Annotated in this window: 54 protein-coding genes, 1 tRNA gene and 1 pseudogene (2 of these 56 running past the window's edge); 35 read left to right on the top strand and 21 right to left on the bottom strand. The window is 73.8% G+C overall.

The features are described from left to right. Positions 1–481 carry the 3' portion of a class III extradiol ring-cleavage dioxygenase gene (locus tag ABZ924_RS05450; protein ID WP_361904565.1) on the top strand. 287 nt of this gene lie to the left of the window's left edge, so the window shows 481 of its 768 coding nt (coding positions 288–768); its start codon lies beyond the left edge, outside the window; it ends in the stop codon at positions 479–481. A 361-nt stretch (positions 482–842) separates the two neighbouring features. Beyond that, on the top strand, positions 843–1,820 hold the full coding sequence (locus ABZ924_RS05445) for a sigma-70 family RNA polymerase sigma factor (RefSeq protein ID WP_361904416.1): 978 nt from the start codon (positions 843–845) through the stop codon (positions 1,818–1,820). Between the two features lie 99 nt (positions 1,821–1,919). On the opposite strand, the gene ABZ924_RS05440 is transcribed toward ABZ924_RS05445, so the two are convergent. After that, positions 1,920–2,888: a YafY family protein gene (locus ABZ924_RS05440; RefSeq protein ID WP_361904413.1), complete on the bottom strand. Its 969-nt coding sequence runs from the start codon at positions 2,886–2,888 to the stop codon at positions 1,920–1,922. Between the two features lie 63 nt (positions 2,889–2,951). Between ABZ924_RS05440 and ABZ924_RS05435 the strand changes: the two genes are divergently transcribed. Together ABZ924_RS05435 and pfkB are read left to right on the top strand one after the other, a co-directional pair. Beyond that, on the top strand, positions 2,952–4,520 hold the full coding sequence (locus ABZ924_RS05435; RefSeq protein WP_361904410.1) for an MFS transporter: 1,569 nt from the start codon (positions 2,952–2,954) through the stop codon (positions 4,518–4,520). Between the two features lie 110 nt (positions 4,521–4,630). Next, positions 4,631–5,581, top strand: a complete 951-nt coding sequence (gene pfkB, locus ABZ924_RS05430; RefSeq protein ID WP_361904407.1) for a 1-phosphofructokinase — start codon at positions 4,631–4,633, stop codon at positions 5,579–5,581. A 12-nt stretch (positions 5,582–5,593) separates the two neighbouring features. On the opposite strand, the gene ABZ924_RS05425 is transcribed toward pfkB, so the two are convergent. Further along, complete coding sequence (locus ABZ924_RS05425) at positions 5,594–6,376, bottom strand: DUF6227 family protein (protein ID WP_361904404.1); 783 nt, start codon at positions 6,374–6,376, stop codon at positions 5,594–5,596. Positions 6,377–6,567: 191 nt separating this feature from the next. On the opposite strand from ABZ924_RS05425, the gene ABZ924_RS05420 reads away from it, so the two are divergent. After that, entirely contained in the window at positions 6,568–7,209 is a 642-nt protein-coding gene (locus ABZ924_RS05420) for a vitamin K epoxide reductase family protein (RefSeq protein WP_361904401.1), read from the top strand. Between the two features lie 162 nt (positions 7,210–7,371). Here ABZ924_RS05420 and ABZ924_RS05415 read toward each other — a convergent pair whose 3' ends face one another. After that, on the bottom strand, positions 7,372–7,782 hold the full coding sequence (locus ABZ924_RS05415; protein WP_361904398.1) for a rodlin: 411 nt from the start codon (positions 7,780–7,782) through the stop codon (positions 7,372–7,374). Between the two features lie 281 nt (positions 7,783–8,063). Between ABZ924_RS05415 and ABZ924_RS05410 the strand changes: the two genes are divergently transcribed. Then, positions 8,064–8,519: a hypothetical protein gene (locus tag ABZ924_RS05410; RefSeq protein WP_361904396.1), complete on the top strand. Its 456-nt coding sequence runs from the start codon at positions 8,064–8,066 to the stop codon at positions 8,517–8,519. A gap of 179 nt (positions 8,520–8,698) precedes the next feature. Further along, positions 8,699–8,938 (top strand): chaplin, encoded by a 240-nt coding sequence (locus ABZ924_RS05405; RefSeq protein ID WP_361904393.1) that lies wholly within the window; start codon positions 8,699–8,701, stop codon positions 8,936–8,938. 79 nt (positions 8,939–9,017) lie between these two features. On the opposite strand, the gene ABZ924_RS05400 is transcribed toward ABZ924_RS05405, so the two are convergent. From ABZ924_RS05400 to ABZ924_RS05380, 5 genes are all read right to left on the bottom strand, one after another. Beyond that, positions 9,018–9,365, bottom strand: a complete 348-nt coding sequence (locus tag ABZ924_RS05400) for a hypothetical protein (protein WP_361904390.1) — start codon at positions 9,363–9,365, stop codon at positions 9,018–9,020. A 160-nt stretch (positions 9,366–9,525) separates the two neighbouring features. After that, positions 9,526–10,833 carry a chaplin family protein gene (locus ABZ924_RS05395; RefSeq protein WP_361904388.1) on the bottom strand — a complete coding sequence of 436 codons (1,308 nt, stop codon included), beginning with the start codon at positions 10,831–10,833 and terminating at the stop codon, positions 9,526–9,528. A 121-nt stretch (positions 10,834–10,954) separates the two neighbouring features. Next, positions 10,955–11,188 carry a chaplin gene (locus tag ABZ924_RS05390; protein WP_361904385.1) on the bottom strand — a complete coding sequence of 78 codons (234 nt, stop codon included), beginning with the start codon at positions 11,186–11,188 and terminating at the stop codon, positions 10,955–10,957. A gap of 220 nt (positions 11,189–11,408) precedes the next feature. Then, entirely contained in the window at positions 11,409–11,819 is a 411-nt protein-coding gene (locus ABZ924_RS05385; protein ID WP_361904382.1) for a rodlin, read from the bottom strand. Between the two features lie 138 nt (positions 11,820–11,957). After that, the gene (locus tag ABZ924_RS05380) at positions 11,958–12,209 is read right to left on the bottom strand and encodes a chaplin (protein WP_361904379.1); all 252 of its coding nucleotides are present in this window, start codon (positions 12,207–12,209) and stop codon (positions 11,958–11,960) included. Between the two features lie 102 nt (positions 12,210–12,311). On the opposite strand from ABZ924_RS05380, the gene ABZ924_RS05375 reads away from it, so the two are divergent. From ABZ924_RS05375 to ABZ924_RS05335, 9 genes and pseudogenes are all read left to right on the top strand, one after another. Next, the gene (locus ABZ924_RS05375) at positions 12,312–13,487 is read left to right on the top strand and encodes a DUF3344 domain-containing protein (RefSeq protein ID WP_361904377.1); all 1,176 of its coding nucleotides are present in this window, start codon (positions 12,312–12,314) and stop codon (positions 13,485–13,487) included. A gap of 109 nt (positions 13,488–13,596) precedes the next feature. After that, a complete protein-coding gene (locus ABZ924_RS05370; protein WP_361904374.1) occupies positions 13,597–14,736 on the top strand; it encodes a glycosyltransferase in 1,140 nt (379 codons plus the stop codon). Then, positions 14,733–16,244, top strand: a complete 1,512-nt coding sequence (locus ABZ924_RS05365) for an exopolysaccharide biosynthesis polyprenyl glycosylphosphotransferase (RefSeq protein ID WP_361904371.1) — start codon at positions 14,733–14,735, stop codon at positions 16,242–16,244. The genes ABZ924_RS05370 and ABZ924_RS05365 overlap by 4 nt, the downstream gene beginning before the upstream one ends. Before the next feature lie 138 nt (positions 16,245–16,382). Next, complete coding sequence (locus ABZ924_RS05360; protein ID WP_361904562.1) at positions 16,383–17,711, top strand: O-antigen ligase family protein; 1,329 nt, start codon at positions 16,383–16,385, stop codon at positions 17,709–17,711. After that, positions 17,708–19,654 carry a lipid II flippase MurJ gene (locus ABZ924_RS05355; protein ID WP_361904369.1) on the top strand — a complete coding sequence of 649 codons (1,947 nt, stop codon included), beginning with the start codon at positions 17,708–17,710 and terminating at the stop codon, positions 19,652–19,654. The genes ABZ924_RS05360 and ABZ924_RS05355 overlap by 4 nt, the downstream gene beginning before the upstream one ends. After that, the gene (locus tag ABZ924_RS05350; RefSeq protein WP_361904367.1) at positions 19,635–20,423 is read left to right on the top strand and encodes a polysaccharide deacetylase family protein; all 789 of its coding nucleotides are present in this window, start codon (positions 19,635–19,637) and stop codon (positions 20,421–20,423) included. Before ABZ924_RS05355 ends, ABZ924_RS05350 begins: the two co-directional genes overlap by 20 nt. Positions 20,424–20,494: 71 nt before the next feature. Continuing rightward, positions 20,495–21,604 (top strand): annotated as a pseudogene (locus ABZ924_RS05345) (glycosyltransferase); the annotation flags it as partial. A gap of 497 nt (positions 21,605–22,101) precedes the next feature. Next, on the top strand, positions 22,102–22,863 hold the full coding sequence (locus ABZ924_RS05340; RefSeq protein WP_361904364.1) for a lipopolysaccharide biosynthesis protein: 762 nt from the start codon (positions 22,102–22,104) through the stop codon (positions 22,861–22,863). Then, complete coding sequence (locus ABZ924_RS05335) at positions 22,860–24,002, top strand: GNAT family N-acetyltransferase (RefSeq protein ID WP_361904362.1); 1,143 nt, start codon at positions 22,860–22,862, stop codon at positions 24,000–24,002. The genes ABZ924_RS05340 and ABZ924_RS05335 overlap by 4 nt, the downstream gene beginning before the upstream one ends. Positions 24,003–24,007: 5 nt before the next feature. On the opposite strand, the gene ABZ924_RS05330 is transcribed toward ABZ924_RS05335, so the two are convergent. Next, complete coding sequence (locus tag ABZ924_RS05330; protein WP_361904359.1) at positions 24,008–25,618, bottom strand: glycosyl hydrolase; 1,611 nt, start codon at positions 25,616–25,618, stop codon at positions 24,008–24,010. Positions 25,619–25,751: 133 nt separating this feature from the next. Here ABZ924_RS05330 and ABZ924_RS05325 point away from each other — a divergent pair, with 133 nt between their 5' ends. The 5 genes from ABZ924_RS05325 (at position 25,752) to ABZ924_RS05305 (ending at position 31,611) form a co-directional block, all read left to right on the top strand. Next, complete coding sequence (locus tag ABZ924_RS05325) at positions 25,752–27,389, top strand: ATP-grasp domain-containing protein (protein ID WP_361904356.1); 1,638 nt, start codon at positions 25,752–25,754, stop codon at positions 27,387–27,389. A 168-nt stretch (positions 27,390–27,557) separates the two neighbouring features. Then, positions 27,558–28,832, top strand: a complete 1,275-nt coding sequence (locus ABZ924_RS05320) for an NAD(P)-binding domain-containing protein (RefSeq protein ID WP_361904354.1) — start codon at positions 27,558–27,560, stop codon at positions 28,830–28,832. 17 nt (positions 28,833–28,849) lie between these two features. Then, entirely contained in the window at positions 28,850–29,113 is a 264-nt protein-coding gene (locus tag ABZ924_RS05315) for a hypothetical protein (RefSeq protein WP_361904351.1), read from the top strand. Between the two features lie 228 nt (positions 29,114–29,341). Further along, positions 29,342–31,345, top strand: a complete 2,004-nt coding sequence (locus tag ABZ924_RS05310) for a SpoIIE family protein phosphatase (RefSeq protein ID WP_361904348.1) — start codon at positions 29,342–29,344, stop codon at positions 31,343–31,345. A gap of 65 nt (positions 31,346–31,410) precedes the next feature. Beyond that, complete coding sequence (locus ABZ924_RS05305; protein WP_361904346.1) at positions 31,411–31,611, top strand: hypothetical protein; 201 nt, start codon at positions 31,411–31,413, stop codon at positions 31,609–31,611. A 108-nt stretch (positions 31,612–31,719) separates the two neighbouring features. Here ABZ924_RS05305 and ABZ924_RS05300 read toward each other — a convergent pair whose 3' ends face one another. Further along, positions 31,720–32,169, bottom strand: a complete 450-nt coding sequence (locus ABZ924_RS05300) for a DUF6299 family protein (protein WP_361904343.1) — start codon at positions 32,167–32,169, stop codon at positions 31,720–31,722. A gap of 165 nt (positions 32,170–32,334) precedes the next feature. Here ABZ924_RS05300 and ABZ924_RS05295 point away from each other — a divergent pair, with 165 nt between their 5' ends. After that, a complete protein-coding gene (locus ABZ924_RS05295; protein ID WP_361904340.1) occupies positions 32,335–32,955 on the top strand; it encodes a hypothetical protein in 621 nt (206 codons plus the stop codon). Between the two features lie 57 nt (positions 32,956–33,012). Then, a complete protein-coding gene (locus ABZ924_RS05290) occupies positions 33,013–33,504 on the top strand; it encodes a DUF5949 family protein (RefSeq protein WP_361904337.1) in 492 nt (163 codons plus the stop codon). Positions 33,505–33,643: 139 nt separating this feature from the next. Here ABZ924_RS05290 and ABZ924_RS05285 read toward each other — a convergent pair whose 3' ends face one another. Both ABZ924_RS05285 and ABZ924_RS05280 read right to left on the bottom strand, forming a co-directional pair. Further along, complete coding sequence (locus ABZ924_RS05285) at positions 33,644–34,912, bottom strand: cytochrome P450 (protein ID WP_361904334.1); 1,269 nt, start codon at positions 34,910–34,912, stop codon at positions 33,644–33,646. Positions 34,913–34,967: 55 nt separating this feature from the next. After that, the gene (locus ABZ924_RS05280) at positions 34,968–36,122 is read right to left on the bottom strand and encodes a low temperature requirement protein A (protein WP_361904331.1); all 1,155 of its coding nucleotides are present in this window, start codon (positions 36,120–36,122) and stop codon (positions 34,968–34,970) included. Between the two features lie 95 nt (positions 36,123–36,217). Here ABZ924_RS05280 and ABZ924_RS05275 point away from each other — a divergent pair, with 95 nt between their 5' ends. Beyond that, positions 36,218–36,460 carry a hypothetical protein gene (locus ABZ924_RS05275; protein WP_361904328.1) on the top strand — a complete coding sequence of 81 codons (243 nt, stop codon included), beginning with the start codon at positions 36,218–36,220 and terminating at the stop codon, positions 36,458–36,460. Positions 36,461–36,464: 4 nt separating this feature from the next. On the opposite strand, the gene mscL is transcribed toward ABZ924_RS05275, so the two are convergent. From mscL to ABZ924_RS05260, 3 genes are all read right to left on the bottom strand, one after another. After that, positions 36,465–36,950, bottom strand: coding sequence for a large conductance mechanosensitive channel protein MscL (mscL, locus tag ABZ924_RS05270; protein ID WP_361904325.1), 486 nt, complete (start codon positions 36,948–36,950; stop codon positions 36,465–36,467). A gap of 141 nt (positions 36,951–37,091) precedes the next feature. After that, a complete protein-coding gene (locus ABZ924_RS05265) occupies positions 37,092–37,616 on the bottom strand; it encodes a hypothetical protein (protein WP_361904559.1) in 525 nt (174 codons plus the stop codon). Positions 37,617–37,788: 172 nt separating this feature from the next. Further along, entirely contained in the window at positions 37,789–38,127 is a 339-nt protein-coding gene (locus tag ABZ924_RS05260; RefSeq protein WP_361904322.1) for a helix-turn-helix domain-containing protein, read from the bottom strand. 133 nt (positions 38,128–38,260) lie between these two features. Here ABZ924_RS05260 and ABZ924_RS05255 point away from each other — a divergent pair, with 133 nt between their 5' ends. Beyond that, entirely contained in the window at positions 38,261–39,241 is a 981-nt protein-coding gene (locus ABZ924_RS05255; protein WP_361904319.1) for a zinc-binding dehydrogenase, read from the top strand. Between the two features lie 97 nt (positions 39,242–39,338). Here the strand turns inward: ABZ924_RS05255 and ABZ924_RS05250 are convergent, their stop codons facing one another. The 4 genes from ABZ924_RS05250 to ABZ924_RS05235 all read right to left on the bottom strand — a co-directional run bounded on the left by ABZ924_RS05250 (position 39,339) and on the right by ABZ924_RS05235 (position 43,844). Further along, the gene (locus ABZ924_RS05250; RefSeq protein WP_361904316.1) at positions 39,339–40,172 is read right to left on the bottom strand and encodes an S-methyl-5'-thioadenosine phosphorylase; all 834 of its coding nucleotides are present in this window, start codon (positions 40,170–40,172) and stop codon (positions 39,339–39,341) included. Positions 40,173–40,254: 82 nt separating this feature from the next. Further along, a complete protein-coding gene (locus tag ABZ924_RS05245) occupies positions 40,255–40,554 on the bottom strand; it encodes an FmdB family zinc ribbon protein (protein WP_361904314.1) in 300 nt (99 codons plus the stop codon). 67 nt (positions 40,555–40,621) lie between these two features. Beyond that, a complete protein-coding gene (locus ABZ924_RS05240; RefSeq protein WP_361904311.1) occupies positions 40,622–41,926 on the bottom strand; it encodes an MFS transporter in 1,305 nt (434 codons plus the stop codon). 430 nt (positions 41,927–42,356) lie between these two features. After that, positions 42,357–43,844, bottom strand: a complete 1,488-nt coding sequence (locus ABZ924_RS05235) for a potassium/proton antiporter (protein ID WP_361904556.1) — start codon at positions 43,842–43,844, stop codon at positions 42,357–42,359. 260 nt (positions 43,845–44,104) lie between these two features. On the opposite strand from ABZ924_RS05235, the gene ABZ924_RS05230 reads away from it, so the two are divergent. Then, positions 44,105–46,963 (top strand): penicillin acylase family protein, encoded by a 2,859-nt coding sequence (locus tag ABZ924_RS05230; protein ID WP_361904308.1) that lies wholly within the window; start codon positions 44,105–44,107, stop codon positions 46,961–46,963. 9 nt (positions 46,964–46,972) lie between these two features. Here the strand turns inward: ABZ924_RS05230 and ABZ924_RS05225 are convergent, their stop codons facing one another. Continuing rightward, positions 46,973–47,602, bottom strand: coding sequence for a 5-formyltetrahydrofolate cyclo-ligase (locus ABZ924_RS05225; protein ID WP_361904305.1), 630 nt, complete (start codon positions 47,600–47,602; stop codon positions 46,973–46,975). Between the two features lie 95 nt (positions 47,603–47,697). Between ABZ924_RS05225 and galU the strand changes: the two genes are divergently transcribed. The 8 genes from galU (at position 47,698) to ABZ924_RS05185 (ending at position 54,381) form a co-directional block, all read left to right on the top strand. After that, positions 47,698–48,600, top strand: coding sequence for a UTP--glucose-1-phosphate uridylyltransferase GalU (gene galU / locus ABZ924_RS05220; protein WP_361904303.1), 903 nt, complete (start codon positions 47,698–47,700; stop codon positions 48,598–48,600). Positions 48,601–48,604: 4 nt separating this feature from the next. After that, positions 48,605–49,942: a gephyrin-like molybdotransferase Glp gene (glp, locus tag ABZ924_RS05215; RefSeq protein WP_361904300.1), complete on the top strand. Its 1,338-nt coding sequence runs from the start codon at positions 48,605–48,607 to the stop codon at positions 49,940–49,942. Positions 49,943–50,015: 73 nt separating this feature from the next. Beyond that, positions 50,016–50,495, top strand: a complete 480-nt coding sequence (moaC, locus tag ABZ924_RS05210; RefSeq protein WP_361904297.1) for a cyclic pyranopterin monophosphate synthase MoaC — start codon at positions 50,016–50,018, stop codon at positions 50,493–50,495. Positions 50,496–50,671: 176 nt separating this feature from the next. Further along, a complete protein-coding gene (locus ABZ924_RS05205) occupies positions 50,672–51,151 on the top strand; it encodes a MogA/MoaB family molybdenum cofactor biosynthesis protein (protein ID WP_361904553.1) in 480 nt (159 codons plus the stop codon). 17 nt (positions 51,152–51,168) lie between these two features. Further along, a complete protein-coding gene (locus ABZ924_RS05200; RefSeq protein WP_361904294.1) occupies positions 51,169–51,777 on the top strand; it encodes a GNAT family protein in 609 nt (202 codons plus the stop codon). Positions 51,778–51,937: 160 nt separating this feature from the next. Beyond that, positions 51,938–52,960 (top strand): hypothetical protein, encoded by a 1,023-nt coding sequence (locus tag ABZ924_RS05195; RefSeq protein WP_361904291.1) that lies wholly within the window; start codon positions 51,938–51,940, stop codon positions 52,958–52,960. Between the two features lie 73 nt (positions 52,961–53,033). Next, positions 53,034–53,107, top strand: a tRNA-Ala gene (locus ABZ924_RS05190). A gap of 251 nt (positions 53,108–53,358) precedes the next feature. After that, complete coding sequence (locus ABZ924_RS05185; protein ID WP_361904289.1) at positions 53,359–54,381, top strand: FUSC family protein; 1,023 nt, start codon at positions 53,359–53,361, stop codon at positions 54,379–54,381. 20 nt (positions 54,382–54,401) lie between these two features. Here ABZ924_RS05185 and ABZ924_RS05180 read toward each other — a convergent pair whose 3' ends face one another. Further along, positions 54,402–54,893: a GNAT family N-acetyltransferase gene (locus ABZ924_RS05180; protein WP_361904286.1), complete on the bottom strand. Its 492-nt coding sequence runs from the start codon at positions 54,891–54,893 to the stop codon at positions 54,402–54,404. Between the two features lie 38 nt (positions 54,894–54,931). On the opposite strand from ABZ924_RS05180, the gene ABZ924_RS05175 reads away from it, so the two are divergent. Further along, positions 54,932–55,327: the beginning of an exodeoxyribonuclease III gene (locus ABZ924_RS05175; protein ID WP_361904283.1), read on the top strand. The gene runs 408 nt beyond the window's last position; only the first 396 of its 804 coding nucleotides appear in the window; it begins with the start codon at positions 54,932–54,934; its stop codon lies off the right edge, out of view.

Here is a 55,327-nt window from a genome sequence, read left to right as displayed (position 1 = left end):
CGTCCAGGACATCCCCGACCGCGGCCTCGACCACGGTGCGTACGTCCCGCTCGTGGAGATGTACCCGGACGCCGACGTCCCGGTCCTGCAGATCTCCCTGCCGACGCTGGACCCGCGGCGCCTGATGGACGTCGGCCGCAAGCTGGCGCCCCTGCGCGACGAGGGCGTCCTGATCGTCGGCAGCGGCTTCTTCACCCACAACCTGGCCGCGCTGCGCCACACCGGGCCCGGCGTTCCGTCCTGGTCGGCGGAGTTCGACGCCTGGGGCCGCGAGGCGCTGGAGGCCTCCGACGTCGACGCCCTGCTGGACTTCGAGGCCAAGTCCCCGGCCGGCCGCCTCGCGCACCCGCGCACCGAGCACTTCGCCCCGCTGTTCGTCGCCCTCGGGGCGGCCGACGCCACCGGCGACCTCGGCCGCCGCACGGACGCGGTGGACGGCTTCTGGATGGGTCTGTCGAAGCGCTCGGTTCAGTTCGGGTAGCGCCACGGGCAACCGCGGAGCTCCGGATCCCGTCCTGTAGGGCAGGAGTGCAGCCGCGACGCGCTGGAGAACAGGAGTCAGGCCGCCGGTCCGGCCGGGCCGTTCCCCGCGGGGTTCCGGGTCGGCCGCCGCCACCCGCCTGACCTGCACTCCTTCGCGTTCGTAACGCCCTCCGCAACGCCTGCGGGGGCCGGCGGAGCAGGATACTGCAAGATCGCGAAAAAAGGGGACCAACGTGGGAATTCTGTCCCGATTCCGTTCGTTGTCCCCTTCGGAAGCGGGCACTCGGGAGAGTGTCCAGGGACGCAGAGCCGCGTTCCAGCAGCCGCACCGCGACCTAACACTTTGCAAGGGAGCACGCATGGCAACCCGCGCCGTCGCCCGTCGTCAGACCACGGGCAGCGCCCACGCTGTGGGCGGGGAGATCGCCGACCGCGACCTGGTCGGCATGTACCTGGACGAGATCGCGCGCACCCCGCTGCTCGACGCGGCCAAGGAAGTGGAGCTCTCGCAGATCATCGAGGCGGGCGTCTACGCCCGGGAGATCCTCGACGGTGCGATAGAGCGCGAGGGGCAGGACCCGGCGCGCGAGGAGCTGGAGGTCCTGGCCGCCGAGGGGGAGCGCGCCAAGGAGATCTTCATCCGCTCCAACCTGCGCCTGGTCGTGGCCGTCGCCCGCCGCTATCCCCGCAGCGGCCTGCCCCTGCTCGACCTGATCCAGGAGGGCAACGCGGGCCTGGTCCGCGCGGTGGAGAAGTTCGACTACACCAAGGGCTTCAAGTTCTCCACGTACGCCACGTGGTGGATCCGCCAGGCCATCACCCGCTCCATCGCCGACCAGTCGCGCACCATTCGCCTGCCCGTCCACCTCGTCGAGGAGCTCGGCCGGATCCGCCGGATCCAGCGCGAGTTCAACCGGGAGAACGGCCGCGACCCCGAGCACGCGGAGATCGCCGCCGCACTGGACTCCACCGAGCAGCGCGTCGGCGACGTCCTGGACTGGGCCCGCGACCCGGTCAGCCTGAACATGTCCGTGGACGACGAGGGCGAGACGCAGTTCGGCGACCTGCTCGAGGACACCTCCGCGATCTCCCCCGAGCAGTCCGTCCTCTCCCTGCTGCGCAGCGAGGAGCTGGAGGACCTGCTCGGCAAGCTCGACCAGCGCACGGCGTCGATCATCAAGATGCGGTACGGGATCGACGACGGCCGGGAGCGGACTCTGACGGAGGTCGGCAAGCAGCACGGCCTGACCCGCGAGCGGATCCGCCAGATCGAGAAGCACGCCCTGCTGGAGCTGAAGCGCATGGCGCGCGACACCGGCTTCGACGCGGTGGCCTGACCGGGCCGGCCCACCGCGCCCCCCGCCCGGCCGGTCGACCGACCGGGCGCGGCGACACCCCGAGACCGCCCCCGGCACCATCCCCCCAGGTGCCGGGGGCTATCCCTGTCCGGCTGCGGCCCCGGCCCCGGCTCCGGCGGCCGACAGCCGGGCCGCCAGCTCCCGCGCGGCCGCCGCGAGGAACTCCGGCGCGTGCACGGTGAACGGCAGCCCCGTCAGCGCCAGCCGGGCGGCCTGCCAGTCGGGGGAGTCCCCGCTCTCGAAGCGCACCCGGCAGCCGTCGCCCGCGGGCACGGCCCCCTCGCGCAGCCAGCCCGGCAGGGCCTCGGCCGGCGCGTCGAAGGAGACGTCCACCGGGTACGTCTGGCGGCCGTGCAGCCCGCGCCGCACGAACTCCACGGCGTCCATCGGCAGGGCCCGCGGGGCGAAGCGGGCGCCGGTGGCGAAGGGCTCCGCCACCCGGTCCACGCGGAAGGTCCGCCAGTCCTCCCGCTCCAGGTCGTAGGCCACCAGGTACCAGCGGCTGCCCGTGCTCACCAGCCGGTACGGCTCCACCAGCCGCCGCGTGCGCACCCCGTCCCGCGCCTCGTACGCGAACCGCAGCCGCTCCGGCCCGGCCACCGCCGACGCCATCGTGGTCAGCGTGCGCGGATCCACGGTGGCCCCGTCCCCGCGGACCACCGCAGTCGTGGCCGACTGCAGGGCGCTCACCCGGTGGCGCAGCCGCCCCGGCAGGACCTGCTCCAGCTTGGCCAGGGCCCGTACGGAGGCCTCCTCCACGCCCTCGACGGCATGCCCGGCCCCCGCCCGCAGCCCCACGGCGATCGCGACGGCCTCCTCGTCGTCCAGCAGCAGCGGCGGCATCGCCGCCCCGGCCACCAGCCGGTACCCGCCCTCCGCGCCGAGCGTGGCCTCGACGGGGTAGCCGAGCTCGCGCAGCCGGTCGATGTCGCGGCGGATCGTGCGGGTGCTGACCCGCAGCCGCCCGGCCAGCTCGCTCCCGGGCCATTCGCGCGGGGTCTGCAGCAGGGAGAGCAGAGTCAGCAGCCGTGCGGGGGTGTCTGTCATGAAATACAGGCTGCCAGCGAAATAGGACGCAATCTGACCTACATCCCGTCTACGTTTCTCTTCATGAGCAGCGAGACGTCCATGACATCGCCCGAGCGGCAGAGCGGGCCCGTACCGGCAGAGCGGAACACCACCGTCCCCGACGCCCCAGGACCCGTATCGGCCGAGGCCGACCGCCGCAGGTGGCTGGCCCTGGCCATCGTGATGGCCGCGTCCTTCATGGACCTGGTCGACGTCACGATCGTCAACATCGCGATACCGCGGATGCGCGGCGACTTCGGCGCCTCCACCAGCGCCATCCAGTGGATCACCGCCGGGTACGCGCTGGCGTTCGCCGCCGGCCTGATCACCGGCGGCCGCCTGGGCGACATCTACGGCCGCAAGCGGCTCTTCCTCATCGGCATCTCCGGCTTCACCGCCGCGTCGCTGCTCTGCGGCATCGCCCCCAACCCCGAGGTGCTCGTCGCCTCCCGCCTCCTGCAGGGCGGCATGGCCGCGATGATGGTCCCGCAGGTGCTGGCGATCATCCACGCCACCTTCCCGCCGCACGAGCGCGGCAAGGTCTTCGGCATGTTCGGCGCGATCGTCGGCCTCGGGGCGGTCTCGGGCCCCATGCTCGGCGCGCTGCTCACCGAGTGGAACATCCTGGGCCTCGAATGGCGCCCGATCTTCCTGATCAACCTGCCCGTCGGCATCGTCGGCATCATCCTGGGCCGCCGGTTCATCAGCGAGTCCAAGGCCCCCAAGGCGCTGAAGCTGGACATCGTCGGCGTCGTGCTGGCCACCCTCGGCCTCGTCATGCTGATCTTCCCGCTGACCCACGGCCGCGAGAACGACTGGCCGCTGTGGGGCTTCGTCTCCATGGCCCTCGTGCCGTTCGTGTTCGCGGGCTTCATCGCCTACGAGAAGCACAAGATCCGCAAGGACGGGTCCCCGCTGGTCGAGCTGTCCCTCTTCAAGGTCAAGAGCTTCGCGGGCGGCATCGCCGTGCAGCTCACCTTCGGTGTGGCGACCGGCATGTTCTTCCTGGTCTGGACGCTGTACATGCAGGTGGGCCTCGGCTGGAGCGCCCTGCGTGCCGGCCTCACCGGCATCCCGTTCTCCCTCGCCGTCTCCGCCGCCGCGGGCATGTCGGTGCAGAAGCTCGTCCCGCGCTTCGGCCGCAAGGTGCTCCAGGCGGGCGCGCTCACCATGGCCGCCGGCGTCCTGCTCTACATCTGGGAGTCGCAGCGCTACGGCATGGGCATCGCCTCCTGGCAGATGGCCGCCCCCCTGATCGTCATGGGCATCGGCATGGGCCTGATCGTGGCCCCGCTGACCGACACCGTGCTGTCCGAGGTGCCGCGCGAGCACGCCGGCTCCGCCTCCGGCCTGATCAACACCACCGGGCAGATGGGCAACGCGCTCGGCCTCGCCCTCACCTCGGTCTCCTTCTTCGGCCTGATCGACGACGACACCGCCTTCGGCGCCCCCTACGCCGATGCCTTCCGCGGGGCGATGTGGTGGGTCGTGGCCGTCATGCTCGGGATCTTCGCCGTGATGTTCATGCTGCCGCGCAAGTCGCTCCCGGTGGAGCAGCGCGAAGGTGCCCCGGGCGCCGGCGCCGCCACCCCCGAGGCGGTCACGGCCTAGTCCGCCCCGGCGCCCTGCCGGCCCGCGACGGGCATGTCCGCTCCCCCCGGGGCGGGCATGCCCGTTTCGCTTTTGAACCGCGACAAAACGGGCGTACCGTAAGGCCGCATATGATCCTCACCGTCACCCCGAACCCCTCCCTCGACCGGACCTACGAGGTGCCCTCGCTGGAGCGCGGCGCGGTGCTGCGCGCCGCCGCCGACCGGGTCGACCCCGGCGGCAAGGGCGTCAACGTCTCCCGCGCGATCGCCGCCGCGGGCGGAGCCACGACGGCCGTCCTCCCGCTCGGCGGAGTCTCCGGGGCCCTCATCGCCGAACTGCTGGGCCGCCGGGGCGTGGACGTCACCGCGGTCTCGATCGCCGGGCAGACCCGCTCCAACATCACCCTCGTCGAGCCCGACGGCACCCTCACCAAGATCAACGCGCCCGGCCCCGAGATCACCCCGGGCGAATCCGAACTCCTCCTGGACACCGTCCGCACCTGCGCGAACAGCCCCGACTGGATCGCGGCCGGCGGCAGCCTCGCACCCGGCCTGCCCGACGACTGGTACGCCGGCCTCGTCGCCCGCGGCCACGAGGCCGGAGCCCGGGTCGCCCTCGACACCTCCGGCCCGGCCCTGCGCGCCGCACTGCCGGCCCGCCCCGACCTCGTCAAGCCGAACGCCGCGGAGCTCGCCGGGGCCGTGGGCCGCCCGCTGGCCACCCTGGGCGATGTCGCCAAGGCCGCTGAGGAGCTCCGCTCCCTCGGCGCGGGCGCGGTCCTGGCCTCACTCGGGGCCGACGGCCAACTGCTCGCCTGCGCCGAGGGGATCTTCCACGGCGCCGCCCCGGCGGGCGCGGTCCGCAGCAACGTCGGCGCAGGCGACGCCGCCCTGGCCGGCTTCCTCCTCGCCGGCGGCGCCGGACCCGAAGCGCTCGCCGCGGCCCTGGCCTACGGCGCGGCCGCCGTCCGGCTCCCGGGCAGCGCCCTGCCGGCTCCTGCCGACCTCAGGCCCGACGCCGTCCACGTCACCGCCCGGCCGCCGCTGGACCTGCCGCTCACCGAGCCCGCCGCACCCTGACGGCGGCGGCCGTCACCGCACCCGGGCCCGGACCTCCATCGCGCCGCGGGCGGCCGCCTCCGTCTCGTACACCTCGCACATGTGGCGCCCGTCCGGCGTGGCCGTGTGCTCGACCTCCCACAGACTGATCTCGCTCCCGTCCAGCAGGACGAACGCGTGCTCGTACAGGCTGAATCCGGCGTCCCGGCCGTCCGCGAGGCACTGCCGGGTGCCGAACGCCTGGGTGATCTGGTGCGCGTACGCCGATCTGAGCAGCACCGCCGTCGCCTCGCCGGGCCGGTCCGGGTTCTCGGCGCGCCGCAGCACCCGCCGGGCGTGGTCGGCGGACTGGTCCACCGCGTACTCCCGGTGCCGCCGGTCCGCCGCCGAGGCCGCGAACAGGGCGCTCAGCGCGGCCACGTCCTCATCGGGCCCGTCCTCCGCCGCGGCGAGCGCCCGGTCCAGCGCCGGCTCGAAGGCCGACTCCGCCGGGCTTTCGCCGAACAGCCGGGCGACGGCGAGGCGGAGCTCCGCCCGGCTCGCGAAGACCTCGTGCCGGATGGTCCGGTCCGCCTCGTGCCGGTACACCAGCTCCCACAGCGACGCGGACGTGCCGTCGGCCAGCAGGTACGTGTGCCAGTGGGTCTCCCGCCACAGCCCCGCCGCCGGGCTGTGGCGGGTCGTGTGGAGCGACGAGCTGTGGGCGAGCGCCGTCCCGAGGCGCTCGACCAACCGGTCCGGCAGGTCGAAGGAGTTGAGGGCGCGGCCCAGGAGTCGCTCGAGGTGCGCCTCGGTTGTCTCGTACGGATCGCTCAAGGTGGGTCTCCAGGCCGTCGCAGCATGTGACTTCGCGGAAGCTCAACGTAGCCCCTGGCTCTGACATCACGTCCGGGGTTCGGTAAAACGTCCGGGAGGCAACGGGGGTTCCCGCCACCCCTTCAGGTCAACTTGTGCCGGGCTCCTCATGGTTCGCCCCGGTGTGTGCCACGGCGCGGGACCATGGCCGCATGGCAACGAAAACATTGGGGGTGCCCCGCCAGCTGGGGCGGCCCCTTGCGCGAGACGAGGCCGAACCGGCGGAGACCCCCCGGGCGTTGGCCTGGCTGCTTCTGCTCACCGGGGCCGCCGGGGTGCTGGCCTCCTGGGTGATCACCCTCGACAAGTTCCTCCTGTTGGAGGACCCGGACTTCAAGCCCGCCTGCAGCCTCAACCCGGTGGTCTCCTGCGGCAGCGTCATGAAGAGCGAGCAGGCCGCGGCCTTCGGCTTCCCCAACCCCATGCTGGGGCTGGTCGCGTTCGGCGCGGTGGTGTGCGTCGGGGCGGGCCTGCTGGCCGGCGCCCGCTACCGCGGCTGGTTCTGGCTGGGGCTCAACGCCGGGACGGCCTTCGGCGTCGGCTTCTGCACGTGGCTGATGGTGCAGTCGCTCTACGAGATCAACGCGCTGTGCCTGTGGTGCTGTCTGACCTGGGTGGCCACGCTGCTGATGTTCTGGACCGTCACCGCCCACACGGTCCGCACGGGCGCCCTGCCGGCCCCCGGCCCGGTGCGCGGATTCTTCGAGGAGTTCGCCTGGGCCCCGCCCGCCCTGCACATCGGCGTGATCGGGATGCTGATCCTCACCCGGTGGTGGGAGTTCTGGACCGGCTGACCGCTCTTCCTGCGACTGCTCCTGCGGCTTTCGGCGGCCCGCGCACGGCGGGCCGCACGACATGCGAGGGCCCCGGCAGCCGGATGCTGCCGGGGCCTCGTCACATCGCTCCACGGGCGCGGGGCCCGTACCGCAGAAAGCAGGGAGGGGGAGGAGTGGGGATCAGCTGTTCGCGGAGAGGTTGCCCGACAGGATCGGGATGTTGTCCAGGATGTGCGAGAGCGACTCGTCGCCCTTGGCCTGGGTGGAGTTCTCGACGCACTGCTGGTTCATCGGGTTGGACAGGATGTTGACGTCCTGGACGCCGATCGGGACGGCGCCGATCAGCGACTGCGCGTTCACCTTGACGGGCAGGCCGATGCAGGGCTTGTTGAGGGTGCCCTGGACCAGGCTGAGCTGCGGGCTCAGGTCGCCGGCGGTCTTCTGGTTGCCGTAGATCTGCTGGGAACCGTTGCCGTTGATCGTGGTGATTCCCTCGTCGTTGCCGATGGCCATGGCCGGGGCGGCAACAGCAGCGCCCGCGCCGACGGCGGCGGCGGTGACCGCGGCAGCAGTCATGATCTTCTTGAGCATCATTGGTCCTTTTGTCGCACGAGTGCCCGCTAGTGGAGCGTCCTGGTCAACTGCCGTGTCGGGGGGTTGGTTCCGCGGCTTCACTCAATCGGCCTGCCGTGGCGCGGGTTTTCCCCGCCGCGGGTGAGTCCGCTCCGGACGCGTGCGCGAAGCCCGTACGAAGCCAGCAGGCGGGCGGCGGCCGGCGGGACTCCGGTTGCGCTCCGTAGAAGGTGTTCGCACGGTGGGCAATGAAGCGGATCGCTCGGGTCCGTTTCTGTGCGACCAGCGAAGGAACCCCCATGCACCGCTCGAAGCCGTCCCGCCTGCGCGTCCTCGTCCCGTCGACCCTCGCCGTCGTCATACTCTCCGGCGCGGCCGCCCCCGCGGGCGCCGCGGACGGTGACACCGCTGCCGACCTGAGGAAACGAGTGGAGGCCGTCAAGACGGAAGTCGACCACCGGCAGGCCAAGGCCCCGACCGGCGCGCTCGACGACCTCCTCGCCTCCATCTCCGCCACCCTGGACGGACTCGCCAAGAGCCTCCAGACCCTGCTGCCCGGGGTGACGCTGCCGCCGATCCAGCTGCCGAAGCTCCCGGACCTGCCGGAGATCCCGGAACTGCCGATCGAGATCCCAGGGCTGCCGATCACCCTGCCGCCGGTGGGGGAGGTTCCCGAGATCCCGGAGGTTCCCGAGATCCCCGAGATCCCCGAGATCCCCGAGGTCCCGGAGATCCCCGAGATCCCGCTGCCGTAGCGGGCGGCGCGGTCCCGGGCGGTCGGCCCGAACACCCGGCGCGCTGACGGTGCTTGGGTCGAAAAATTGAGCTGAACAGGTTTGATCCCCGGAAGGCCGTGTCCGTACGGGAGGTTGGACCGTTCTGCTCGGTGTGAGCCCCGGTCGGGGCAGAACGTCGAACAGAAGGTGCACTTCCCATGAACACTGCCAAGAAGGCAGCCCTGGTCCTGGCCTCTGCCGGTCTCGCCGCTGCGGGTGCCGCCGGCTCCGCGATGGCCGACGCGAACGCCGAGGGCGTGGCCGCCGGTTCCCCCGGTGTCATCTCGGGCAACCTCGTGCAGGTCCCGATCCACGTGCCGGTCAACGTCTGCGGCAACACCGTGAACATCATCGCGCTGCTGAACCCCGCGTTCGGCAACGTCTGCGTCAACGCCTGACGTAGCGGCACCACCCCTGTGGGCGCCGCCGGCCTTGCCGGCGGCGCCCACGTCGTGTGTCAGGAGCCCTGCGGAAGGCTCAGTTGCCGCCCCCGTTGAAGCTGACGCCGTGCAGCGGGCCCGAGGACTGGGTGACGCCGTTGGCCACGCCCAGGACCGTCCCCGGCACATCGTTGCGGATCTTGTTGACCTTCTGGGCGGTGCCCACGACCTTCCCGACCGTCTCGCCCTGCTCGGCGATGCCGTTGCCCAGGGTCTCCGGGGCGTGCTCGGTGACCGGTGCGAGGGCGCTGAAGGCCTCGGTGGCCCCGCTCGTCAGGCTCATGGGGGGCAGCGCGGCCGTGTTCTCGGCCGCGAAGGCGGAAGCGGAGGCGCCGAGGGCGGCAACGGAGCCGGCGATGACAGCAGCGACCTTCGTGAGCTTCATTATCGAAATCCTTTTCCAGCGGTGACCGTCGCACCGCTTTCGCTCCGGTTAACGATTCCCTGCCGCCGCGGAAACGCGTACGGAGCGCGCGCACGGCAGCGGCCGGAGAATCCGCGGGGGAATCTCCGGCCGGTATTTCTTCTGATTACCGGTATTGCCGTCAGGCGGTACGGGCCCTGCGGTACAGAATCGCGCCGCCCAGGACCAGGGCCGAGGCGAGGATCGCCGCGGCACCGGCCTGGCCCGCACCGGTCTCGGCGAGCACCGGAGCGGCCGCCGGAGCGGGCGCGGGCAGGGTGACGGGCCCCGGGGCGGGGACGGCCGGAGCGGCGGGGGCGGGCGCCGGAGCCGGCGTGAGGTGGACGGGGGCGGGGACGTCACCGGCCGGGGCGGCCGGCGGCTGGTCCGCGGGACGGACGACCTCCGGCGCGGGAGCCGGAGCCGGGTGCGTCACGGGCATGCTGCCGCGCGGCGGCCCGGACGCGGGGACCTCCTCGACCGGCGCCGGCGCGGGGAGCGTGTGCGGCGCCTCCTCGACGGGGGCCGGGGCCGGCAGCGTGTGGGGAGCCTCCTCGACGGGAGCCGGCGCGGGAAGCGTGTGCGGCGCCTCCTCGACCGGGGTCGGCGCGGGCTGCGGCGGCGCGGGGACCTCCGCCGGCGGGGCGGGGGCCTGCTGGACGGGCGGCGCCTCCTCGACCGGGGTGGGCTGCTGCGCCGGCCTCGGGGCGGGGGCCGGGGCCGGGAGGGGCTGGGGCGCCGGGTGCTCCGCAGCGGGCGGTCCCGGGTGCGGCTGGGGGGCCGGGGGCAGATGGTGGACCGGCGCCGGTGCCGGGAGGGTCTGCGCGTGGTCCTCGCAGTCCTCGCCCCCGGAGCCGCGGCTTCCGCCGTAGCCGCCCTCGTCGCCGGCGTTTTCGTGGCGAGGGGCCTCGTGGCGAGGGGCCTCGTGCCGGGGGGCGGCGTGGCGCGGCGCCCGGTGGCGGGGCTCCTCGTCGCGGGACTCGCCGTATCCGGACGCCTCTTCGCGGCGCTGCTCCGGCAGCGCGTGCTTCCCCTGGTGCTGCTGGTGCTCCTCGAGGTAGCGCTCGATGGCCTCGGCGTGCTCGGGGCTCAGGTAGCGGGCGTAGTCGCCGCGGCCTTCGTCGGCGCCGTCGTCGTGGTGCGCGGGCCGGCCGCCCTGCTGGGCGTGCTCGGCGTGGTGGGCGGCCGAACCGGTGCCGTTGACGCAGGTGTTCCCGAACGCGGGGTTGAGGGCCGCTCCGCCGTCCACGCTGTTGCCGCACACGTTCGGCGAGAGGGTGATCGGTACCGAGACGCTGTTGCCGGACAGCACACCCGGCGAGTGCGATGCCTCGGACACCGCCCCGGAGTGCGCGTAGGCCGCGCCGGTCGCGATCGACAGCAGGCTCGAGGCGGCCGCAGCCGTGAGTACTCCCTTGCCCAGTACCTGTCGGCTCAGTACCTGTCGCATGGGTCCTTCCCTGTCTACCGGCGCTGGGCCGGTGCTGAATCGAAGGTGGCCTCGGAGTGCACCGCCGTGCACTCCGAGGCCACCCCGAGGAGGTCTGCCCTTGCGGGCGGGAGACGCTGCGTCAGTGGTTGATGCAGACGTTGCCGAACGCGGGGTTCAGCAGCGCGACGATGTTGACGGTGTTGCCGCACAGGTTGATCGGCACGTGGATCGGGACCTGCACGAGGTTGCCCGAGATGACACCGGGGGAGCCGATGGCCTGGCCCTCGGCGTTCGCGTCGGCCATGGCCGGGGAGGCGGCACCGGCGGCCATCAGAACGCCGGCGGTCAGCACCATTGCCTTCTTGTACGTCATGTTAATTCGATCCTTCCCGCAGGGGCTTGTCCGCTGCAGAAATAACAACGAGTGGGAGGGGGAAAAGAAACCGCCTATTTCCTGCCGGGGTCTCCGCTGCGGCAATTCATTCAGCCTTTGACCGCGGTAGGAAATTCGGAGTGGAATTACGGGTCGTGCCGTCACGCGGCGAGGCCGCCGCGACCCGAAGGTGCGACGGCCTCGGTGGTGCGGGGTGCGATCAGCTGCCGTGGGAGACGTTGCCGGACAGGATCGGGATGTTGTCCAGGATGTGCGAGAGCGGCTCGTCGCCCTTGGCCTGGGTGGAGTTCTCGACGCACTGCTGGTTCATCGGGTTTGACAGGATCGGGATGTCCTGGACGCCGATCGGGACGACGCCGATCAGCGACTGGAGGTTGGCCTTCGCGGGCAGGGCGATGCAGGGCTTGTTGAAGGAGCCCTGGATCAGCGCCATCTGCGGGCTCATGTTGCCGTAGGTGGCCTGGTTGCCGTAGATCTGCGCCGCGTTGTTGCCGTTGACGGTGTTGATGCCGTTGTCGTTCCCGATGGCCATCGCCTGCGGCGCCATGGCGGCACCGATGCCCGCGAACGAGGCCGCGACTGCGGCGGCGGCCGTCATCTTCTTGATCATTGTCGTCCCTTTTTTGCGCGATTGCCCGGTACCTGAGCACCCGGATCAACGGGCCGGCCCCGGCGCGGGTTGCGTCGCTTCACCCGGATGCCGCCGTTTCGCGCGGCGCGGTTGACGACCGGGTGTGCGGTCGGGGTTCTAGCGGATGTCGCCGTTGATGCAGGTGTTGCCGAAGGCGGGGTTCAGGAGCCCGACGATGTTCACGCTGTTCCCGCAGATGTTGATCGGGACGGAGATCGGGACCTGGACCTGGTTGCCGGAGATCACGCCGGGGGACCCCACGGCGGCGCCCGTCGCGTCGCTGTTGGCGGAGGCCATGCCCGCGCCGCCCAGCAGGATCGCGGCGCCCGCGGCGGCCGTGGTCGTGGTGCGCATCAGCTTCTTGTTCATCTGCGTTTTCCTTTCGGTGCGAACCGGTGGCGCCCCGCATAACGACCCGCCGCCCGCGGGGGTGCGTGTTATCGCCCAAAAGGCCGTACGTGCGAGTCCGGCGTGATTTCCCGCCCGATATCTGCCAAGGTTCACTTCTGTTTTGTCCCCTTGATCGAAAATGGAGACGGGGTCATGGGTTCGTCCCGCAGAATCCTCGGCACGCTCGGTCTGCTGTCCTGCCTCGCACTTTCGGCACGCACCCCCGCCGCGGGCGCCGAGGCCCCGCCGGGCCCGGGGCAGGCGCCGCGGGTTCCGTTCACCCAGCGTTACCAGGCCGTGCAGCACGGCGGGCTGGTCCGCGCGTCCAACTCCTCCATCGGCTGCCGCAAGGAACTGGCCCCCGGGGCCGAGCCGTGCGCCGAGGTCGACAAGGGGGCGGCAGGGTCCAACGGCGACTTCGAGATGTTCTACAGCGAGGTCGACAAGGACCCCGACACCTACAACTCCACCCGGGCCGAGCTGAGGGTCCCGCAAGGGGCGAAGGTGTCGTACGCCCGGCTGTACTGGGGCGGGAACCTGCGGGTCGGCGAGCAGAAGCCGCCGGAGGACAACGGCCGGGTGCTGGTCGCCGAGCCGGGCGGCTCGTACAAGGAAGTGCTCGCCGACACGGTGATCGGGCACCGTACGGACGAGGGCAGCGACGCCTACCAGGCCTCCGCGGACGTGACCCCGCTGGTGCGCAAGGGCGGCGCCGGGATGTGGACGGTCGCCCAGGTCAACATCGCCATGGGCCACTCCCCGGTGGGTGCCTGGGGCGGCTGGACGCTGGTCGTGGCGTACGAGCAGCCGCAGGAGCCGCTGCGCCGGATCTCGGTGTGGGACGGCTTCGAGTCGATCGCCGCCGGCGCGGGCGAGGCCGCGGGCGAGACGGTCGAGATCGCGGGCGTGAACGCGCCCGCCGGGGCTGCCGGAAAGGCGGGCGTGGTCGCGTACGACGGCGACCGGGGCGCCCTGGGCGACTCACTCACCGTGACCTCCGACAGCGGGCGCCGGATGAGCGTCAACGATGTCGAAAATCCTTTCAATGACGTGATGAATTCCACGATCACGGAATTCGGACGTCCCTCGTTCGCGCGACAGCCCGAACACCTGAACAATCTCGGATATGACGCGGACGTCTTCGACCTGAGTCCCGCCCTGTCCGGTGGCGCCCGCAGCCTGAACTTCAGGTTCGCCGGCGAAAGCCAGGGTCAATTCCTCGGCGTGCTCTTCGTTCAGACAGACGCGCGCCGCTGAACGTAGGAGACCGCTCCGCGTGCCGACACAGCCTCCATCCCCCCCTCCATCGCCTTCTCCTTCTCCTTCCTCTCGTGCCCCAGCCGTCCCGCTGACGGTGCTCCACCTCGTGCAGCCCGTCGACGGCGGCGTGGCCCGGGTCGTCGTCGACCTCGTCCGCGCCCAGTCGGCCGCCGGCCTGCGGCCCGTCGTCGGCTGCCCCCGCGGCGGCCGGCTCGCCGCCGACGCCCGCGCGGCCGGCGCCGAGGTGCTCCCCTGGCGCGCCGGCCGGGCCCCCGGGCCCGACCTGGCCGCCGAGGTGCTCGGCGCGCGGCGGGTCATCCGCCGGGTCCGGCCCGACGTCCTGCACGCCCACAGCGCCAAGGCCGGACTGGCCGGCCGGCTCGCCGCCCGCGGCCGCGTCCCCACCGTCTTCCAGCCGCACGCCTGGTCCTTCGACGCCGTGGGCGGGGCCACCGCCGCGCTCGCCCTGCGCTGGGAGCGCTTCGGGGTCCGTTGGGCCGACCGGGTGCTCTGCGTCAGCGAGGCGGAACGCCGCGTCGGCGAGGCCGAGGGGATCGCCGCCCACTGGTCGGTGATCCGCAACGGGGTCGACCTGGACCACTACCGGCCCGGCGGGCCCGACCGTGCCGCGGACCGGGCCGCGGCACGCACCGAACTGCCGCTGCCCGCCGCCTTCCTCGGCGACGGCCCGCTCGCCGTCTGCGTGGGCCGGCTGTGCCAGCAGAAGGGCCAGGACATCCTGCTGCGCGCCTGGCGGGAGGTGCTCGGCAACCTCCCCGAGGCCCGCCTCGCCCTCGTCGGGGACGGCCCCGACACCGAGCGGCTGCGCCGGTCGGCGCCGCCCGGTGTGCTCTTCGCGGGCGCGACCCCCGACATCCGACCGTGGCTTCGGGCCGCCGATCTCGTTGTACTGCCGTCGCGGTGGGAAGGCATGGCGCTCGCCCCGCTGGAAGCCATGGCCTGCGGCCGACCGGTCCTGGTCTCCGACGTCAGCGGTGCCCGGGAGAGCCTGCCGCCCGGCCAGGGACGGCTCTGCCTGGTGCCGCCGGAGGATCCGACGGCCCTGGCCAAGGCCCTGGGACGGCTGCTCGCCGAGCCGCGGCTGCTCGCCGAACTCGGCGAGCAGGCCCAGCAGCACGCCCGGACCGACTTCGACGTGCGGCGGACCACGGACGCGGTCACCGGTCTGTACCACGAACTGCTGGGCAGGCCCCGGCCCTTGAACCAGGAGCGCATCAGCCGATGACGATGGACAGCGCACCCGCCCGGCACACCGGGCAGGGCGGCACGGGGCGCGCGGGCGGCAGCGCCGGAACCACCGCCGTCCCACGGGCCGTGACCGCCATCCACCCCCCGCGCCGGCCCGGGGCCGACCAGGCCCGGCCGCTGGTGCGGCCCGGGCGGGTCCGGCGCCGCGACGGGGTCGTCCCGCTGGTGACCGCCGATGCGCTGGCCGCCGTACTCACCGCGGCGGCCGTACCCGGGCTGGAGCTCCCGCGCGAAGCGGCCGGGCTGCTCGCCGTCCTGATCGCCCTGCTGCACGCGCAGGCCGGGCTGTACCGGCCGCGGCTCGCGCCGTCCGCGCTGCTCGAACTGCCCGCGCTGGCCGGCCGGGTCGCCGCCCTGTGGTGCGGGGCCGCGGCCGTCGTGGCCGCCCTCGACCCCCGCCAGGCCCTGGGCTGGTCCGTGCTGCTGGCCGCGGTCTGCCTCCAGACCGCCCTGACGTGCGCGGGACGCGGGCTGGTCAACCAGCTCCGGCGGCGCTCCGCCCGGCGCCGGCCCGCCTCCGCCCTGGTCGTCGGTCCCGGCGCCGGGGCGAGCGCCGTCGCCGCGGCCCTGCACGGGCGCCCCGAGTACGGGCTGCGGCCCGTGGGCCTCGCCGACACCGGCGCCGGGGCCGACGGGGACGGCGCGGTACCCGTGCTCGCCACCCACGAGGACATCCGGCGCGCCGTCATCCAGAACTCCGTGCGCCACGCGGTGTTCACGCGCCCGCCCGAGGCCGACGAGCGCACCGCCGCCCTCGTGCGGCTCTTCCACGACCACGGCTGCCGCCTCTGGCTCGCCGACCCGGCCGGCACCGCCAAGGTCACCGGCATGCGGGTCGCCCAGCCCGCCGACCAGCTGTGGGGGTACGCCGTACAGCCGCTGCTGCCTCGCCCGGCGCGGCGGCCGGAGCGCTGGGCGAAGCGGGGCATCGACGGCCTGCTGGCCGCGCTCGCGCTGATCGCCGCCGCGCCGGTCATGGGCCTGTGCGCACTGGCCGTACGGATCGCGGACGGGCCCGGGGTGATCTTCCGGCAGGAGCGGGTCGGGCTCTACGGACGCCCGTTCACCCTGCTGAAGTTCCGTACCCTGCGCGCCGACGAGCACGAGTCCGCGACCCGCTGGACCGTCGCCGGCGACAACCGCATGAGCCCCGTCGGGTCCTTCCTGCGCAAGTCCTCCCTGGACGAGCTGCCGCAGCTGTGGAACGTCGTCCGCGGTGACATGAGCCTGGTCGGGCCCCGCCCCGAACGTCCGTTCTTCGTCGCGAAGTTCAGCACCGTCCACCCCGGCTACGAGGCCCGCCACCGGATGCCCGTCGGCATCACCGGGCTCGCGCAGATCAACGGCCTGCGCGGGGACACCTCCATCGAGGACCGCGCCCGCTTCGACAACCACTACATCGACACCTGGTCGCTGTGGCAGGACCTGTGGATCCTCGCCCGCACCGCGGCCTCCTTCTTCCGCTTCCGGCTGGGAGGCAGCTGACCCATGAGTCTCGCCGTAACCCTGGGCGGCCGCGGCCGCCGCAGCAGCCCGGGCAGCAGCGGCCGCGGCTCCCGGCCCGGCCTGCCGGTGCTGCTGCGCCGGCACTGGCCGCTGCTGCCGCTCGCCGCGACCGTCCTGATGCTGCTCGTCCCCGTCCCGGCCGGCGACGCCAGCACCTCCGGCAAGGTGGGCCCCGCCGACGCCGCCTCGCTGCTGCTGGTCCTGGTGTGCGGGGTGCAGGCGCTGCGCGGCCGGGTGCAACGCCCGAGCCCGCTCGCCGTGCTCGTGCTCGGGGTGCCCGCCGTGGGCCTGGCCGTCGCCACCGCGACCGCCGGGGACCCGTACGCGGCCCTGCCGGGCTTCGTGCGCTACCTCCAGGTCTTCGTGCTGGTCCCGGTGGCGATCGTGCTGCTGGTGCGCGACGCCGGGGAGTTCCGGATCGCCGCCGGCTGCTTCGTCGTGCTCGCGCTGGTGCAGGGCGCCGTCGGCGTCGTGCAGTACGCCACCCACACCGGGGCCTCCTACCAGGGCGAGGACATCCGGGCCGTCGGCACCTTCGGGCCCGGCGACGTCATGGGCATGGCCACGGTGGTGGCGTACGGGCTGGTCGTCGCGACCGCCGCGGCGCTGGCGCCCGGCCTGCCCCGCCGCGTACGCCGCACGGCCGGCGCGAGCGCGCTGCTGCTGGTGCTGCCGCTGGTGCTCTCCTTCAGCCGGGGCTCCTGGATCGCGACGGCCGGGGCCGCCGTGCTCGTCATGGGGCTCGCCGGGATCCGGCGGGCCGTGCAGGTCCTCCTCGCGCTCGCCGCGGCCGGCGTGGTCCTGGTGGGCGGGCTCGGCGTCGGGTCGGAGATGGTCGCCGAGCGGCTCACCTCCATCACCCAGGTCTCCAGCGCCCCCGACCAGTCCGTGACCGACCGCTACACGATGTGGGCCGCCGCCGGGTCGATGTGGCGGGAGCGGCCCGCCGCCGGCGTGGGGCTCAAGGGCTTCCCCGCGAACCGTGACGGCCACGCCTCGCTGGGGCTGTCCTCCGGCAGCGACACCGCCGGTGCGGGGCAGGCGTACGTCCGCCAGCCGCTGCTGTCCCCGCACAACATGTACCTGCTGGTGCTGAGCGAGCAGGGCCTGATCGGGCTGACCGCGCTGGCCGGCGGGTGGGCGGTGCTGCTCGTCGCCGGGATCCGCCGGTACGTCTCGGGCGGTGGGGCGCTGCGCGACTGCGGCCTGGTCGCGATCGGCCTGCTGGTGTGGCAGCTGACCGACTTCCTGTACGCGGACATCGGCGGGCCGTCCACCGTCCTGACCGGGGTGATCATCGGACTGGCCGCCTGGTGGGCGCTCCCGTCCGGCGCCGGTTCCGGCGTCGGCGCGGGCACCGGTGCCGCGGCGGCGTCCGGTGCCGCGGGCGGGGGCACCGGCCGTGCGACCGGCCCGCGCGCCTGTTCGGGTGCGGCCGGCCGGTGACGGACACCACGCCCTGGCGGCGGCCCGCGGCCGCGGCGACCGACGTTGCCGCGGCTGCGGGCCGTCCGCCGCGCCCGCCCGAACCCGACCCCGGCTCGCGGGCCGCTGCGGCGTCGGGGGCGCCCGGGGCTGCCGGGGCACCGGGCGCCGGAGGGGCGGCCGGTGCGGCAGGTGGGGCCGCCGGGATCGCGGGGGCTTCCGGGTCCGCCGGGGCCATCGGGGCTACCAGTGCTGTCGGGTCCGTTGAGGCTGCTGAGGCTGTTGGGTCGGGCAGGGCTGCTGGGGCTGCGGGCGCCGGCGGGTCCGGCGGGGCCGGCGGCTCGTCCTCGGCGGGGGCGCCGCTCGGCCGGTTCCTCGCCAAGGCCGCCGCCGTCACCGCCGGGCTCACCGCCGCCGGAGCGGTGTTCGGGCTCGTACGGGACCAGACCATCGCCCACCTCTTCGGCGCCGGACACGACAGCGATGCCTTCCTCATCTCCTGGACCGTCCCGGAGATGGCCTCGACGCTGCTGATCGAGGACGCCATGGCCCTGCTGATGGTGCCCGCGTTCAGCCACGCCCTCGCCCGCCGCTCGGCCGCCCGGGCCGGGCTCAGCCGCAAGGAGGCCCGCGCCCAGGACCCCGTACGGCTGCTGGTCGGGGCTACCCTGCCGCGGCTCGCGGTGTTCCTGGCCGCCGTCGCCGCCCTGCTGGTCGCCGCCGCACCGCTCGTCGTCGCCGTGCTCGCGCCCGGGCTGCCGGACCCCGCACTCGCCGTCGAATGCACCCGGATGACCGCCCTGACCGTGCTGTCCTTCGGACTCGCCGGATACTTCAGCGCCGCCCTGCGCGCCCACCGCTCCTTCGTGCCGCCCGCCGCGATCTACGTCTCGTACAACGTCGGGATCATCGGCACGATGGTGGCCCTGAACGCCGTGTGGGGCGTGCGGGCCGCGGCCGCCGGAGTCGCAGTCGGCGGGCTGCTGATGGTCCTCGTCCAACTGCCCGCGTTCATCCGGAACGTGGGCTTCGGCCCGCCCCGGCCCAAGGCCGCACCGCGCACCCAGCGCGACCGCGACCGGCCCACGCTGATCGCGGTCGGGATGATCGCCCCGGTGATCTGCTTCGCCGTCTTCCGGCAGTCGCAGGTCCTCGTCGAGCGGTTCCTGGCCGCGTCCCTGCCGTCCGGCGCCATCTCGCACCTGAACTACGCGCAGAAGGTCGCGCAGATGCCGATGGTGCTGTCCCTGATGATCTGCACCGTCACCTTCCCCGTCGTGGCCCAGGCCATGGCCGGCGGCGAGCGTGAGAAGGCCCGGCGCCGCGTCGAACAGGACCTGGCCCTGGCCTCCCTCGCCGTCCTGATGGGCACCGCCCTGGTCATCGGGTACGCGCCCCAGATCATCCAGGTGCTGTTCGAGCGGGGCGCGTTCACCCACCGGGACACCCTCGCCACCGCCTCCGTCATGCGGGTATACGCCGTCGGACTGCTCGGGCACTGCCTCGTCGGGGCGCTGAGCCGGCCCTTCTTCTCGACCGCCCGGCCCACCTGGTTCCCGGCGCTCGCGATGGGCGCCGGACTGTTCGTCAACACCGCCGCCGGGGCCGTCGCCGTCCGCTGGTGGGGCACGTACGGCATCGCCGGCGCGAACGCCGCCGGCATCTCCACCACCGCCGTGCTGCTGCTCACCGGCATCAGCTCGCGGATCATCGCGATCCAGGTCCGCCGGGTCGCCCTCAGCATCGCCCGGCTCGCCGTCGCCTCCGCCGCCGCCTGCGCCACCGGCTGGATCGCCGGGCCGATGGTCCCGGACCCGCTGCTCAGTGCCGGCCTCGGCTGCCTGCTGGTCCCCGCCATGTTCGGAGCGTCCGGCATGGCCATACGGGCGCTCGAAGTCACCGTCCTGTCCGCCCAGATCGCCCAGATGACCCAGAGGTTCCGCCATGTCCGCAACGTCCGCTGACCCCGACACGGCGCCGGCCGCCGCGACCGCCCCCGCCCGCCGCCGGACCGGTTCGCCGTGGGTCCTGATGTACCACTCGGTCACCGAGTTCACCGACCCCGCCGAGGACCCGTACGGCATCACCGTCACCCCGCGCACCCTCGAGGCCCAGCTGCTGTGGCTGCGCTCGCGCGGGCTGCGCGGGGTGTCCGTGGGCGAGCTGCTGCGGGCGCGCGCCGCCGGCCGCGGCGCCGGGCTGGTCGGGCTCACCTTCGACGACGGCTACACCGACTACCTGACCGCGGCGCTGCCGCTGCTGCGCCGCCACGACTGCACCTCCACCCTGTTCGTGCTGCCCGGGCGGCTCGGCGTGGACAACGTGTGGGATCCGCTGGGGCCGCGCAAGTCCCTGCTCACCGCCGAGGGGATCCGCGAGGTCGCCGCCGCCGGGCAGGAGATCGGCTCCCACGGGCTGCTCCACCAGGACCTCACCGCCGCCTCCGACGACGTGCTGCAGCAGGAGCTGCGGGGCAGCCGGGAGCTGCTGCGCGAGCTTACGGGCACGCTGCCGCAGGGGTTCTGCTACCCGTACGGCTACCTCGACGCGCGGGTCGTCGCGGCGACGCGGGCGGCCGGGTACGGGTACGCGTGCGCCATCGACCCCGGGCGGCTGGCCGGCCCGCACGCCCTGCCGCGGACGCACGTCAGCCAGGCCGACGGGGCCGGGCGGCTGCGGATCAAGCAGCTGCGGCACCGGGTGCGGGGGCTGCGGCGGGCGGTGTCCCGATGACGGAAGGGCTGGGGGACGGGCGAGGACTGCGGGGCCCGCGGGATCTGCGGGACCCGCGGGAGCCGGCAGACCTGCGGGTGCTGCACGTCATCACCGGGCTCGGGATCGGCGGCGCCGAGCAGCAGCTGCGGCTGCTGCTGCGGCACCTGCCGATGCGCTGCGACGTGCTGGCCCTGACCAACCCGGGCCCGGTCGCCGAGGGGCTGCGCGCCGACGGGGTCCGGGTGGTCCACCTGGGCATGCGGGGCAACCGGGACCTCGGGGCGCTGCCGCGGCTGCTGCGGTTCATCCGGGCCGGCCGCTACGACCTCGTCCACACCCACCTGTACCGGGCCTGCCTGTACGGGCGGCTCGCGGCCCGCCTCGCCGGGGTGCGGGCGGTCGTGGCCACCGAGCACTCCCTCGGCGACGGCGAGATCGAGGGCCGGCCGCTGACGCGCGGGGTCCGGGCGCTGTACCTGGCCGGCGAGCGGATGGGCGCGGCCACCGTGGCCGTCTCCGACACCGTCGCGGACCGGCTGCGGGAGTGGGGCGTGCCGGGGGAGCGGGTGCACGTCGTCCCGAACGGCATCGAAGCCGCCCGGTTCCGCTTCGACGCGGGGGCGCGCCGGGACGTGCGGGCCCGGACCGGGCTGCCCGAGCGGGCGTTCGTCGTCGGCGGGGTCGGGCGGCTGGTGCCGGGCAAGCGGTTCGACGCGCTGGTCCGGGCGGTCGCGGCCCTGCCGGGTGCGCACCTGCTGCTGGCCGGGGAGGGACCGGAGCGGGGCGCGCTGCGCCGGCTGGCCGCCGGGCTGGGCGCGCAGCACCGGATCCACCTGCTGGGCGAGCGGGACCCGCTGGGCGACAGCGCGGACGGCCGCACGTTCGGGATCCCCGCACTGCTGTCCGCCATGGACGTGTTCGTGTCGCCGTCGCGCGAGGAGGCGTTCGGGCTGGCGGTGGTCGAGGCGCTGGCGGCCGGGCTTCCGGTGCTGCACGTCACCTGCCCGGCGATCGACGACCTGCCGGCCGCCGAGGCGCCGGGCGCGCGGCGGATCGGCACCGGCGCCGAGGAACTCCTCGCCGCCCTGCGCGGGCACATGGAGGCGGGAGCCCGCCGGCTCCCACCGCCCCCGGTGGCCCGCCGCTACGACATCGCCCACACCGCCGCCCGCCTCCTGGCGGTCTACCACCAGGCCCTGACGCCGCCTGCGCCCGGTGCGGCGGGCGCAGCCCCGGAGCGTACGGCATCCGACACGGGCCCGGCCGTGGCACCTGCAGGCGCCGGTCCGACCACTGCGCCCGCAGCGGCGGTCGAGGCGATGCCCACGCCCGGCTGCGACGTGGTTCCGGGGCCTTTGTCCGGAACGGATCCGGCAGGCACCGGTGCGGCGGCCGGGCCCGTTTCTGCAGGCCCCTCCGTCCCGGTGCCGGGTGCCGGTGCCGGGGCTGCCCCCGATCGGGCGGCGCCCGCCACCGCGGTCCCCGGCACGGGCCGGGTGGCCGCGGTGCCCCCGCCGGCACGCCGCGGCGGGCGGCGGCGCGCCGGGCCCGCCGTCGCCGCGGACCCCGGGCCGGGGCTGCCGCCGGCGGGCCGTGCGCACGCCGGGCCCGGCGACAACGGCTGATCCGACCCTCCTGACGCGGCCCGCAACGGGGCCCGCGGGAAACCCTCTTCACCCAGGAAGTGAGCACACACATGGCCGACACCGCCGACACCGCCGACCAGAAGAAGACCGACCGCCGTCGCCGCCGGGCACGGCTGCTGCCGCCGCCCGCGTGGTGGCCGTTGCCCGCCGCCGCCCTGCTGGGGCTGGCCGCGGGCGGTGCGTACGGAGTCCTCAAGGCGCCCGAGTACGCCGCCACCAGCTACGTCGTGGCCGTCCCCGACGACACCACCGAGCCGGCCACCGCCCTCGGCTTCGCGCAGGCGTACGCCCGTATCGCCACCAGCAGCTCCACCCTCGCGTACGCCCAGCCCCGCGCCGGCATCGACGCCCGCCGGCTGCGGACGCAGGTGCGGGCCGAGACCTCCCCGGAGTCCCCGATGATCGCGGTCACCGGCACCTCCGGCAGCGCCGCCGAGGCCGCCGACATCGCCAACGCGGTCGCCGACGCCCTCTCGCTGAGCAGCAACCAGGCGGCCAAGAACACCGGCGTGCAGCTGATCCTGTTCAACCAGGCCGTCGCCCCGACCGAGCCGGCCTCCCCGTCGGCCCCCGTCAGCGGCGCGGTCGGCCTGTGCGCCGGCGGGCTGCTCGGCGGCCTGTGGCTGCTCGCCCGGCCCGGCCGGGCGCGGCGCCCGCAGGACACCGCGGCCGGGGAGGCGAGGGACGTGACGGAGGTCAAGGAGGTCAGGGAGGCCAAGGAGGCCAAGGAGGTCGAGGAGTACGCCTCCCTGCCCGCCCAGGGTGAGCACGGCGGTCACACCGAGGCCAAGGAGAAGGAGTCCGTGCGATGACCACGGGCTCCACCGGGGCCCTGTCGGTGACGCTGTGCCGCGACCCCCGGCAGTTCGCCGCCCTGGAAGAACCCTGGAACCGGCTCTTCCGCTCCTGCCCCACCGCCACCCCGTTCCAGAGCCACGCCTGGCTGCACTCCTGGTGGCTGTCGTACGGCCGGGACGGGCGGCTGCGCCTCGTGCTCGTGCGCCGCGACGGGGAACTCGTCGGCGCGGCCGCGCTGATGCTCGTCCACCGGCCGCTGCCGCTGCTTGTCCCGCTCGGTGGCGGCATCACCGACTACTTCGACGTCCTCGTGGCCGCCGACCACGCCGAGCAGGTCGTCCCGGCGCTGGCCCGCGGCCTGCACCGGGCCGCCCGCGGCGCCGTCGTCGACCTGCGCGAGGTCCGGCCCGGGGCGGCCGCCGAGGCGGTCTACGACCAGTGGCCCGGCGCCCGCAGCAAGCTCGCCGACTCCACGTGCATGGAGCTGCCCGCCCTGCCGTTCGACGAGCTGGTCAAGCGGATGCCGGCCTCCGGGGCCCAGCGGGTGCGGGCCAAGCTCCGCAAGACCGACGCGGCCGGGATCGAGGAGCACGAGGTCACCGAGCACGAGGTGCCGATGGCCGTACGGACGCTGCTGCGGCTGCACGAGAAGCAGTGGCGCGGCCGGGGGGTGACCCCCGAGCACCTCAAGCCGCGCTTCGCCGAGCACCTGACCCGGGCCACCCGGCGGATGGTCCGGGCCGGCGAGGGGCGGCTCACCGAGTTCCGGCTCGACGGGAAGGTGGTCGCCGCCAACGTCACCCTGCTGTCGGGCGCGCTGAGCGGCGGCTACCTGTACGGGGCCGACCCGGACCTGCGGACCCGGAAGGTGGACGTGGCGACGCTGCTGCTGCGCTACGAGGCCAGCCGCGCCCTGGCGGAGGGCCGCCCCGTGGTGAGCTTCCTGCGCGGCAGCGAACCGTACAAGAACCACTGGCGGCCCGACACGGTCGTCAACCAGCGGTTCCTGATGGCCCGTTCGGCGCTCGCGCCCCTGCTGCGGCTGCACGAGTCGCAGGTCGCGGGGCGCGAGCGGGCGGTGGACGCGCTGCGCGAGGCGCTGCCCGCCGCCCGTGACTGGCGGGCCCGGCTCAACGAACTGCGGGTCCGATGACGGTTCTACCAGGGCCAGAAGCCGGAGTCCGCACCCCAGTCGAGCGTGATGCAGACCGACTGCTTGCCGACCAGCTTGGAGAGCCACTCGCCGACGTTGATCGGCACGCACCACTGCGTGCTGTTGACCGGCGAGGGCCGCTGCGGGCGGGGCGGCTGGGTCGGCTGCGGCTGGGGCTTGGGCACGACCGGGCTCGGGACCGGGCTCGGGACCGGGCTCGGTGCGTGGGGCGAGACCGACGGCGAGGGCACGGGCGCGGGCTCCGGGGCGGGGTTCTCGGGGCTCGGCCCGACCGGGACCGGGGTCGGTTCGACCGGGGCCCGGCTCGGCTCGACGGGGTCGGGCGTGGGCTTGACCGGGACCGGGGTCGGCTTGACCGGGACCGGGGTCGGTTCGACCGGGGCCTGGCTCGGCTCGGCCGGGACCGGGGACACCGGGGCGGGCACCACGGGCGTGGGCACGGCCTGCGAGGGCTTCGGCACGGGGATCTCGGGCAGCGGGATCTGCGGGGTGGGCACGACCGGCGTCGGCACGACGGGCGTGGGCACCACCGGGGTGGGCACGACGGGCGTCGGGACCACGGGCGTCGGTACGACCGGCGTCGGCACCACGGGCGTCGGGACCACCGGACCGGGCACCTGCGGCATCAGCGCCTTGCGGAACGCCCACGCCGACCGCGGGTTCTGCTTGCACTGCCACACGCCGTGCGGGCAGTAGTCGGTGATGGTGTGGTAGACGGGCTTCTGCTCGTCGATCCACTGGAGCATGCGCTTCACGTACTCGGGGTTGTCCCCGCGCCGGAACAGCCCCCACTCCGGGTACGAGACCCGCTTGCCGTGTGCTTTCGCGAAGTCGACCTGGTGCTGGAGCCCGTACGGCTGGGTGACCATGTCGTCGAAGGTGCGGCCCGGGCCCTGGTCGTACGAATCCATGCCGATGATGTCGACCACGTCGTCGCCCGGGTAGCAGCGGGTCCAGCCGATCGCGTCCGCACCGCGGTTGGGGGCGAAATCGAACGTGAACTCCTGCCCGGGGACGGAGCGCATCGTGTTGACGATGCGCCGCCAGTACGCCTTCCAGCGGTCCGGGTCCGGCGCGCAGCGGTGGGTGTAGGTGACCCCGTTCATCTCCCAGCCGAGCACGATCACCGTGTCCGGCACGCCCAGGTCCACCAGCCGCTCGGCGAGCCGCCTGAAGTGGTGGTCGTACGCGCCGTCCGCGCCCGCCCGGATCAGCTGGGCGACCTGGGCGTCGGGCACCCTGCCCTCGTTGTGCTCCTGCATGGGGACGTTGAGGACGAACATCCGGTCCTGCTTCGCCTGGCGCCATTCGGCCCAGTCCTCCAGGAAGCCGACGCCGCCCTCGATGCCGGACCACCGGTCGCCGGGCAGATACGTGTGGCCGACCCGGATCTCCCGGCCGCCGAGCCAGCTCGACAGGAGTGGGATCCGGGCGACCCCGCGCGGCCCGTAGTCGAGGTAGGCGCCCATGGCGGTGTCCGCCGGCGTCTTCGGCTGTTCCTCGTCGGGGGCGGCGAGGGCGGCGCCGGTGGCGAGCAGCCCGGCCGTGACCGTACCGATGCAGGTGCTCGCCAGGCGGCGGTGTGGTCTGGGCATGGCATCTCCCGGGCTCTCCCGAATCGGTGTGCTTGTCACAGACGTTAGGCATCACATCCGACGAATGGCCTGTCCGGTGACAGCCTGCGTAGGCCATTCGCAGCTGCGCACTCTCCCCGCTTGGTCCGACTAGGTGAAAGACACCGTTTCCATGTACGAGTTCGCCGGCCATGTGCCCGCTGTTGTGCTCAGACTCGACCGGAATCCGTTCCACCACGGAACCCTCGGCGCCGTCAGATCCCTCGGTCGCAAGGGCGTGGAGGTCCATGCCGTCGTCGAGGCCGGGGGAGGTCCCATGGGGCGCTCGCGGTACCTGCACGCCGTACATCCCGGGCCTTCGGGCGGGTTGGACCCCGAGGCGCCGGAGGCGCTGCTGGAGTGCCTCGTCGGGGTGTCCGAGCGGATCGGCCGGCCGGCGGTGCTCGTCGCGATGGACGACCTGAGCGCCATCGCCGTCGCGCGGATCGCGCCGATGCTCGCCGGGCGGTTCCGGATCCCCCATCAGCCCGACGGGCTCCCGGCGCGCGTGGCCGACAAGGCGGAGCTCTCGCGGCTGTGCGCGCGCTGGGACATCCCGCACCCGGAGACCGTGATCCCGGCCGACGGGGCGGAGGCCGCCGAGGCCGCCTGGCGCCTCGGCCTGCCCGCCGTCGCCAAGTGGAGCCGGCCCTGGCTGCTGCCCGCGGGAGCCGGCCTGCGCAGCACCACCCTCGTGCACACCGCCGTCGAGGCGCGCCGGCTGTACGAGCGCTCCGGGGAGGCCGGGAGCCGGCTGCTGCTCCAGCGGTTCCTGCCGGCGGGCACCGACACGGACTGGTTCTTCCACGGGGCCTTCGCGCGGGGCGGGCGCCCGCTGCTCGCGGGATCGGGCCGCAAGGAGCTGTCGTGGCCGGTGCGCACCGGGCTGACGGCGGTGGGGCGCTGGCTGCCGGACCCGGCGGTGGAGGAGGCCGGGCTGCGGATCGCCCAACGCCTGGGCTACCAGGGGATCCTGGACCTGGACTTCCGCCGGGACGAGAACGGCTGCTTCAGGCTGGTGGACTTCAACCCCCGGCCGGGGGCGCAGTTCCGGCTGTTCACCGACGCGGCCGGGCTGGACGTCGTACAGGCCGTGTACCTGGACTTGACGGGGCAGCAGGTCCCGCAGCCGTCCGGCGGGCCCGGGCGGGTGTTCGTCGCGGAGAACTACGCGCTGCTGGCGGCGGTGCGCGGGCGGCAGTGGCCGCTGCAGCCGGTGCGCCGGACGGCGGTGGTGCCGGTCGTACCGGCGGGACGCCGGCCGGAGGGCGGGCCGGAGCGGGTGCGGGAGCGGGCGGCGGAGCGCGGCGCCGAGCGCGTGCCGGAGCGGGCGCCGGAGCGCCGGGCGGTGTGCGCGCCGGTGCGCGGCACCGGGCCGCTGCGGGCGGTGTCGCGGGCGGAGCGGGGGCGGGTGGAGCCCGCCTGGTTCGCCGCCGACGACCTGATGCCGTTCCTCGCGATGCTCGCCGCGTTCCTCGGTCGCGGCGCGGGCAAGGGGGCGAGCGTCCTGCGGACGGTTCCCGCACACGGCCGCCGCACGGCGCGCGCGGTGGTGCGCGCCCCGCGCCAGCGCGTCCGCGACCTGGCCCCGCCCGCGGCGCCGCCGCCCACCGGCCCGACGGCGCCCGCCCCGGGACCGCCGCCGGCGGCCGTGGCACCGGCTCCGTCCGCCCCGCCGCCCGCCGCCACGGCGCCGCAGGGCCCGCCGGGCCCTGCGGCAGCCGCCGAACCGGACGAGCTGGTGACCCGGTGAGGGGACGCGAGCCGGCGCGGTGCGCCCTGCGGGCGACACCGGGCCGCGCGGCGTTTGGCGCGCCGGGCCGGGGGAAGCCCGTGGTGACGGCGCGCCCGGCCCCCGGCCCCGTACCGCCGCTGAGACCGGTGGAGGACCCATGAGACTGGAGGGACAGCGGTGACGCGGATGGACGATCTCGTCGTGGTCGGCGCCGGGCCGTACGGGCTGTCGATCGCCGCGCACGCGAGGGCGGCCGGGATCGGCGTGCGCGTGCTCGGGCGGCCCATGGCCTCGTGGCGCGACCACATGCCCGAGGGCATGTACCTGAAGTCGGAGCCCTGGTCCTCCAACCTGTCCGCCCCCGGCGGCCGGCACACCCTGGCCGAGTACTGCGCCGGCCGCGGGCTGGCCGCCGAGCACGGCCGCCCGCTGCCGATCGACGTCTTCAGCGCGTACGGCCTGTGGTTCGCCCGGCGCGCCGCGCCCGAGGTGGAGGAGGTGACCGTCACCGAGGTCACCCCGCAGGGCGACGGCTTCCGCATCCGCACCGCCGAGGGGCCGCCGCTGCTCGCCCGCACCGTCGCCCTCGCCGTCGGGGTGATGCCCTTCGTCCGCCACCCCGGGGCCCTGCGCGAGCTGCCGCCCGGCCACTACTCGCACAGCAGCGGCCACCGCGACCTCTCCCGCTTCGCCGGTCAGGAGGTCGCCGTCGTCGGGGCCGGGCAGGCCGCCCTGGAGACCGCCGCCCTGCTCGCCGAGACCGGGGCCCGGCCCGTCCTCGTCGCCCGGCGGTCCCGGCTGAACTGGAACACCGTGCCCCAGCCCCTGGAGCGGCCGGCCCTGCGCGCCCTGCGCAATCCGCACAGCGGGCTGGGCACCGGCTGGCGCAGCTGGGTGTGGTCCGAGCTGCCGTGGGCGGTGCGCCGGCTGCCCGCGCCGACCAGGGAGCGGATCGCCGCGACCGCGCTCGGGCCCGCCGGGGCCTGGTGGCTGCGCGACCGCTTCGAGCAGCGGGTGCCCGTGCTGCTCGGGCACCGGCTGCACCGGGCGGTCGCGGTGGGCGACCGGACCAGGCTGGGGCTGACCACCGCAGCCGGCGAGTCCGTCGTCCTGGACGTCGCCCACGTCATCGCGGCCACCGGCTTCCACCCGGACCTGGCGCGGTTGGGGCTGCTGGACGCCCGGCTGCGGGCCGCCCTGGAGACCGTCGGGGACGGCGGCACGCCGGAGCTCGGCGCCGATTTCGAGTCCTCCTGGCCGGGGCTGTTCTTCGCGGGGCTGTTGACGGCTCCCTCATTCGGCCCTTCCATGCGATTCGTGCACGGTGCGGGGTTCACGGCGGGGAGACTGGTCTCAGGAGTCCGAAGGCGCCTCGGCGCCCGGGGCCGGCCGGTCGGCCCCCTCGGGACCGCACGGCCCGCCCGGGCCGGCGCGGGGCATCCGAAGACGTCTGCGCGGTGAGCTGAGAGGGGTCGCCGATGAGTGCGGAGCAGCGAGCACAGGGCCGCGGCTGGGTGCGCATCCCGGCCAGCCGGTCGGAGCAGCCCGCGACCGCGAGGGCCGCACCGTACGGCTCCTCGTACGGGAGCCCGTACGGCCCTCCCGCGCATGCGGCGCCGGACCAGACGACGATCTACCTGTCCCTCGTCAAGCGCTGGCGGGAGGCCGGACGCACCCTCCCGGGGCATCCTGACGAGGAGTGGGAGCGGCTGATCTCCCAGCCGTGCTGGCCCGGCCGTTAGGTGGTGTGACTGGTGGCAGCGGCGGAGCACGACAGGCCCGGGCACGGGCCGGGGCAGGGACCGGGCCACGGGCAGGGCCACGGACCGGTGCAGGGACCGGGGCACGGTCCGGTGCCGGGGCACGGTCCAGTGCCGGGGCACGGTCCGGTGCCGGGGCACGGCCCGCGACCCGGGCGGGGCCGCCACGACCCCGTGACCGGTCCCGGGCAGCGGCTCGCACTGAACGGCATGGGCAGCTTCGAGTGGGACCTGGAGGCCGGGGCCCTGTCGCTGGACGCTGCCGCGTACGAGGTCTTCGACCTGGAGCCGGAGGAGTTCGACAACACCCCGGAGGGGCTCGGCCTGCGGATCCCGCCCGACGACGCGGCGCGCCTGGCGGATTCGGTGCGCTCCGCGCTGGACGGGGGCGCCGAGACGTACGGCTCGTACTTCACGGTGCAGCGGCGCGACGGCACCGACCAGTGGACACACACCCAGGGCAGGATCCTGCGCGACAGCAGAGGGCAGGCGCGGCGCATCGTGGGGATCGTGCGCGACGCGACCGCCGAGCTCGCCCACATGACCGTGCTGCGCAAGCTGGAGTCGGCGCGGGCCAAGCAGGCGACGATCGTGCAGCGGACCACCGAGGCCCTGTCCCGGGCGGTGACCGTCGACGACGTCACGGCGGCGCTGACCGGCGCGGGCGCCCTGGAGCGGCTGGGCGCCGACGGGCTGGCCCTGGGGCTGGTCGAGAACGGCGCCATCAAGATCATCGCGCTCAGCGGTGAGTCACTGGAGATCCTCAGCGAGCGCAGGTTCACCCGGCTCGACGGCTCCCTGCCGCTGTCCCAGGCGGTGATCACCCGCAAGGCCCGGTTCGTCACCTCGCTCACGGCCCTCGCGGACGAGTTCCCGATGCTCGCGGACTACCTGAACCGGATCCGCTTCGACGCGGCCGCCTACCTGCCGCTGATCGCCCAGGCCAAGTCGATCGGCGGGCTGGTGCTGTTCTACCGGCGGCGCACCGAGTTCAGCCCCGAGGAGCGCAACCTGTGCCTGGGCCTGGCCGGCATCGTGGCGCAGTCCCTGCAGCGGGCGCTGCTGTTCGACCAGGAGCGCGAGTTCGCCACCGGCCTGCAGGCCTCGATGCTCCCGCGCCGGATCCCGGAGATCACCGGCGGGGAGATCGCCGTGCGCTACCACTCCGCGTGGAGCGGCCGGGAGGTCGGCGGGGACTGGTACGACGTGATCGCCCTGCCCCGCGACCGGGTCGGCCTCGTCGTCGGCGACGTCCAGGGGCACGACACGCACGCGGCGGCGATCATGGGCCAGCTCCGGATCGCGCTGCGGGCGTACGCGGGCGAGGGGCATCCGCCGTCGACCGTGCTGGCGCGGGCCTCCCGCTTCCTGGCCGAGCTGGACACCGAGCGCTTCGCCACCTGCATGTACGCCCAGGTGGACCTGGAGACCGGCGGCGTACGAGCGGTCCGCGCGGGCCACCTGGGGCCGCTGATCCGGCACACCGACGGGCGGACCGGCTGGCCCAACGTGCGCGGCGGGCTGCCGCTCGGGCTGGCCTCGGTCTTCGAGCAGGAGGACTTCCCCGAGACCCGGCTCGACCTCGTCCCCGGGGAGACGCTGGTGCTGTGCACGGACGGCCTGGTGGAGGAGCCCGGCACCGCCATCTCCCAGGGCATGGACGCCCTCGCCCACGCGGTCCGCAGCGGCCCGCAGGAGGCCGGGGCGCTCGCCGACCACCTCTCGGACCGGCTCTGGGAACGCTGGGGCTCCGGCGACGACGTGGCACTGCTGGTACTGCGCCGGGCCCCGGACCCCGGCACCCACCGGGCCCCGCGGATCCACCAGTACATCCACCAGGCCGACCCGGAGGGCCTGTCGGAGGCCCGGTACGCGCTGCGGCAGGCCCTGCGGGACTGGGGCATGCCCGAGCTCGCCGACGACGTGGAGCTCGCGGCCGGGGAACTGCTGGTCAACGCGCTGCTGCACACCGACGGGGGAGCGGTGCTGACCATGGAGGTGCTGCCCGAGCCGACCCGGCGGATCCGGCTGTGGGTGAAGGACCGCTCCAGCGTCTGGCCGCGCCGCCGCACGCCGGGGGAGGCGGCCACCACCGGGCGCGGGCTGCTCCTGGTGGACGCGGTGGCCACCCACTGGGGCGTGGAGTCCCGCGGCGACGGCAAGGCGGTGTGGTGCGAGTTCGACACGGCGGGCAGCCGCCGGAGCGTGGGGTGACCGGACGGTCACGCCGAGTTGCGGCGGACCGGGGGAGGGGCGACGATGCCCTCCATGAGACCGACGTGCCCGAGCTGTACGGAACGGATCCTCCTGTGCGCCGCCGCCTGAGCGGGCGCACCGCCCCTGCCCTGCTGGCGCTGCTCCTGCTGGCCGCCGGACTGCCGACCGCAGTCGGCTGGGCGACGGGCCGCCGGCACGCGGAGCCCGGCTGCCGGACGGTCGCGTTCATGTCGATGACGGGCGTGGCGCCCGCCTGCCGGTAGCGGCGGCTACCGGCCGACACGGCGCACGGCGCACGGCGCACGGCGCACGCCGCACCACGCGGCGCACCATGCAGCGCACCGTGCGGGGCCCGGGAGCGGGGACCCGGCTCAGGTCAGGATCTCGCCCTCCTGGACGTCCTCGGCGAAGACGCTGACCGACTTCGGCATCAGCCCGGAGAAGCGCACCTCCTGGATCCGGGCCTCGAACCGGGCCGCCCCGGGGTGGACGTCGCCGGGCAGGCCGAGGCTCTGCGGGAGCCTGCCGGTGCTCTGCCACTCGTGCTCGGCACCGTCGCAGACGGCCTCGCCGGCGCTGGTGGTCAGGTGCGTCTCCTCCTGCACCACCGTCGCGGAGATCTGCGTCGCCCCCGTGGGTGACCCCGCGTTGCAGCGGTAGGTCCCGGAAAGGGTGATCGTGCCGTCCTCACCGATGTGAGCGTACGGCTGTACGGAAATAGCGGAATTGTGGGACGCGGCAGTGGCCGGTGCGGTGAATGCGGCAGCGGCGGCCAGAGCGGAAAGAGCGGCCAGGGCCATTCGGCGGCCGGTCGTACCCATCGTTCCTCCAGGTGGATTCGGGGTGGCGGAAATCCGTCGGAACGCATTGTGCTGGCAGTCGGGCGCCAACTGGCCGCGCACACCCGTGTCGGTGTGTGCAATTCCCCGCTCGGGCGCGTGAGACTGGCCGGAATACGTCCCCGAAGGTCCCCGAAGGGATCGCGCATGAGCCAGTCCGCCTCCCGCTCCGCCCTCGCCGCCGCCCTCCTGCCCCTCCTCCTTTTCGGCGCCACTGCCTGCTCCGCGTCCTCCGACGGCGCCGCGCTCGCCCCCGCGGCGGCGCCCGCCGTCCCGGTGGACGACGGCGCGCCGGGCGCCGAGGACGATCCCGCGCCCGCTGCGGCCGGCGCGGGCCAGGGCCAGGGCGCAGTGAAGGAAGCCCACGTCGGCGACTCCGTGAAGTTCCACGGACGCCAGGTGGGCCGCCACCTCCAGGCCGTGCTCAACGCGTACGTCGACCCCGCGGTCAGCGTCGAGAAGGACTTCGCCCCGCCCGCCGACAAGCGCTGGGTGGCCGCCTCGATGTCGTTCGTCAACGTCGGCGGCGCCTCGTACGGGGCGCTCGGGCGCATGTGGGCGTACGACAGCGCGGGCGGGCGCCACGGCGTGGTGCGGACCGGTGAGCTGACCACCGGCAAACCCCTCGTCTTCGATTCCCTCGCGGTCGGTGAGCGGGCAGAGGGATGGGTCGTGTTCGAAGTTCCGAAAAACGCTCGCATTGTGCGCCTGCAGTATCAGGACGCGAACGTCCAGTCGAATTCCGGAGAAGGATTCTGGGCGGTCTAGCCCGCCCGGGTGAAAGGCTGTGAAGGGGTCATCGGCCGGGCGACTAGGGTGCGGCGCATGACTTCAACTCAAGCCGAAATCGACCGGTCCCAGCTCGGCACCCTTTCGGTGCTCGCCTGGATCGGCGACCCCTCCGAGGGCCACGACATCCCGTACCTCCTCGCCTACACGCTGGGCGACGGCCCGCAGGGCAAGGAGGCCGGCGAGGCCGCCGCCCGCGGGCTGCTGGAGGAGATCGGCCTGCCCATCGGCGACGTCGTCATGGACGGGACCCGCAACCCGAACGCCTTCCCGGTCCAGATCGTGCTGGCGAACGACCAGCTCGCCCTCACCATGCCCGGACTGAACGCCACCTGCACCGCCCCGAAGGAGTGGGTGGACGCGGCGAACGAGAGCGGCCAGGCCTACTTCCTGTTCGCCACGCGCGCCTGGCCCGAGGCCGTGCCGGGCCGGCCGGTCGCCCCGGAGACCCTCCAGGCCTTCGCCGGCGACGAGGAGGTGCTCACGGGCAGCGCCCACTGCGTGCTGTCGGTGCGCCGCCTCCACTAGCAGCCGGGCCCTGCCCCCCCCCGCCCCGGCCGCCGGGCTCCCAGCCTGCCCGGCGGCCGGCCCCTCTCCCGCCGGGAGCGCCGCCGGTGCGGGCGCCCCCGGTGTGGGTGCCTCCGGTTCTGGTGCTCCGGCGCGGGCGCTACGGCTGGTCGAACGCGAACCGCAGCGACCGGACGCGGTTGTCGAAGTTCGACCCCGCCAGGTCCGGCAGCCCCACCGCGCGCAGCCCGACCGGCCGCGTCAGCAGCTCCCGGAACAGGGCCTTCATCTCGACCCGGGCCAGGTGCGCGCCCAGGCAGAAGTGCGGTCCGCCGCCGCCGAAGCCCAGGTGGGGGTTGGGCGAGCGGGTGATGTCGAAGGCGTCGGGGTCGGGGAAGACCGCCTCGTCGCGGTTGGCGGAGGCGTAGTAGAGCACCACCTTGTCGCCTGGCCGGAACAGGTGCCCGCCCAGGGTGTGTTCGGCGGCCACCGTCCGGCGGAACTGGATGATGGGCGTCGAGTGCCGGATCATCTCGTCCACCGCGCCGTCCGCGTACGCCTCGAAGTCCTCCAGCAGCAGGTCCCGTTGGCCGGGGTGGTCGGTCAGCAGGGTCAGCCCGTGGGTGATCGCGTTGCGCGTGGTCTCCACTCCGGCGACCATCAGCAGGGAGAAGAACGCCCCGAGTTGGCGGGCGCCCAGGGCCTGCCCGTCCACGTTCGCGCAGACCAGCGCCGAGATCAGGTCGTCGGTCGGGTTCTTGCGCCGCTCGCGGCCGATGCCCGCGACCATCCGCTGCATCCGGGCCAGCGCCCGCAGCCCCCGGCCGGGCATCCGCAGCCGGGAGGCCAGGCCCCGCTCGACGCCGATGTTCTCGGAGGCGTGGTTCACGCGGTCGGCGATCTCCGGCCGGTAGCGCTCCGGGATGCCCATCATGTTGCAGATGACCTCCAGCGGCAGCCGGGACGCCACCGCCGAGACGAACTCGTCGGGCTCCTCGGCCAGGACGTCGTCCACGATCCGTGCGGCCACCGCATGGATGTCGGCCTCGGCGGCCGCCAGCAGACGGGGCGTGAACGCCCGCTGGACGATCTTGCGCAGCTGGGCGTGGTCGGCGCCGTCCAGGTTGACCATCGAGTCCCCGAACAGGGCCCGCACCCACCGGGCCGGCTCGGGCGTGGTCACCCCGGGGGCGCTCGCGAACACCTTCGGCAGCCGGCTCGCCTCCTGTACGTCCGCATGGCGTACGAGCGCCCAGTGGCCGCGACCCTTGCCCTCCGGCACGTAGACGGGGGAGTCCAGGGCCCGCAGCCGGGCGAAGGCCGCGAGCCGGGCGGCCGGGGGCTGCTGCCAGAAGGCGGGGTCGGCGAGCTCCCCGTACTCCGCCACCGCCGAGCCCGTGTGCGCGTACCGCTGTACCGGGACGTTCATCGTTTCTTCTTCCTGTCGCCGGCGCGGCTGCCGCGGCCGACGCCGCCCGCGCTCCTCACGCACCAGAACGCTCCCGATCGGCCAAGGTCACGCCCAATGCGACCGTGGCCGCGGCGACCAGCCCCGTCCACAGCACCGCGTGCGTCCCGGTCCAGGCGCAGGCGAGGATCACCGCCGCGGACACCGGCAGGGTCAGCTGCTGGGCCGCGCCGCGCTTGAAGTGCCGGGAGTGCAGCAGCCACACGAAGGCCAAATACAGCGCCGCCGGCACGCACACCGCGAGATTGGCGGTGAGCTGCGAGACGTGGGCCTTGCCGACCGTGTGCTCGATCGCCACCTCGATCCCGGCGCCGATCGCGGCGGCCGCCGCGAAGATCACGTAGTGCCCGTACCCCCACGGGATGGCCTCGCGGTTGGTCCGCAGCCGGTCGTGGACCGGGACGGCGAAGTAGATCCACCAGGCGGCGAAGACCAGCAGCAGCCCGCCCGCCGCGATCGGCAGCAGTTCGCCGAGGGCCTCGTGCTCGTCGATCGCGGACTGGACCGCGACCGTGCTGGCGGCGATCGTCTCGCCGAGGACGATGATGGTGAACAGGCCGTACCGCTCGGCGATGTGGTGCGGATGCCACTGCGTCTGGTGCCCCCGCTCGGCCACCACCGGCACCATCAGCTCCGCCGCCACGCACACGAGGAACAGCCACCGGCGGCTGTGCTCGGGCGCCGCGAGCAGGGACACCCAGGCGGCCTGGCAGACCACCAGCCCGACCGCGTAGGTCAGCGCGCAGCGGCGGGCCGCGCCCTGCTCCCCGGCAGCCGCCCGCAGCCACTGCACCGTGAGCGGCAGGCGCATCACCACGTAGCCGATGACGGCGATGGTCCAGTCGTTGTCGTTGAAGGCGCGCGGGATACCGGCCGAGTAGATGAGCACGCCGGAGATCTGCACCAGGGTCGCCACCCGGTAGGGAACGTCGTCCACGTCGTAGGCGGAGGCGAACCAGGTGAAGTTCATCCACGCCCACCAGACGCCGAAGAACACGAAGAGGTAGCCGCTCACACCACTGCCGACGTGGCCCTCGGCGAGCGCGTGGACCAGCTGCCGGCCGGCCTGCGCCACCGCGACGACGAAGCACAGGTCGAAGAACAGCTCCAGCGGGGTGGAGGCCCGATGGCTCTCCTCCCGGTCGCGCGCGGCCATCGGTACGTACGTCATACCGGCCAGCACACCAGCCGTGGACCGCCCGGCAGACGAGGCGCGCGGCCCCGGGCCCCGCACGTGCCCCGCCCGGGCGCCCGTACCCTGGAGGTATGAGCAGCGCCCCCGCCCCCGATCCGCAGCCCGCGCCCGCGCCCGTACCCGCGGAGGGCGGATCACGGACCGAGTCCGCGGCCGCCGCGCCGAAGCCCCGGCCGCGGCTCGTCTTCGACGACCCGCTGGACCAGCAGTCCGCCGACGACACCGACCGCGGGTGGGGTGAGCGGCCGCCGTCCTCCGGGAGCGCGGCCGACCTGGCCCGCTTCCTCGACGAGAAGCCGCCGCACCACCTCTGACCGGCTAGTACCGGGATCCGGGGACCCCCGGTTCGCCGCTGCGGCGCTGGCTGACCAGCTCGTCCCGGATCTCCTTGAGGACCTCCAGTTCGGTGACCACGATGGTCTCCTGGACGCCCTCCCGGACCTTGCGCCGCTGCTCCATCCTGGACAGGTACTTCGCCATGGGCAGCACCATCAGAAAGTAGACGACCGCGGCCGTGATCAGGAAGGTCAGCGCGGCGTTCAGCACGGAACCCCACAGGATGTTGACGCCGATCGCCTCCCCCTTGGCGTCGATGCCGCACGGGCCCTTCAGGCAGGAGGAGTAGACGTCCAGGCTCCTCGTTCCGATGGCGCCGACCAGCGGGCTGATGATCCCCTTGACCACCGAGTTCACGATGTTCGTGAACGCGGCGCCGATCACCACGGCGACCGCCAGGTCGACGACGTTGCCGCGCATCAGGAAGGCCTTGAAGCCCGCCAGGACGCTCTCCTTCTTCTCGCTCACCACTGAGCCTCTCCTCGAATCCGCCCGACATGGAGCCAACGGTTCCGAAAGCTACGGCAGTCGGGGCCCGGCGTGTCCAATCGGCGGCGGATCCGCGGTGACGTGACAGCACGCCCGTCCGAATCGGCATGAATGTCCCCTTCAGCACAGCGCCACCGCCAGCCGAGCCACCGCACCCGCCCCCAGGAGCTCCCGCGCCGTCTCCCTGGGCACCGCCAGGACCACCAGCGCCCCGCCGTCCCCCGCACCCTGCTCCGGCGCGGGCACTTCGGCGACCCGCGCCCCGGCGGCCACCACCCGGGACGCCCCGGTGCGCTCGGCCGCGACCACGTCCACCCGGTCCCCGGGCCGCAGCAGCCGCACCGTCGCCGCATCGGCGATCCGGACCGGGGCCGAGACCATCCGCACCGGGGCGGGCGGCGGTTTCACCACCGGGGGCGCGGCCCCGCGGGACGGCTGGGCGGCCTGGGCGCCGCCCGCCACGGCCAGCGCGGCCGCGGCGACGGCCAGCGCCGCCGAGGCGCCCCGCCGCCGGCGCCGCAGGGCACGGCGCAGCCGGTCCCCGCCCCGGCCCACCCGCAGCGGTGCGAACGCGGGCACGGGCCGGGCGGGAGGACAGGGCGAGAGGGGAGCAGGGGCACAACGGCCCTGAGCGGCCCCGGACATGGCCCCGGACGTGGACCCGGACATGACTGACATGACGACCACCACCGAGCTGGGTAGGCACCGATGCCCGGACCCGGCGTCCGGACACCCCTCACGATCCGCCGCCCCGCCCGCCCCCGCTCGCGCCTGTGGACGATCCCCAGCCTGTGGACAACCCCCTCACCCGTCCGGGCTACTCAGCGCCCGCCCCGCCCGCGGTCTCCTCGCGCAGCACCAACTCCAGCAGCCCCGGAAACCGCGCCTCGAACTCCGCGCGCCGCAGCCGGTTGACCCGCCGCGGCCCCTGGTCGCGCTGCTCGAGCAGTCCGGCCGAGCGCAGCACCGCGAAGTGGTGGCTCAGCGCCGCCTTGCCGACGGGCACGTCGAAGGTGCCGCAGGCCCGCTCCCAGTCGCCCGCCGCCGCGAGCTCCCGTACGAGCCGGAGCCGTACCGGATCGGCCAGCGCGGCCAGTGCGGCCTGGACGGGCACCTGTTCCGGGTGGGTGTGCTCTGGTTCTGCCCGGTGTCCCATTGCGGCTCCTTGCCGTTCCTCGACCGCCTGCCGTGCCTGCCTGCCCTTGCGGAGTGTTCGATGAAGACCGTACATTCACACCCCAGAGCAGTGTTCGCTTTTCATTGAACAGTCTAGTGGTCGGGGGACAGCCATGCGCGCGATCGAGTTCCAGGAGTTCGGCGGACCCGAGGTGCTCCGGGTCACCGAAGCGCCCGTACCGGAGCCCGGCCCGGGCGAGGTGGCCATCGACGTCGCCTACGCCGGGGTCAACTTCGCCGACCTCAAGGCCCGCTCCGAGGGCTACCGCGTCCCGGCCCTGCCCTTCCGCCCCGGCCTGGAGGTCTCCGGCCGGATCCGGGCCGTCGGCCCCGGCGTCGAGGGACTGGCCCCGGGCCAGGAGGTCGCCGCGCTCACCGCGCACGGCGGCTACGCCGAGGTCGCCCTCGCCCCCGCCGCGACCGTCTTCGCGCTGCCCGAGGGGATCCCCCTGCGCACCGGCGCCACCCTGCCGACCGTCCTGCCCACCGTCCAGGCCCTGATCCACGAGGTCGGCCGGCTGCGCGCCGGCGAGAGCGTCCTCGTCCACGGCGCGGCCGGCGGCGTCGGCACCGTGGCCGGCCAGGTCGCCCGGCTCGCCGGAGCGGGCGCCGTCTACGGGGTCGTCTCGCGCCCCGGAAAGGCCGAGGAGGCCCTCGCGTCCGGGTACGACGAGGTCTTCGTCGGCGACGGGTTCCCCGAGGGGGTGCGCCGGGCCACCGGCGGCCGAGGCGTCGACCTCGTCCTCGACCCGGTCGGCGGGGACACCCTGCGCCGCAGCCTCGGCGCCCTCGCCCGCTTCGGCCGGCTCGTCTCGTACGGGAACGCCGGCGGGGCCGCGCCCTGGCAGGCCGGCCCGGCAGAGCTGTACCCGCGCGGACTCTCGGTCGCCGGCTTCTCCATCCTCGCCCTCGCCCAGGACGACCCCCGGGCGCTGCGCGCCATCGCCGCCGCGTCCTTCCGGCTCGTCGCGAGCGGCGCGGTGGAGCTGCCGATCACCGCGGAGTTCCCGCTGTCCGAAGCCGCCGAGGCGCATCGCCTGATGGACGGCCGGACCACCACGGGCAAGCTGCTGCTGCGCGTAACGGGCGAGTAGGCCCCGGACCCGCACGCGCGGCCCCGGACCCCGGCACGCGCGGCCCCGGGCCCCGGCACGCGCGGCCCCGGGCCCCCGGTGCGCGCGGCCCCGGACCCTACGGCAGCTCGATGCCCAGGTCCCAGCCGTCGTGCGCGTGCGTGCACAGGCAGTCGCGGGAGTCGGTCGCGGGCAGGGCCGCCACCGCGTCGAAGAGCACCTCGCGCAGCCGCCCGACGTTCTCGCCGAACACCCGCAGCACCTCGGTGTGGGAGACGCCCTCACCGGTCTCCGCGCCCGCGTCCAGGTCCGTCACCAGCGCCATCGACGTGTAGCAGAGCCCCAGCTCGCGCGCGAGGACCGCCTCGGGGTGGCCGGTCATGCCGACGACCGACCAGCCCATGGCCGCGTGCCACTGCGATTCGGCCCGGGTGGAGAACCGGGGGCCCTCGACGACGACCATGGTCCCGCCGTCCACCGGCTCCCAGGCCCGGCCGCGCGCCGCGGCGAGCGCCACCGACCGCCCGACCGGGCAGTAGGGGTCGGCGAAGGTGGTGTGCACGACGTTGGGGACGGTCCCGTCGGGCAGCGGCTCCCCGTCGAAGAACGTCTGGGCGCGGGACTTCGTACGGTCGACCAGCTGGTCGGGGACGAGCAGCGTGCCCGGACCGTACTCGGCGCGCAGCCCGCCGACCGCGCACGGGCCGAGCACCTGGCGCACGCCCATGGAGCGCAGGGCCCACAGGTTGGCCCGGTAGTTGATCCGGTGCGGCGGGACCTTGTGGCTGCGGCCGTGGCGGGGCAGGAAGGCGACCTGCCGCCCGGCCAGCTCGCCGAGGAAGAGGGAGTCGCTCGGGGGCCCGTACGGGGTGTCCACCTGGATCTCGGAGACGTCCTCCAGGAAGGAGTAGAAGCCCGAACCGCCGATGACACCGATCTCTGCGTTAGCCATGCGGCCACCCTAACCGGGCATGCGCGAGGGCCCCGCTGCCCGAGGGGCGGCGGGGCCTTCGCGAGGAACCGGGTGGGCCGGGTCAGGCGGCCGAGGTGGAGCCGGCGCTGCTGCCCGACGACGAGGCGGCCGGGGCGGCGGAGGCCGTCGACGTGGTGGACGACGCCGACTTCGAGGAGGAGGCGGGGGTGCTGCTGGACGAGGCACCGCGGCTGTCGTTCCGGTAGAAACCGGATCCCTTGAAGACGATGCCGACCGCGGAGAACACCTTCTTCAGGCGTCCGTTGCAGCTCGGGCACTCGGTCAGTGCGTCATCGGTGAACTTCTGCACGGCCTCAAGGCCCTCACCGCACTCAGTGCACTGGTACTGGTAGGTCGGCACGAATTTCCTCCTGGCACTCTGACTCGATGAGTGCTAACGATGCTCCATGGTGACGTATTCCGGTCGATCAGTCCACCGTCACGGGCACGCGGTGACCGACACCACGCTCGGCGGAGTCCGCCGCTGCCGCGGAGGAGCTGATGATCCGGCTGGGGGCCTTCGGGGCCAGCTTCGCCCGCAGTGCCACGAGGGTGGCCAGCGCGAGCGCGGTGGCCGCCATCGGCACCAGGAATCCGTACGAGGAGCCGTGCGCGTCCGTCAGGCGGCCGGCCACGATCACGGCGACGGCCTGCCCGAAGGCGACCGCGCCGGTCAGCCAGGTGAAGGCCTCGGTGCGCGAGGCGGCCGGGACCAGCTGCTCGATCATCGTGTAGCCGGTGATCAGCGCGGGGGCGATGCACAGGCCGACGAGCAGGCCGATCGCGCCCATCAGGACCGCGGAGTTCACGGCCCACAGGACCGAGGCGGCAGCGGTCAGGCCGACGTAGCCCAGGATCAGGCGGCGGCGCGGGCCGATCTTCCAGGCGACGGCGCCCATGGTGATGCCGGCGACCATGTTGCCGGCCGCGAAGATGCCGTACAGCAGCCCGTTGGCGCCCGGGTTGCCGATCTCTTCGGCGAAGGCGGTGAGCGAGACCTGCATGCCGCCGAAGACGGCGCCGATGCCGAGGAACGCGACGATCAGGACGCGCAGGCCCGGGAAGGACAGCGCCGAGGCGTGCTTCTCGCCGTGGGCCGCCTGCGGGACGGCCTTCGGCTCGGTGGCGCGCTGCGCGGCGAAGAACAGGCCGCCGAGCAGGGTCAGGGCCGCTTCGGTGGACAGGCCGGCCGCCGGGTGGACGCCGGTGCACAGGGCGGTGGCGAGCACCGGGCCCACGACGAAGGTGAACTCGTCGGTGACGGACTCGAACGCGGCCGCCGTCGGCAGCAGCGGGGACCCCTCGAGCTTGGCCGCCCAGCGGGACCGGACCATGGGTCCGACCTGCGGGACGGAGGCGCCGGCCGGGACGGCGGCCAGCGCGAGCGCCCACAGCGGGGCGCCGAGCAGGGCCAGCGCGGTCAGGGCGGAGACCGCGGTGGCGTGGGCGAGGACGACCGGCACGAGGACGGCGCTCTGGCCGCGGCGGTCGGTGAGCTTGCCCATGACCGGGGCGAACAGGGCCATGGAGACGCCGGTGACGGCGGAGACGATCCCCGCGTCGCCGTAGGAGCCGGTGGCGTGCTGGACGAGCAGCAGGATGCTGATGGTCAGCATGCCGAAGGGCAGGCGGGCGGCGAAGCCGGGGAGGACGAAGGAGAGGGCGCCGGGTGTGCGCAGGAGCTGCCCGTAGCCGGGTCGGGCGGACGTGTCGGTCGTGACCGCGGATGTCACGGCCTGGCCTTTCCGCTGCCTGGTAGAGCGTCCCCGTCTGCGGACGGCCGACCGCCTTGTGAGCGACCGCACCCGTACATGTGGGAGCCCCGAGAGCTGTCCTCTTGCGCAGAACCGAGTGATACCTGGGCGCCCACTGCGGGAGGGAGCCACGGCCGCTTTGCGGTCGCGCCAGCTCTGCGTCAGGCAGAGTTGGTTCGATCTGGTGTGCCTTTATCGTACAGGCAGGCCCGCTATCACGCCTTGTGATTCCGGCGACAAGCCATGTCTTCGCCTGGGATTAACTGGAAGTTCGCATTCCAAGGGCCGCTGAATGGGGCCGAACCCCTGCGCAATCCATCGAAAATCCATGGAATCCCAGTGAAGCAGCGGAATTAGAGCGCCGCTCTAAAGGGGAAAGCCGCCGGAGCCGTGGATTCGGGCGGGGCGATCAGCGCCGGCCCCCGGGCGCCCCGTTCCCCGTCCCCAGCCAGCCGGCCAGCTTGCCGCCCCGGGCCACCGCCCGCAGCCGCGCCTCGGCCGCGTCCCGTACCGGGTCCGTGGCCACCACCAGCAGCTCGTCCCCGTGCCGCAGCACCGTCGACGGCAGCGGTACGAAGCTCTTCCCCTCCCGGACCACCAGCGTCACCGAGGCCCCGGGCGGCAGCCGCAGCTCGCTCACCTCGACGCCGTGCATGCGCGAGGCGGCGGGGATGGCGAAGGACAGCAGGTGGCCGCGCAGCTTCTCCAGCGGCGCCGACTCGATCCCCAGGTCGGAGGCGGTCTCGGCGCCGGTGCCCAGGTTGAGCGTGCGTGCGACCCAGGGCAGGGTCGGCCCCTGGACCAGGGTGTAGACGACGACCAGCACGAAGACGATGTTGAAGACGCGGTCGCTGCCCTCGATGCCGGTCACCATGGGGATCGTGGCCAGGATGATGGGGACGGCGCCGCGCAGCCCGGCCCACGACATCAGGACCTGCTCCTGCCAGGGCATCCGGAACGGCAGCAGGCTGACGAAGACCTCCAGCGGCCGCGCCACCATCGTCAGCACCAGGCCGATGACCACCGCGGGCCAGAAGTCGCCGGCCAGCTCGTGCGGGGTGACCAGCAGGCCGAGCAGGACGAACATGCCGATCTGGGCGATCCAGCCGAGCCCGTCGGCGAACCCCCGGGTCGCCGGCCAGTGCGGGAGCTTCGCGTTCCCGAGCACCATGGCCGCGAGGTACACCGCGAGGAAGCCGGAGCCGTGCGCCAGGGCGCCGGCGGCGTACGCGGCGACGGCGATCGCCATCACGGCGATCGGGTAGAGGCCGGAGGCGGGCAGGGCCACGTGCCGCAGGCCGTACGCCCCGAGGAAGCCGACGGCCAGGCCGACCGCGGCGCCGATGGCGAGCTCCAGGGCGATCTTGCCGATGAGCACGTACCAGGAGTCCACCGGCCCCAGGGTCGAGAAGGCGACGACCAGGATCACGACGGGGGCGTCGTTGAAGCCGGACTCGGCCTCCAGCACACCGGTGACCCGGGCGGGCAGCGGGACCTTGCGCAGGACCGAGAAGACGGCCGCGGCATCGGTCGAGGAGACGACCGCGCCGATCAGCAGGGACTGGCGCCAGTCCAGACCGACCAGGTAGTACGCGCCCGCCGCGGTCACGCCCACGCTCACCGCCACGCCGACCAGCGAGAGCATGGCCGCCGCCGGCAGGGCCGGTCTGATCTGCTTCCACTTCGTGCCCAGACCGCCCTCGGCGAGGATCACGACGAGCGCCGCGTAGCCGATGACCTGCGTCAGCTCGGCGTTGTCGAAGACGACGTTGCCTATGCCGTCCTGGCCTATGGCTATGCCTATGCCGAGGTAGATGAGCAGGCTGGGGAGGCCGCTGCGCGAGGACAGGCGCACTGCCGCCACGGCGGTGAGCAGCACGAGCGAGCAGACCAGCAGAAGTGCATTGAGCGTGTGGACGGTCAGCGGGCGGCCCTCCTCAACGCGCCTGGCGGATCGTTCCTCCCGGCGACAAGATCGGCAAGTACTTCGTTACCTTACCTAATGGTTGACGTTCTCTTTACGTGATAACCACATTGTGAAACGCCTGTTCGGCCCTGTCCTCATCAGCTCGACCCCTGGCGGATCACCGAGACGGGTCCTGCGCCTATGGTTGCTCCCAGCACTCCCAGGACCACCCTGCCCCTCTAAGGACAGCGATGCCCGCCAAAGAAACCGCCCCTTCCGCCAAGAAGAAGGGACGACGCGCCCGTCTGATCGTGCTCGTACTGGTCCTGGCGCTCCTCACGGGCTTCGGGTACGGGACCTACTGGGGCCTGGACACCGTCCGGGCCTCGTTCCCGCAGACCAGCGGCACCCTGAAGGTGCCGGGACTGACCGGAGCCGTGGACGTCAAACGCGACTCCCACGGGATCCCGCAGCTCTACGCCGACAACGAGGACGACCTCTTCCGCGCGCAGGGCTTCGTCCACGCGCAGGACCGGTTCTGGGAGATGGACGTCCGCCGGCACATGACCTCCGGGCGCCTCTCCGAGATGTTCGGCGCCGGCCAGGTCGAGACCGACGCCTTCCTGCGGACCCTCGGCTGGCGCCAGGTCGCGCAGGAGGAGTACGACAAGAAGCTCTCGGCCGACACGAAGAAGTACCTCCAGGCCTACGCCGACGGGGTCAACGCGTACCTGAAGGGGAAGTCCGGCAAGGGCCTCTCCGTCGAGCACGCCGCGCTGAAGCTGAGCGACGACTACAAGCCGGAGCCGTGGACCCCCGTGGACTCGGTGGCCTGGCTCAAGGCCATGGCGTGGGACCTGCGCGGCAACATGCAGGACGAGATCGACCGCGCGCTGATGGCGAACCGGCTCACCCCGGCGCAGATCGAGGAGCTGTACCCGCCCTACCCCTTCGACCGGAACAAGCCGATCGTCGAGGGCGGCAAGGTCGACGGCGGCAAGTACACCCCGCAGGGCGCCTCCGCCGGGTCCAACGCCTCGAACAGCGGCAACGGCGCCGGCAGCGCCGCCGGATCCGGCAGCGGCAACACCACCGGCGGCAGCAGCACCAACGGCTCCCAGGCCTCCACCACCTCGCCCACCGGCCTCGCCGACAACGCGAGCGCCCAGGGCGCGAGCGTGGGCCTGCGCACCTCGCTGACCTCGCTGGCCAAGACCCTCGACCAGGTCCCCGCGATCCTCGGCCCCAACGGCAGCGGCATCGGCTCGAACTCCTGGGTCGTCTCGGGCAAGTACACGACCACGGGCAAGCCGCTCCTCGCGAACGACCCGCACCTGGCCCCGCAGCTGCCCTCGGTCTGGTACCAGATGGGCCTGCACTGCCGCACCGCCTCGGCCCAGTGCCGCTACGACGTGGCCGGCTACACCTTCTCGGGCATGCCCGGCGTGGTCATCGGCCACAACAACGACATCGCCTGGGGCATGACCAACCTCGGCGCCGACGTCACCGACCTCTACCTCGAGCAGGTCAAGCCCGAGGGCTACGTCTACGACAACAAGACGGTCCCCTTCACGACCCGCGTGGAGGAGATCAAGGTCGCCGGCGGCGCCTCGAAGAAGATCACGATCCGCAGCACCAACAACGGCCCGCTCATCTCCGACCGCAGCGACGAGCTGGAGACGGTCGGCACCCGTGCCCCGGTGAACGGCTCCGCCCCCGACCGCGGCAACGGCTACGGCATCGCCCTGCGCTGGACCGCCCTGGACCCGGGCAAGTCGATGGACGCGGTCTTCAAGCTGGACCGGGCCAAGGACTTCGCCTCCTTCCGCGAGGCCGCCCGCGACTTCGAGGTCCCCTCGCAGAACCTGATCTACGCGGACACCAAGGGCAACATCGGCTACCAGGCCCCGGGCCGCATCCCGCTGCGCGGCGCCGGCGACGGCCGCATGCCCGCCCCCGGCTGGGAGTCCAAGTACGCCTGGAAGGGCGGCCGGGACGGCACCACGGGCTACATCCCGCAGGACGAGATGCCGTACGACTTCAACCCGTCCCGCGGCTACATCGTCACCGCCAACCAGGCGGTCGTCGAGAACGGCACCGGCGCCGGCAAGTACCCGCACGCGCTGACCACCGACTGGGGCTACGGCGCCCGCAGCCAGCGGATCAACGACCTCATCGAGGCGAAGATCAAGGACAGCGGCAAGATCTCCATGGACGACATGCGGGCCATGCAGATGGACAACAGCAGCGAGATCGCCGCGCTGCTGACCCCGATGCTCGCCAAGATCGAGGTCGCCGACCCGGACGTGCGCGCCGCGCAGAAGCTGCTGGAGGGCTGGAACTACACCCAGGAGCCCGACTCGGCGGCGGCCGCCTACTTCAACGCGGTCTGGCGCAACATCCTCAAGCTGGCCTTCGGCGACAAGCTGCCCAAGGAGCTGCGCATCGAGGGCAGCTGCATGAACGTCCGCGAGGAGACCAGCGGCCCGGCCGACGACCTGGCCAAGACGGTCCGCGAGTGCGGCACCCGCGACGCCGACTCGGCGCAGCCGGACGGCGGCGACCGCTGGTTCGAGGTGGTCCGCCGCCTGGTCAAGGACGAGAAGTCGGCCTGGTGGCAGTCGCCGGCCGTGCGCAACCAGCAGGCGACCACCACCCGCGACCAGCTCTTCGCCCGGGCCATGCGCGACGCCCGCTGGGAGCTGACCGCCAAGCTCGGCAAGGACCAGTCCACCTGGAGCTGGGGCCGCCTGCACCAGCTGACGCTGAAGAACCAGACCATCGGCAAGGAGGGCCCGGGCTTCCTGCAGTTCCTCCTCAACCGCGGCCCGTGGAACCTGGGCGGCGGCGAGGCCACCGTGAACGCCACCGGCTGGAACGCCTCCGGCGGGTACGGGGTGACCTGGGTCCCGTCGATGCGGATGGTCGTGAACCTCAACGAGCTGGACAAGTCCCGCTGGATCAACCTGACCGGCGCGTCGGGGCACGCGTACCACGACAACTACACGGACCAGACCGACCTGTGGGCCAAGGGCGACCTGCTGGACTGGCCCTTCGGCAAGGAGGCCGTGGAGAAGGCGACGGCCGAGACGCTCACGCTGAAGCCGTGACGCCCGCGCTCACGCCGAAGACGTGAAGCGCACCACCCCCGACGGGGTGGCGACCGCCTGGACGGGGTGGTCGTGCGGTTCCTCCGGGACCCGCGCGACCACCTCGTCGTCGTAGAGGAGCACGACGAGCGCCGGATGCGCCCCGGCGCGCTCCAGGCGCGCGAGCACCCGGTCGTACGAGCCCCCGCCGCGCCCGAGGCGCATCCCGCGCCCGTCGACGGCCAGCCCGGGCAGCAGCACGGCGTCGGCATCGGTGACCGCCTCCGGCCCGAGCAGGGGGCCGGTGGGCTCCAGCAGCGGGATCTTGCCCGGGTGGGCGGCCTCGGCGAGGGAGCCCGGACCCTCGTACGCGGCCCAGTCGAGGTCGTTGTCGGGCAGCAGGACGGGCAGCAGGACCCGCTTCCCGGCATCGCGCAGCGCGTCCAGCAGGTCGCGGGTGCCCGGTTCCGAGCCCACGGAGACGTACGCCGCGACGGTGTGGGCGCCCGCCAGTTCGGGAAGGCCCTGTGCGGAGCGGGCGAGCGCGCGGGCCGCATCGCGCAGGGAGGCGGGCGGCAACGCCCGGCGGGCGGCGAGGAGTTCCCGGCGCAGCAGTGCCTTTTCGGACGGGTGCGGGGGGTTCTGTGCGTTCCTTACCACAGCTGACTCAGATTTCCTTTCGAAACGGGCCAAAAGCGGATCTAATTACCGGAATCAAACCTGGGGCCACGGCATCACCCACTATGGTTCTGCCCATGACTCAGTTGCACCCCGTGATCAAAAAGGCAGTCATCCCTGCCGCGGGCCTCGGCACCCGCTTCCTTCCGGCGACGAAGGCGACGCCCAAGGAAATGCTCCCGGTCGTGGACAAGCCGGCCATCCAGTACGTGGTGGAGGAGGCCGTCTCGGCCGGGCTGGACGACGTCCTCATGATCACAGGGCGTAACAAGCGGGCCCTGGAAGACCACTTCGACCGCAACTACGAGCTGGAGTCCGCGCTCGCGGCCAAGGGCGACGACGACCGGCTCAAGCGCGTCCAGGAATCCAGCGATCTGGCCACCATGCACTACGTCCGCCAGGGCGACCCGCGGGGCCTGGGCCACGCCGTCCTGTGCGCCGAGCCGCACGTCGGCAAGGAGCCCTTCGCCGTCCTCCTCGGCGACGACCTCATCGACCCGCGCGACCCGCTGCTGCGCCAGATGGCCGACGTCCAGCAGCGCACCGGCGGCTCCGTGATCGCCCTCATGGAGGTCCCGGAGGAGAGCATCCACCTCTACGGCTGCGCCGCCGTCGAGGCCACCGACGAGGACGGCGTCGTCCGCATCACCGGACTCGTCGAGAAGCCGAGCGCCGCCGAGGCGCCCAGCAACTACGCCGTCATCGGACGCTATGTCCTCAACCCTGCGATCTTCGACATACTGCGGGAGACCGAGCCGGGCCGCGGCGGGGAGATCCAGCTCACCGACGGCCTGCAGAAGCTGGCCGCCGACGAGACCGTGGGCGGCCCGGTGCACGGCGTGGTCTTCCGGGGCCGCCGCTACGACACCGGGGACCGCGGCGACTACCTGCGGGCCATCGTCCGCCTCGCGTGCGAGCGTGAGGACCTGGGCCCGGAGTTCCGCACCTGGCTTCACCGTTACGTCACGGAGGAGATGTAGGACCTTGAGCAGCCCTGACGCATCGCAGGACACCGGCCGCAGCCGCCTGTGGTCGGTGGACGAGCACCTGGCGGACGTCCTCGCCGCCGTCCGGCCGCTGGAGCCCATCGAGCTCCAGCTGCTCGATGCCCAGGGCTGCGTCCTGGTCGAGGACGTCACCGTGCCCGTCGCCCTCCCGCCCTTCGACAACAGCTCGATGGACGGGTACGCCGTCCGCACGGCCGATGTGCAGGGCGCCAGCGAGGAGTTCCCCGCGGTGCTGACGGTCATCGGGGACGTGGCGGCGGGCAGCGGCGAGCTGCCCGTCGTCGGCCCCGGCCAGGCCGCCCGGATCATGACCGGGGCGCCGCTCCCGCCCGGCGCGGAGGCCGTCGTACCGGTCGAGTGGACCGACGGCGGCACCGGCGGCGGCGCGGCCGCCGGGATGACCCCCGCCAGCGCCGCCCCCGAGGGAGCGGCCGGCGAGGTACGGGTGCACCGGTCGGCCGAGGCGCGGGCGCACGTCCGCGCCCGCGGCAGCGACGTCCAGGCGGGTGACCTCGCCCTGGCCGCCGGCACGGTCCTCGGCCCGCCGCAGATCGCCCTGCTGGCCGCCATCGGGCGCGGCACCGTACGGGTGCGGCCGCGGCCGCGCGTGGTCGTGCTGTCCACCGGCAGCGAGCTGGTCCAGCCCGGCGAGGCGCTGGCCGCGGGGACGATCTACGACTCCAACAGCTTCGCGCTGGCCGCTGCGGCCCGGGACGCCGGGGCGATCGCGTACCGCGTCGGGGCCGTCGCCGACGACGCCGAGACCCTGAAGGCGACCATCGAGGACCAGCTGATCCGGGCCGACCTGCTGGTCACCACCGGCGGCGTCAGCGTCGGCGCGTACGACGTGGTCAAGGAGGCCCTGTCCGCGGCCGGAGCCCCCGAGGGCGAGCCCGGGAGCGGGCGCATGGAGTTCCGCAAGCTGGCGATGCAGCCCGGCAAGCCGCAGGGCTTCGGCACCATCGGCCCCGACCACACCCCGCTGCTGGCCCTGCCCGGCAACCCGGTGTCCTCGTACGTCTCCTTCGAGCTGTTCGTGCGTCCGGCCATCCGGGCGCTCATGGGCCTGCCCGACGTCAGCCGGCCGAGCGTGCGCGCCGTGCTGAAGGCGGACAAGGCCCTCGGCTCCCCGGCCGGCCGCCGCCAGTTCCTGCGCGGCAAGTACGACCCGGAGAGCGGCACGGTCAGCCCGGTCGGCGGATCCGGCTCGCACCTGATCGCCGCGCTGGCGCACGCCGACGCGCTGATGGTCGTGCCGGAGGAGGTCACCTCCGTGGAGCCGGGGGCCGATCTGGAAGTGGTCCTGCTCGGCTGAACCCCCGCGGGTGCGGGTAGCGTGTTGCACCACACAGGCCCCTGGCGGCCCGGAGCGGGAGCGGCACGTACCCATGAACACGCAGAGCAGGCTGACGCACATCGACGAGGCCGGCGCGGCCCGGATGGTGGACGTCTCGGAGAAGGACGTCACGACGCGGACGGCGCGCGCCAGCGGGCGCGTGCTCGTCTCCCCGCAGGTGATCGAGCTGCTGCGCGGCGAGGGCGTGCCCAAGGGCGACGCGCTCGCCACCGCGCGGATCGCCGGGATCATGGGCGCCAAGAAGACCCCCGACCTGATCCCGCTCTGCCACCCACTGGCCGTCTCCGGCGTCAAGGTCGACCTGTCGGTCGCCGACGACGCCGTGGAGATCCTCGCCACCGTCAAGACCACCGACCGCACCGGCGTGGAGATGGAGGCGCTGACCGCCGTCGCCGTCGCCGGGCTGACCGTGATCGACATGGTCAAGGCCGTCGACAAGGGCGCCGTCATCACGGACGTCCGGGTGGAGGAGAAGACCGGCGGCAAGTCCGGCGACTGGACGCGCGCGTGAACGCCCCGCGCGGCGGCGACGCCTTCAGCCACAGCCACGATGCCGGAGCCGGAGCCGGAGCCGGAGCCGGAGCCGGAGCCGGAGCCGGAGTCGGTGTCGGGGCGGCGGAGACCGCCCGGGCCGCCGGGCCCGCCGAGGCGGCGCAGGAGGCCGGCCGTCCCGCCCCGCGCGGGCTCGTGGTCACCGCCTCCAACCGTGCCTCGGCCGGCGTGTACGCCGACAAGGGCGGGCCGCTGCTCGCCGAGGGCCTGCTCGCGCTCGGCTTCACCGTCGACGGCCCGCGCGTCGTCCCCGACGGGGACCCCGTCGAGCAGGCGCTGCGCGAGGGCGTGGCCGCCGGGTACGACGTCATCCTCACCACCGGCGGCACCGGCATCTCGCCGACCGACCGCACCCCCGACGCCACCGCGCGGGTGCTGGACTACGAGGTTCCGGGCATCCCGCAGGCCATCCGCGCCGAGGGCCTGGCCAAGGTGGCGACCGCGGCCCTCTCGCGGGGCCTGGCCGGAGTGGCCGGCCGCACCCTGATCGTGAACCTGCCCGGCTCCACGGGCGGCGTCCGCGACGGCCTCGCCGTCCTCGCGCGGATCCTGCCGCACGCGGTGGACCAGCTGCGGGGCGGGGACCACCCCAGACCGTCCGGGAGCACGAGCTGAACGCACCCTCCTGGCCGGTGGTGCTGACCGACGGCGACGTCACGCTGCGGCCGATAAAACTGCGCGACCAGAGCGCCTGGCGCGAGGTCAACCGGCGCAACCGCGAATGGCTCCGGCCGTGGGAGGCCACGATCCCGCCGCCCGCGCCCTGGGGGCCGGTGGTCCAGCGGCCGACGTACCGGCAGATGGTCCGCCACCTGCGGGCGGAGGCCAACGCGGGGCGGATGCTGCCCTTCGTGATCGAGTACCGGGGCCGGCTGGTCGGCCAGCTCACGGTCGCCGGGATCACCTGGGGCTCGATGTGCGCGGGCCACGTCGGCTACTGGGTGGACCGCGAGGTCGCCGGCCGCGGCGTCATGCCGACCGCGGTCGCGCTGGCCGTGGACCACTGCTTCGCCACGGTGGGCCTGCACCGCATCGAGGTGTGCATCCGCCCGGAGAACGCGCCGAGCCGGCGCGTGGTGGAGAAGCTGGGCTTCCGCGAGGAGGGCCTGCGGCCGCGCTACCTCCACATCGACGGCGCCTGGCGCGACCACCTCGTGTACGCGCTGACGGCGGAGGAGGTCCCGGAGGGCCTGCTGCACCGCTGGCACCGCCGACGCGCCCAGGGGACCACGCCCCAATAAAAAATATCGAATATCTGTTCGGATTTTGAGGCCCGTCCGCCGATTCGTCCATAACGTGATCCGAAGAATCACAAAAAAAGTCGGTGATATCAGCCGGTTCGTGCGACACACCGGTCCAATTGGCGGATCCCCCCGGCCGCGCCCCTCTACGGTGTGAGGTGTGAGCAGCAGCGGCCTCATCTACGCAGTCATTGTGGGGGCCTGGGCCGCCTACTTGGTGCCCATGTGGCTCCGGAGGCAGGACGAGCTGAACGAGGCCCGTCCGACGGAACGCTTCTCCACTGCCATCCGGCTGCTTTCGGGCCGGGCGGGAATGGAGCGCCGTTACGCCAAGGGGCTGCGTGAGCGCGGTGACCAAGAGGCGGAGCCCCAGTACCACGCTGATCCGGACGCCGCGACGGAAACGGTGAATTCCGTGGACGCCGACGCCCGGCCCGTCGTCGTACCCCCGACCAGGGCGGAGCCGCGGTCGGCCCAGGTGGAGCGGCAGCGCCGCGAGCAGCGGCTGCAGGTGCTCGCCCGCCGCCGGCGCACCACCGCGCTGCTCTTCCTGACCTTCACGCTGGGCGCCGTCGTCGCCGCCGTCGGGGGCGTCGCCTACCTGTGGGCGCCGGCCGCGCCCGCCGTGCTGCTGAGCGCGTACATCGCGTACCTGCGCGCGCAGGAGCGCCGGCGCTACGAGTTCACCATGGACCGGCGGCGCGCCGAGGCGGCCGCACGCCGCCTGCGCGAGAGCCGGCCCCGCCGCCGTGAGGCGGAGGAGGCCGCGGGGACCGAACCGGAGCCGGCGCCACCGGTATCCCCCCAGGAGGCCGGCAGGCGCGCCCTGGTCGAGCAGACCGACCACGCCGAATGGGTCGACCAGACCCGCGAGCGCGAACGCGGCCCCGTCCGCGGTGACAGCTGGGAGCCGGTCCCGGTCCCGCTGCCCACGTACGTCACCGCCCCGGTCGCCCCGCGCGCCACGGGCCCGGCTGCACCCGACGCCTGGAGCGCGACCCGCTCCAGCACGGCCGAGCCGACGGACCCCCGCCTGCGCGCCCAGCCCGGCCCCGTGGCCAAGGCCGACCCGAAGCAGGAGGCGAAGCCCCAGCCGGGCCGCCCGCGCGCCCAGGGCCGCGGCCGCACCCCGCTGTTCGACCAGTACGAAAGCGAGGACCGCCCCCGCGCGGCCAATGAATGACCCCCGCACAGCCGCTCCCGGGAACGGATTTTGGAGCAGCACTGCGGGGATGCTAATGTTTCACACGTCGCAAGGGCCTGTGGCGCAGTCTGGTAGCGCACCTCGTTCGCATCGAGGGGGTCTGGGGTTCAAATCCCCACAGGTCCACAGACGACAGTTCTCGGATAGCTACCGGGAATCGTCACGAGATCCCGTCCGGTCGAAAGACCGGGCGGGATCTCGGCGTTTCCGGGGCGTGTTCGAGGCGGTGCCCGAACGGGGGCCGGGCCGCGGGCCGTTGTCCGGCAGAGCGCCGGCCGGCCGCACGGGCGGGGGCCTTTGGGGCGGCGCGCTGCTCCTTTTCCCCTTTTCGGCCCAGCCGGGGTGCCCGGCCGGGGCGGGCGCTGCACGCTGGGGGCGTGGCGGCACGTGTCGACAGGGCTCGGGAGATCCTGCGCGCCGAGGGTCCGGCCGCGCTGCGGATCACCGTGACCGTCGCGGCCGCCTGGGAGGTCGCCCTGTGGCTGGGCGCCGACCAGCCGCCGGTCTATGCGGCGGTCGTTCCGCTCGTGGCCCTGCGCGGCGACCCGCTGACCGCCTTCGGGGTCTCGCTGCAGCGGGTCCTGGGCGTCATGGCGGGCGTGGCGATCGGCGTCGTCGTCCTCAACGTGCTGCACCCCTCGACCGGGGCGCTCGCCCTGGTCGTGCTCCTGGGGCTGGTGACCGGAATGGCCCTGCGGGCCGGCGGCGCGCTGAACATCCAGGTGGCGGCCTCCTCGCTGCTGGTCTTCGCCAGCACCTCGCCCGACTCCTACGCCCTGCACCGCCTCTGGGAGACCGCGGCCGGGGCGGTGGTGACCGTCCTGCTGGCCCCGGTCCTGTGGCCGCCCGACCCGCGGCGCATCCTGGCGCGCCTCACCGCCGACTGCCGTACCCGGCTGACCCGGGCGCTGACCGACACCGCCGCGGCGCTCGGCCCCGACTCCGCCAGGGCCCGGTCCAACCTCGTCCTCGTCCACGCCCACAACAACGCCATCCGGGCCGATGCCGCCCGGGCCCGGGAAGCCGCCCGCACCATGCGGTTCAATCCGCTGCGCCGCCGCCACCGGGAAGCCGTACGGGGGCTGGCGCACGGCATCGCCACCGCCGAGCAGCTCACGGTGCATCTCGCGACGCTGGCCAGGGAGGTCGCCGCCTTCTCCGGCCGGGACGACCTCGCCGCCGACCTCGCCGGCGCCGGCCGCCGCCTGCCGGAGCTCGCGGCCGGCACCGTCCGCGCCGTCGAGGACTTCCTCGCCGGGCGCGACGCCCGCCCCGCCGCGGCCGCGGCCCGCAGCACGCTCATGGCCTACGCCCGGGCCGACTCCAGCCCCGTCGCCGTGGCACTGCGCAGGCCCTTCCTGGGGATCCTCGACGACCTGGGCCCGCCTCCCGACGGCTGACGGCCGGTCGGCGCGGGCCGTCAGGCGAGGGGCTTGGCCATGCAGCGGCTGCTGTCGTAGTCGCGGTAGTAGCCGAACTTCTCCGACGGGGCGTAGCCCGAGGAGAGGTAGAGGGCTATCGCCTCCGGCTGCTGGTCGCCGGTCTCCAGGACCATCCGGGTGCGGCCCGCGGCGCGGGCGTCGGCCTCCAGCTCCGCCAGGATGCGGCGGGCCAGGCCGAGGCCGCGGGCCTCGGGTATGACGTACATGCGCTTCAGCTCGGCGTCGCCGTCCGAGTAGCCCTCGTCGTTCTCGTCCTGCGTGCGCCAGCCGCCGCTGGCGACCGGGGTGCCCCCGTCGTCGTACGCGAGCAGGTACAGGCCGTGCGGCGGGACGAACATCGCCGGGTCGAGGGTGGTGGCGTCGCCCTCTCCGCCGTAGCGGGCCTCGTACTCGAGCTGGACCTGGTCCTCGAGCTTGACCGCATCGGGGTGGTCGTAGGGCACTGAGCGGAGCTGGATCCCGTGAGACATCGAAACATCGTACGGAAGGGTCGGGCTATGGTGCTGGGATGCTCATCGTGACCTCCGTGAATGTGAATGGGATCCGCGCCGCCGCCAAGAAGGGCTTCTCGCCCTGGTTGGCCGGGTCGGATGCCGACGTCGTGTGCCTTCAGGAGGTGCGGGCGGAGGAGGCGCAGATCCCGGAGGAGGTGCGCCGGCCCGAGGGCTGGCACACCGTCTTCGCGCCGGCCGCGGCCAAGGGGCGGGCCGGGGTCGCGGTGTACACGCGCCGGGCGCCGGAGCGGGTGCAGGTGGGCTTCGGCAGCGAGGAGTTCGACGCCTCCGGGCGCTACCTGGAGGTGGACCTGCCCGGCGTGACCGTCGCGAGCCTGTACCTGCCCTCCGGGGAGGCCGGGACCCCGAAGCAGGACGAGAAGTACCGGTTCATGGGGGAGTTCCTGCCC

Origin of the sequence: Streptomyces sp. NPDC046876, assembly GCF_040645035.1 — a bacterium.
In the GTDB taxonomy this organism is placed as follows: Bacteria; Actinomycetota; Actinomycetes; order Streptomycetales; family Streptomycetaceae; genus Streptomyces.
Note: the sequence above shows the minus strand (reverse complement) of the source record. Positions and strands in the feature narration are given on the sequence as shown.

Excerpts from the sequence above, each read along its gene's own strand:
- ABZ924_RS05445 (WP_361904416.1), top strand. The coding sequence starts at position 843 with ATGGCAACCCGCGCCGTCGCCCGTCGTCAGACCACGGGCAGCGCCCAC.
- ABZ924_RS05440 (WP_361904413.1), bottom strand. The coding sequence starts at position 2,888 with ATGACAGACACCCCCGCACGGCTGCTGACTCTGCTCTCCCTGCTGCAG.
- ABZ924_RS05435 (WP_361904410.1), top strand. The coding sequence starts at position 2,952 with ATGAGCAGCGAGACGTCCATGACATCGCCCGAGCGGCAGAGCGGGCCC.
- pfkB (WP_361904407.1), top strand. The coding sequence starts at position 4,631 with ATGATCCTCACCGTCACCCCGAACCCCTCCCTCGACCGGACCTACGAG.
- ABZ924_RS05420 (WP_361904401.1), top strand. The coding sequence starts at position 6,568 with ATGGCAACGAAAACATTGGGGGTGCCCCGCCAGCTGGGGCGGCCCCTT.
- ABZ924_RS05415 (WP_361904398.1), bottom strand. The coding sequence starts at position 7,782 with ATGCTCAAGAAGATCATGACTGCTGCCGCGGTCACCGCCGCCGCCGTC.
- ABZ924_RS05410 (WP_361904396.1), top strand. The coding sequence starts at position 8,064 with ATGCACCGCTCGAAGCCGTCCCGCCTGCGCGTCCTCGTCCCGTCGACC.
- ABZ924_RS05405 (WP_361904393.1), top strand. The coding sequence starts at position 8,699 with ATGAACACTGCCAAGAAGGCAGCCCTGGTCCTGGCCTCTGCCGGTCTC.
- ABZ924_RS05400 (WP_361904390.1), bottom strand. The coding sequence starts at position 9,365 with ATGAAGCTCACGAAGGTCGCTGCTGTCATCGCCGGCTCCGTTGCCGCC.
- ABZ924_RS05395 (WP_361904388.1), bottom strand. The coding sequence starts at position 10,833 with ATGCGACAGGTACTGAGCCGACAGGTACTGGGCAAGGGAGTACTCACG.
- ABZ924_RS05390 (WP_361904385.1), bottom strand. The coding sequence starts at position 11,188 with ATGACGTACAAGAAGGCAATGGTGCTGACCGCCGGCGTTCTGATGGCC.
- ABZ924_RS05385 (WP_361904382.1), bottom strand. The coding sequence starts at position 11,819 with ATGATCAAGAAGATGACGGCCGCCGCCGCAGTCGCGGCCTCGTTCGCG.
- ABZ924_RS05380 (WP_361904379.1), bottom strand. The coding sequence starts at position 12,209 with ATGAACAAGAAGCTGATGCGCACCACGACCACGGCCGCCGCGGGCGCC.
- ABZ924_RS05365 (WP_361904371.1), top strand. The coding sequence starts at position 14,733 with ATGACGATGGACAGCGCACCCGCCCGGCACACCGGGCAGGGCGGCACG.
- ABZ924_RS05360 (WP_361904562.1), top strand. The coding sequence starts at position 16,383 with ATGCTGCTCGTCCCCGTCCCGGCCGGCGACGCCAGCACCTCCGGCAAG.
- ABZ924_RS05350 (WP_361904367.1), top strand. The coding sequence starts at position 19,635 with ATGTCCGCAACGTCCGCTGACCCCGACACGGCGCCGGCCGCCGCGACC.
- ABZ924_RS05340 (WP_361904364.1), top strand. The coding sequence starts at position 22,102 with ATGGCCGACACCGCCGACACCGCCGACCAGAAGAAGACCGACCGCCGT.
- ABZ924_RS05335 (WP_361904362.1), top strand. The coding sequence starts at position 22,860 with ATGACCACGGGCTCCACCGGGGCCCTGTCGGTGACGCTGTGCCGCGAC.
- ABZ924_RS05330 (WP_361904359.1), bottom strand. The coding sequence starts at position 25,618 with ATGCCCAGACCACACCGCCGCCTGGCGAGCACCTGCATCGGTACGGTC.
- ABZ924_RS05320 (WP_361904354.1), top strand. The coding sequence starts at position 27,558 with ATGGACGATCTCGTCGTGGTCGGCGCCGGGCCGTACGGGCTGTCGATC.
- ABZ924_RS05315 (WP_361904351.1), top strand. The coding sequence starts at position 28,850 with ATGAGTGCGGAGCAGCGAGCACAGGGCCGCGGCTGGGTGCGCATCCCG.
- ABZ924_RS05310 (WP_361904348.1), top strand. The coding sequence starts at position 29,342 with ATGGGCAGCTTCGAGTGGGACCTGGAGGCCGGGGCCCTGTCGCTGGAC.
- ABZ924_RS05300 (WP_361904343.1), bottom strand. The coding sequence starts at position 32,169 with ATGGGTACGACCGGCCGCCGAATGGCCCTGGCCGCTCTTTCCGCTCTG.
- ABZ924_RS05295 (WP_361904340.1), top strand. The coding sequence starts at position 32,335 with ATGAGCCAGTCCGCCTCCCGCTCCGCCCTCGCCGCCGCCCTCCTGCCC.
- ABZ924_RS05290 (WP_361904337.1), top strand. The coding sequence starts at position 33,013 with ATGACTTCAACTCAAGCCGAAATCGACCGGTCCCAGCTCGGCACCCTT.
- ABZ924_RS05285 (WP_361904334.1), bottom strand. The coding sequence starts at position 34,912 with ATGAACGTCCCGGTACAGCGGTACGCGCACACGGGCTCGGCGGTGGCG.
- ABZ924_RS05280 (WP_361904331.1), bottom strand. The coding sequence starts at position 36,122 with ATGACGTACGTACCGATGGCCGCGCGCGACCGGGAGGAGAGCCATCGG.
- ABZ924_RS05275 (WP_361904328.1), top strand. The coding sequence starts at position 36,218 with ATGAGCAGCGCCCCCGCCCCCGATCCGCAGCCCGCGCCCGCGCCCGTA.
- ABZ924_RS05265 (WP_361904559.1), bottom strand. The coding sequence starts at position 37,616 with ATGTCCGGGGCCGCTCAGGGCCGTTGTGCCCCTGCTCCCCTCTCGCCC.
- ABZ924_RS05260 (WP_361904322.1), bottom strand. The coding sequence starts at position 38,127 with ATGGGACACCGGGCAGAACCAGAGCACACCCACCCGGAACAGGTGCCC.
- ABZ924_RS05255 (WP_361904319.1), top strand. The coding sequence starts at position 38,261 with ATGCGCGCGATCGAGTTCCAGGAGTTCGGCGGACCCGAGGTGCTCCGG.
- ABZ924_RS05250 (WP_361904316.1), bottom strand. The coding sequence starts at position 40,172 with ATGGCTAACGCAGAGATCGGTGTCATCGGCGGTTCGGGCTTCTACTCC.
- ABZ924_RS05230 (WP_361904308.1), top strand. The coding sequence starts at position 44,105 with ATGCCCGCCAAAGAAACCGCCCCTTCCGCCAAGAAGAAGGGACGACGC.
- galU (WP_361904303.1), top strand. The coding sequence starts at position 47,698 with ATGACTCAGTTGCACCCCGTGATCAAAAAGGCAGTCATCCCTGCCGCG.
- moaC (WP_361904297.1), top strand. The coding sequence starts at position 50,016 with ATGAACACGCAGAGCAGGCTGACGCACATCGACGAGGCCGGCGCGGCC.
- ABZ924_RS05180 (WP_361904286.1), bottom strand. The coding sequence starts at position 54,893 with ATGTCTCACGGGATCCAGCTCCGCTCAGTGCCCTACGACCACCCCGAT.